Below are 55,908 nucleotides of genomic sequence, written 5' to 3' on the forward strand. Positions count from 1 at the left end.
TCATCGTCAAGATTAAATTCCGAAACCCCATTTGCGAAAGCAGGTGGGGTTTTGTTTTGGGCGGTCGGAAAGTGCGAAGAGGCGCCTCGGGAGGCTCTTCAATGCTAAAGTCCGGCCTTTCTATGCAATGACCCTGCGCATGGCTATCATGCGTGCCTCATTGTGAGGCGATACTTGCATGCTGACGTTGTTAGAACTTCTAAAAGATGGCCGATTCCATTCCGGAGAAGCACTTGGCGCAGCCCTGGGCGTTAGTCGCAGTGCAGTCTGGAAGCAGCTCCAGCATCTTGAGGCCGAATTGAATCTGCCGGTCCACAAGGTTCGTGGGAGGGGATATCAATTAGCTTCGCCGCTGGTTTTCTTGAGTTCCGAGCAGATTGCACTGCATACGTCTTCCCTCGCGTGGCCTATCCATATCTACGACTCCATCGACTCGACAAATGCCGAGGCTCTGCGCCTTGTTGAGGTTGAGCGTGCGACGCCGTACCTGGTGCTTGCGGAGCAGCAAACGGCGGGAAGAGGGCGACGTGGTCGAAAGTGGGTCAGCCCATTCGCTCAGAATGTGTATTACAGCCTCTTATTGCGTATCGAGAATGGTCCGCGACAGCTGGAAGGCCTGAGCCTTGTGGTTGGCTTGGCGGTAATGCAGGCGCTGCGTGAGTCTGGAGTGCGGGGGGCGGCTCTGAAGTGGCCAAACGACGTCCTGGTGGGGCAGAAGAAGATTGCCGGGATTTTACTGGAGCTCGTAGGGGATCCTGCGGATATTTGCCACGTTGTCCTCGGCATCGGTATTAACGTGAATATGCAGAAGGCTGAAGAGGTTGATCAGCAATGGACGTCAGTGCAGTTGGAGACGGGGTCTCCAGTTGATCGTAACTCTCTGGTGGCACGCCTGTGCTTGCAGTTGCAAAGCTACTTGGATCGACACAGGGCGCAAGGTTTTTCATCGCTTCGGGATGAGTGGGAAAAAGGTCATGCCTGGCAGGGAAAGGCAGTGTCACTCATAGCGGGTGCCAACCGTGTCGATGGGGTGGTGCTGGGTATCGACGGTCAGGGGGCATTACGTTTAAGTGTCGGTGGTGTTGAGAAAACATACAGTGGTGGTGAGTTAAGCCTGAGGTTGCGTGATGATTCTTGAGCTCGACTGTGGGAATAGCTTCATCAAGTGGCGCGTACTTGATTCGGATCGGGCGACGGCATCTGCAGAAGGTGTCGCTAGTTCGGATGTTGCATTGATTGAAAGCCTGTCAGTGCTGCCTGGTGTGTTATTGACACATTGCCGGTTGGTGAGTGTTCGTGCTCTGGACGAAACAAAAAATCTGGTTGAGGCGCTGGTGGAGGCCTTTGGCGTTGCGGTTTCCTGCGCTGTTTCTGCGCGAGAAATGGCTGGGGTGCGCAACGGTTACGAAGATTTCGAGCGTCTTGGCCTTGATCGCTGGTTAGCAATGCTGGGCGGCTTCAAATTGGCGTCGGGCGCATGCCTGGTGCTTGATTTCGGTACGGCTGCTACTGCAGATTTTGTTGCTGGCGATGGTGAGCATTTAGGTGGCTTCATCTGTCCTGGTATGCCCCTCATGCGTAATCAGCTGCGCACGCATACGCGCAAGATACGTTACGACGATGCAGCTGCTGAAAGAGCCTTGGAGCGTCTATCGCCAGGGCATACGACCGTAGAGGCTGTAGAGCGTGGCTGTACGTTGATGCTCAGAGGGTTTGTGCTGACCCAGCTTGAGCTGGCCCGAAGTTATTGGGGTGATAACTTCACTGTATTCCTGACGGGTGGCGATGCTGATTTGGTGAGGGATGCCGTGCCTCAGGCTCGACTCGTTCCTGATTTGATTTTCGTAGGTCTGGCAATGGCGTGCCCTTTATCTTGAGGTGTTTATGCGTTGGCTGTTTTTGCTTTTATTGATCCTGAACGCCTTCTACTACATATGGCATCAGCAAGAGGCGCCGTTGCGTGCTAAAGACGTGACCCCTCTGAGCCTCTATCGGAATACGCAGCAGGATATTCGCCTGCTGAGCGAGTCTTCCGACGCTGTGGTGCGCAAGGATCGGGCTAAGGCATCTGATGCGCAAAATACTTGCTTATACATTGGTGGCTTTGCCGACCAGCGACAGGCGCAATTCCTTGAGCAGCGCCTCACTAGCCTGGATATAAAGGTTAAGGTACAGCTGCTGAGTGCTCCTGATGCGCAAGGTTACTGGCTTCGAGTTGCCCCGGAAAGCCGACGCCTGGCTGACGACCTACCCTTTGAAAACCTTGCTAAGGAATTCAATGAGTTAAAACATAAAATAATGCTGTGCGAAGGCATTGCAACTCTCGAATAGTTTGCATAGAATGGCGCCCGCTTCGCAGTGAAGACCTTTAAGGTCTAAGGTGCGAAGCGAAGGTCAATGCAGCTAACCTCATATTTTTAATGAGAAAATGCTTGACAGAAGGCCGGCGTGATGTAGAATGCCGGCTCGCTTAGGAGGGGTTCCCGAGCGGCCAAAGGGATCAGACTGTAAATCTGACGTCTACGACTTCGAAGGTTCGAATCCTTCCCCCTCCACCATTTTAGCGTGAGCTGCAAGCTCCGCGGGTATAGTTTAGTGGTAGAACCTCAGCCTTCCAAGCTGATGATGCGGGTTCGATTCCCGCTACCCGCTCCAAGTTTGCAGGTTGTGCATTGTGTTTCGCTCTTGTAGCTCAGTTGGTAGAGCACACCCTTGGTAAGGGTGAGGTCAGCGGTTCAAATCCGCTCAAGAGCTCCATATAACAAGGCAGATATGAAAATATCTGCCTTTGTTTTAACGGCTGGCTCGGCTTGATGGTGTTTAGATTGCTTGTTGTTGAGTGATTTCAAGTCTTTGGGGGTTGGTTGTTGTAAAGTCTTTTTCGGGTCTGCATAATGGTCGGCCTGATTTTGTTTTAGGTCAGTAGCTCAATTGGCAGAGCGACGGTCTCCAAAACCGTAGGTTGGGGGTTCGATTCCCTCCTGACCTGCCAGATTCGCATGGTGTGTCTGGCTTTCTTTTCACAGGATCTTCATAGATGACTCCTAAGGCTGAAGCTCAAAGCTCTCGTTTCGATCTCGTCAAGTGGCTCGCTGTGGTCGCTTTGGTGGTCGTGGGCGTTGTTGGCAACCAGTACTATTCTGCTTCGCCGATCCTGTACCGCGTTCTCGTTTTGCTCGCCCTTGCTGCTGTAGCTGCCTTTGTAGGCCTGCAGACTGCCAAAGGCAAGTCTTTCGCGGTCCTGGTGAAGGAAGCTCGCACCGAAATTCGCAAAGTCGTTTGGCCAACTCGCCAAGAAACCACGCAGACCACGTTGATTGTTGTGGCTGTTGTTCTGGTTATGGCGTTGCTGTTGTGGGGTCTTGATTCCCTGCTCGGCTGGCTTGTTTCCTTGATTGTTGGCTAAGGGTGTCCCGTGGCTAAGCGTTGGTACGTTGTGCATGCTTACTCGGGTTACGAGAAGCATGTTATGCGCTCTTTGCTGGAGCGCGTAAAGCTGGCAGGCATGGAAGATGGCTTCGGCGAAATTCTGGTTCCCACTGAAGAAGTGGTTGAAATGCGGAATGGTCAGAAGCGCAAGAGTGAGCGCAAGTTCTTTCCTGGCTACGTGCTGGTGCAGATGGACATGAATGAGGGTACTTGGCACTTGGTCAAGGACACTCCTCGTGTTATGGGCTTCATCGGCGGTACTGCTGATAAGCCTGCTCCGATCACTGACAAAGAGGCAGAAGCAATTCTGCGTCGTGTCGCCGACGGTAGCGACAAGCCCAAGCCGAAGACGTTGTTCGAGCCGGGTGAGGTTGTTCGTGTCACGGATGGTCCGTTTGCTGATTTCAACGGGACTGTCGAAGAGGTTAACTACGAAAAGAGCCGGATCCAGGTCGCGGTGCTCATTTTCGGTCGCTCTACTCCGGTAGAGTTGGAATTCAGCCAGGTCGAGAAGGTCTAGCTGAGTAAGCATCCCAACCCCGCAGCCTTAGGCTGTGGGGTTTTGTCGTCACTGGGATAAACGCGCAAGTAACCGGGGAGCCTTTCGAGGCGCTTGAACCCGTAATTGGAGTGCCTCATGGCCAAGAAGATTACCGCTTACATCAAGCTGCAAGTGAAGGCCGCTCAGGCCAACCCAAGCCCACCTGTTGGTCCAGCCCTGGGTCAGCATGGCGTGAACATCATGGAATTCTGCAAGGCTTTCAACGCCCGTACTCAGGGTCTTGAGCCAGGTCTGCCGACTCCAGTGATCATCACTGTATACAGCGACCGTAGCTTCACTTTCGAAACCAAGTCGACCCCGGCTTCGGTTTTGCTGAAGAAGGCTGCTGGTCTGACTAGCGGTTCCGCTCGTCCTAACACCGTTAAGGTTGGCACCGTAACTCGTGCTCAGCTGGAAGAAATCGCGAAAACCAAAAACGCGGATCTGACTGCAGCTGATATGGATGCAGCCGTGCGTACCATCGCCGGTTCTGCTCGTAGCATGGGCCTTAACGTGGAGGGTGTGTAATGGCTAAGCTGACCAAGCGCCAAAAGGCTATCGCCGGCAAAATCGAAGCGGGCAAGTCCTACAATTTTGTAGACGCTGCTGCTCTGCTGACCGAGCTGTCGACTGTCAAGTTCAGCGAGTCCGTTGACGTTGCTGTAAACCTGGGTGTAGACCCACGTAAATCTGACCAGGTCGTTCGTAGCGCTACTGTGCTGCCACACGGTACTGGTAAGACTGTTCGTGTAGCTGTCTTTACTCAAGGCCCTGCAGCTGAAGCTGCTCTGGCCGCCGGCGCTGACCGCGTTGGTATGGACGACCTGGCTGCCGAAATGAAAGGCGGCGACCTGAACTACGACGTAGTTATTGCTTCCCCGGACGCAATGCGTGTTGTGGGTCAATTGGGTCAGATCCTGGGTCCACGTGGCCTGATGCCTAACCCTAAGGTCGGCACCGTAACGCCAGACGTAGCTACCGCGGTTAAAAACGCCAAGGCTGGTCAGGTTCGTTATCGTACCGACAAAAACGGCATCATTCACACCTCCGTTGGCAAGGTCGGCTTCGACGCCGTCAAGCTGAAGGAAAACGTTGAAGCCCTGATCGCCGATCTGAAGCGTATCAAGCCAGCTTCCTCGAAAGGTATCTACGTCAAGCGCGTTACCCTGAGCACCACCATGGGCCCAGGTCTGGTCATCGACCAAGGCTCGCTGGACGTATAAGACACAAATTGGCGTAAGCGATTGCGCCAATTGAAAGATTGGGGTCCCTGCCTGGCGGGGGCTATCCAAGACCGTAGGCGACGCAAGTCTTAAACCAACAAGCCTACGCAGATGGTGCTCCCGGTTCCTTACCGAATCAGACACCAAAACGACATCCGGCTCCGGCCAGATGAAACGGTAACAAGCAGGAGTTAAACCCGTGGCAATTAATCTCGAAGACAAGAAGGCCATCGTCGCTGAAGTCAACGAGGCTGCCAAAGCTGCTCTGTCCGCTGTCGTGGCTGATGCCCGTGGTGTGACAGTAGGCGCTATGACCGGACTCCGTAAAGAGGCTCGTGAAGCTGGCGTGTACGTACGTGTTGTACGTAACACCCTGCTCAAGCGCGCTGTTGCTGACACTGAATACAGTGTCCTCAATGACGTGTTCACCGGCCCGACTCTGATTGCGTTCTCCAAGGATCATCCAGGCGCTGCTGCCCGTTTGTTCAAAGAGTTCGCTAAGAGTCAGGATAAGTTCGAGATCAAGGCAGCTGCGTTCGAGGGCAAGTTCCTCGCAGCTAACCAAATCGACGTACTGGCAACACTGCCGACCCGTAACGAAGCCATTTCGCAGCTGATGAGCGTGATTCAAGGCGCTACCAGCAAGCTGGCTCGTACTCTGGCTGCAGTTCGCGAGCAAAAAGAAGCTGCCGCAGCCTAAGGCTGAGCAACTTCTCTCGCGTATTTTTGTTTATTTCGATGGCCGCGTAGGCCGTCCCCCAATTCAGGAAATACAGCAATGTCTATCTCCCAAGACGATATCCTCAACGCCGTAGCTGAAATGTCGGTTCTGCAGGTTGTTGAGCTGATCAAAGCTTTCGAAGAAAAATTCGGCGTTTCCGCTGCCGCTGCTTCCGCTGGCCCAGCTGCTGCTGCTGCCGTTGTTGAAGAGCAAACCGAATTCAACGTCATGCTGCTGGAAGCTGGCGAGAAGAAAGTTAACGTCATCAAGGCAGTACGTGAACTGACCGGCCTGGGCCTGAAAGAAGCCAAGGCTGTAGTTGACGGCGCTCCTGCTATGGTTCTGGAAGCAGTGACCAAAGACGCAGGCGACAAAGCTAAAGCAACTCTGGAAGAAGCAGGCGCTAAAGTCGAGCTGAAGTAAGCATCGACCTTGCGTCTCCAGCCCAAGCGTTAAGCTGAAGGCTGATGGCTGGTGGCTCTTGCCACCGGCCTTTTTCCGTTCTTGGCTGTCGACTCGGTCGCCGCCATTAACGTGCTGTAGCCACCCGATGCGGTGGTGCAAACCATGGGGTTTGCAAGATTTTCTGGCTGCTCCCGTCGGGAGGGCCAAACAAGCAGGTGACCAAGCTGGGGAACGCTGATGGCTTACTCATATACTGAGAAAAAACGTATCCGCAAGGACTTTAGCAAGTTGCCGGACGTCATGGATGTCCCGTACCTTCTGGCTATCCAGCTGGATTCGTATCGTGAATTCTTGCAGGCGGGAGCGACCAAAGATCAGTTCCGCGACGTGGGCCTGCATGCGGCCTTCAAATCCGTTTTCCCGATCATCAGCTACTCCGGCAATGCTGCGCTGGAGTACGTCGGTTATCGCCTGGGCGAACCGGCATTTGATGTCAAAGAATGCGTGTTGCGCGGTGTTACGTACGCCGTACCTTTGCGGGTAAAAGTCCGTCTGATCATTTTCGACAAAGAGTCGTCGAACAAAGCGATCAAGGACATCAAAGAGCAAGAAGTCTACATGGGCGAAATCCCATTGATGACTGAGAACGGTACCTTCGTTATCAATGGTACCGAGCGTGTTATCGTTTCCCAGCTGCACCGTTCCCCGGGCGTGTTCTTCGATCACGACCGCGGCAAGACGCACAGCTCCGGCAAGCTCCTGTACTCCGCGCGGATCATTCCGTACCGCGGTTCGTGGTTGGACTTCGAGTTCGATCCGAAAGACTGCGTGTTCGTGCGTATCGACCGTCGTCGCAAGCTGCCGGCCTCGGTACTGCTGCGCGCGCTCGGTTACACCACTGAGCAAGTCCTGGATGCGTTCTACACCACCAACGTATTCAGCCTGAAGGATGAAACCCTCAAGCTGGAGCTGATCGCTTCGCGTCTGCGTGGTGAAATTGCTGTCCTGGACATTCAGGATGAAAAGGGCAAAGTCATCGTTGAGGCTGGCCGTCGTATCACTGCGCGCCACATCAACCAGATCGAAAAAGCGGGTATCAAAGAGCTGGAAGTTCCCCTGGACTATGTCCTGGGCCGTACTACCGCGAAGGTCATCGTTCACCCGGCTACAGGCGAAATCCTGGCTGAGTGCAACACCGAGCTGAACACCGAGATCCTGGCCAAAATTGCCAAGGCGCAGGTTGTTCGCATCGAGACCCTGTACACCAACGATATCGACTGTGGTCCGTTCGTCTCCGACACCCTGAAGATCGACTCCACCAGCAACCAATTGGAAGCGCTGGTAGAAATCTATCGCATGATGCGTCCTGGCGAGCCACCAACCAAAGACGCCGCAGAAACCCTGTTCAACAACCTGTTCTTCAGCCCTGAGCGCTACGACCTGTCTGCGGTCGGCCGGATGAAGTTCAACCGTCGTATCGGTCGCACCGAGATCGAAGGTTCGGGTGTGCTGTGCAAGGAAGACATCGTTGCGGTCTTGAAGACTCTGGTCGACATCCGTAACGGCAAAGGCATCGTCGATGACATCGACCACCTGGGTAACCGTCGTGTTCGCTGCGTAGGCGAAATGGCCGAGAACCAGTTCCGCGTTGGCCTGGTGCGTGTTGAGCGTGCGGTCAAAGAGCGTCTGTCGATGGCTGAAAGCGAAGGCCTGATGCCGCAAGACCTGATCAACGCCAAGCCAGTGGCTGCGGCGGTGAAAGAGTTCTTCGGTTCCAGCCAGCTCTCGCAGTTCATGGACCAGAACAACCCGCTTTCCGAGATCACCCACAAGCGCCGTGTTTCCGCACTGGGCCCGGGCGGTCTGACCCGTGAGCGTGCTGGCTTTGAAGTGCGTGACGTACACCCGACTCACTACGGTCGTGTATGCCCAATCGAAACGCCGGAAGGCCCGAACATCGGTCTGATCAACTCCCTGGCCGCCTATGCGCGCACCAACCAGTACGGCTTCCTTGAGAGCCCGTACCGTGTGGTGAAAGACGCCCTGGTCACCGACGAGATCGTGTTCCTGTCCGCCATCGAAGAAGCTGATCACGTGATCGCTCAGGCTTCGGCCACGATGAACGACAAGAAGGTCCTGATCGACGAGCTGGTAGCTGTTCGTCACCTGAACGAGTTCACCGTCAAGGCGCCGGAAGACGTCACCTTGATGGACGTATCGCCGAAGCAGGTAGTTTCGGTCGCAGCGTCGCTGATCCCGTTCCTGGAACACGATGACGCCAACCGTGCGTTGATGGGTTCCAACATGCAGCGTCAAGCTGTACCGACCCTGCGTGCCGACAAGCCGCTGGTAGGTACCGGCATGGAGCGTAACGTAGCCCGTGACTCCGGCGTTTGTGTCGTGGCTCGTCGTGGCGGCGTGATCGATTCCGTTGATGCCAGCCGTATCGTGGTTCGTGTTGCTGATGACGAAGTTGAAACGGGTGAAGCCGGTGTCGACATCTACAACCTGACCAAATACACCCGCTCGAACCAGAACACTTGCATCAACCAGCGTCCGCTGGTGCGCAAGGGTGATCGCGTTCAGCGTAGCGACATCATGGCTGACGGTCCGTCCACCGATATGGGTGAATTGGCTCTGGGTCAGAACATGCGCATCGCGTTCATGGCATGGAACGGCTTCAACTTCGAAGACTCCATCTGCCTGTCCGAGCGTGTGGTTCAAGAAGATCGCTTCACCACGATCCACATTCAGGAACTGACCTGTGTGGCGCGTGACACCAAGCTTGGGCCAGAGGAAATCACTGCAGACATCCCGAACGTGGGTGAAGCTGCACTGAACAAGCTGGACGAAGCCGGTATCGTTTACGTAGGTGCTGAAGTGGGTGCGGGCGACATCCTGGTTGGTAAGGTCACTCCGAAAGGCGAGACCCAACTGACTCCGGAAGAGAAGCTGCTGCGTGCCATCTTCGGTGAAAAAGCCAGCGACGTTAAAGACACCTCCCTGCGTGTACCTACCGGTACCAAGGGTACTGTCATCGACGTGCAGGTCTTCACCCGTGACGGCGTCGAGCGTGATGCTCGTGCACTGTCCATCGAGAAGACCCAGCTCGACGAGATCCGCAAGGACCTCAACGAAGAGTTCCGTATCGTTGAAGGCGCGACCTTCGAACGTCTGCGTTCCGCCCTGGTAGGCCACAAGGCTGAAGGCGGCGCAGGTCTGAAGAAAGGTCAGGACATCACCGACGAAATCCTCGACGGTCTTGAGCACGGCCAGTGGTTCAAACTGCGCATGGCTGAAGATGCTCTTAACGAGCAGCTCGAGAAGGCCCAGGCCTATATCGTTGATCGTCGCCGTCTGCTGGACGACAAGTTCGAAGACAAGAAGCGCAAACTGCAGCAGGGCGATGACCTGGCTCCAGGCGTGCTGAAAATCGTCAAGGTTTACCTGGCAATCCGTCGCCGCATCCAGCCGGGCGACAAGATGGCCGGTCGTCACGGTAACAAAGGTGTGGTCTCCGTGATCATGCCGGTTGAAGACATGCCGCACGATGCCAATGGCACCCCGGTCGACGTCGTCCTCAACCCACTGGGCGTACCTTCGCGTATGAACGTTGGTCAGATCCTTGAAACCCACCTGGGCCTAGCGGCTAAAGGTCTGGGCGAGAAGATCAATCGTATGATCGAAGAGCAGCGCAAGGTTGCTGACCTGCGTAAGTTCCTGCACGAGATCTACAACGAGATCGGCGGTCGCAAGGAAGAGCTGGATACCTTCTCCGACCAGGAAATCCTGGATCTGGCGAAGAACCTGCGCGGTGGCGTTCCAATGGCTACCCCGGTGTTCGACGGTGCCAAGGAAAGCGAAATCAAGGCCATGCTGAAACTGGCAGACCTGCCAGAAAGCGGCCAGATGCAGCTGTTCGACGGCCGTACCGGCAACAAGTTCGAGCGCCCGGTTACTGTTGGCTACATGTACATGCTGAAGCTGAACCACTTGGTAGACGACAAGATGCACGCTCGTTCTACCGGTTCGTACAGCCTGGTTACCCAGCAGCCGCTGGGTGGTAAGGCTCAGTTCGGTGGTCAGCGTTTCGGGGAGATGGAGGTCTGGGCACTGGAAGCATACGGTGCCGCTTACACTCTGCAAGAAATGCTCACAGTGAAGTCGGACGATGTGAACGGTCGTACCAAGATGTACAAAAACATCGTGGATGGCGATCACCGTATGGAGCCGGGCATGCCCGAGTCCTTCAACGTGTTGATCAAAGAAATTCGTTCCCTCGGCATCGATATCGATCTGGAAACCGAATAACACGTGACGCGAATCGAGAGCGGGGCTGTTTAGCCCGCTCTCTGCTCCGCCAGGAGGAAAGGCCTTGAAAGACCTACTGAATTTGCTGAAAAACCAGGGTCAAGTCGAAGAGTTCGACGCCATCCGTATTGGATTGGCATCGCCTGAGATGATCCGTTCGTGGTCGTTCGGTGAAGTTAAAAAGCCGGAAACCATCAACTACCGTACGTTCAAACCTGAGCGTGACGGCCTGTTCTGCGCCAAGATCTTTGGCCCGGTAAAGGATTACGAGTGCCTGTGCGGTAAGTACAAGCGCTTGAAGCACCGTGGTGTGATCTGCGAGAAGTGTGGCGTTGAAGTTGCACTGGCCAAGGTTCGTCGTGAGCGCATGGCGCACATCGAGCTGGCTTCGCCGGTTGCCCACATCTGGTTCCTGAAATCGCTGCCGTCCCGTATCGGCTTGCTGATGGACATGACCCTGCGTGATATCGAACGCGTTCTCTACTTCGAGAGCTATGTCGTTATCGATCCAGGCATGACTACCCTTGAAAAAGGTCAGCTGCTGAACGACGAGCAGTACTTCGAGGCGTTGGAAGAGTTCGGTGATGATTTCGATGCCCGCATGGGTGCCGAAGCTGTCCGCGAACTGCTGCACGCTATCGACCTGGAGCACGAGATTGGTCGTCTGCGCGAAGAGATTCCGCAAACCAACTCCGAAACCAAGATCAAGAAGCTGTCCAAGCGTCTGAAGTTGATGGAAGCCTTCCAGGGTTCCGGCAATCTGCCAGAGTGGATGGTGCTGACCGTTCTGCCGGTTCTGCCGCCGGATCTGCGTCCGCTGGTGCCGTTGGATGGTGGTCGTTTCGCGACTTCCGACCTCAACGACCTGTACCGCCGTGTGATCAACCGTAACAACCGCTTGAAGCGCCTGCTCGATCTGTCCGCTCCGGACATCATCGTGCGCAACGAAAAGCGTATGTTGCAGGAAGCTGTCGATGCCCTGCTCGACAACGGTCGTCGTGGCCGCGCTATCACCGGTTCCAACAAGCGTCCTCTGAAATCCTTGGCTGACATGATCAAGGGTAAGCAAGGTCGTTTCCGTCAGAACTTGCTCGGTAAGCGTGTTGACTACTCTGGTCGTTCGGTAATTACCGTAGGCCCGACCCTGCGTCTGCACCAGTGCGGTCTGCCTAAGAAGATGGCACTTGAGCTGTTCAAGCCATTCATCTTCGGCAAGCTGGAAATGCGCGGTCTCGCGACCACCATCAAAGCGGCCAAGAAAATGGTCGAGCGCGAGCTGCCAGAGGTTTGGGACGTTCTCGCTGAAGTGATTCGCGAACACCCGGTTCTCCTCAACCGTGCACCGACCCTTCACCGTCTGGGTATCCAGGCGTTTGAACCGGTACTGATCGAAGGTAAGGCTATCCAGCTGCACCCTCTGGTCTGTGCTGCGTACAACGCCGACTTCGACGGCGACCAAATGGCCGTGCACGTGCCGCTGACACTGGAAGCCCAGTTGGAAGCGCGTGCGTTGATGATGTCGACCAACAACATTCTGTCGCCAGCCAACGGTGAGCCAATCATCGTTCCGTCGCAGGACGTTGTGTTGGGTCTGTACTACATGACCCGTGAGGCGATCAACGCCAAAGGCGAAGGTCGTGTGTTCGCTGACCTGCAGGAAGTTGACCGGGTGTTCCGTGCCGGCGAAGCCGCACTGCACGCCAAGGTCAAAGTGCGCATCAACGAAACTGTCAACGACCGTGATGGCGGCAGCGTGAGCGGCACCCGTATTGTCGACACCACCGTTGGCCGTGCGCTGTTGTACCAGGTTGTGCCAAAAGGCCTGTCGTACGACGTCGTCAACCTGCCGATGAAGAAAAAGGCGATCTCCAAGCTGATCAACCAATGCTATCGCGTGGTTGGTCTGAAAGAGACCGTGATCTTCGCTGACCAGTTGATGTACACCGGTTTTGCCTATTCGACCATTTCCGGCGTTTCCATCGGTGTTAACGACTTCGTTATTCCTGATGAAAAAGCCCGCATCATCAGTGCTGCTACTGATGAAGTGAAAGAGATCGAAAGCCAGTACGCCTCGGGCCTGGTAACACAGGGCGAGAAGTACAACAAAGTGATCGACCTTTGGTCCAAGGCCAACGACGAAGTGTCCAAGGCGATGATGGCCAACCTCTCGAAAGAGAAGGTCATCGACCGTCACGGCGACGAAGTTGACCAAGAGTCCTTCAACTCGATGTACATGATGGCCGACTCGGGCGCACGGGGTTCTGCTGCGCAGATCCGTCAGCTCGCCGGTATGCGTGGCCTGATGGCCAAGCCGGACGGCTCCATCATCGAAACGCCGATTACTGCGAACTTCCGTGAAGGTTTGAGCGTACTCCAGTACTTCATCTCTACTCACGGTGCTCGGAAAGGTCTGGCGGATACCGCGTTGAAAACCGCTAACTCCGGTTACCTGACGCGTCGTCTGGTAGACGTTGCGCAAGATCTGGTTGTCACCGAGATCGACTGCGGCACCGAGCACGGCCTGCTGATGACTCCGCACATTGAAGGCGGTGACGTTGTAGAGCCGCTGGGTGAGCGCGTACTGGGTCGTGTTATTGCCCGTGACGTATTCAAGCCAGGTACCGAGGAAGTTATCGTTCCTGCCGGCACTCTGGTGGACGAGAAGTGGGTCGAGTTCATCGAACTCAACAGCATCGACGAAGTGATCGTTCGCTCGCCGATCAGCTGCGAAACCCGCTACGGCATTTGCGCCAAGTGCTACGGCCGTGACTTGGCTCGTGGTCACCAGGTGAACATCGGTGAAGCGGTCGGCGTTATTGCTGCCCAGTCCATCGGTGAGCCGGGTACCCAGCTGACCATGCGTACGTTCCACATTGGTGGTGCGGCAAGCCGGACCTCCGCAGCCGACAGCGTTCAGGTGAAGAATGGCGGTACTGTCCGCCTGCACAACCTGAAGCACGTTGAGCGAGTGGATGGTCACCTGGTTGCTGTGTCGCGTTCCGGTGAGCTGGCAATCGCTGATGACTACGGTCGTGAGCGTGAGCGCTACAAGCTGCCGTACGGTGCTGTGATTTCGGTTAAAGAGGGTGACAAGGTCGACGCTGGCGCAATCGTGGCCAAGTGGGATCCGCACACTCACCCAATCGTTACCGAAATGAAAGGTACCGTGACCTACGTGGGCATGGAAGAAGGCATCACGATCAAGCGTCAGACTGACGAATTGACCGGTATGACCAACATTGAAGTACTCGACGCGAAAGATCGTCCAGCTGCCGGTAAGGACATCCGTCCTGCCGTGAAAATGGTCGATGACAACGGCAAGGATCTGTTGCTGCCAGGCACTGACGTAATCGCTCAGTACTTCCTGCCAGCCAACGCCCTGGTCGGTGTAGCGGATGGTGCGAAGATCGCGATCGGTGATGTTATCGCGCGTATCCCGCAAGAAACTTCGAAGACCCGTGACATCACCGGTGGTTTGCCGCGTGTTGCCGACTTGTTCGAAGCTCGTCGTCCGAAAGAAGCGTCGATTCTGGCTGAAGTCAGCGGCACTATCGCGTTCGGTAAAGAAACCAAGGGCAAGCGCCGTCTGGTTATTACCCCGAACGACGGTACCGATCCGTACGAAGAGCTGATTCCAAAGTGGCGTCACCTGAACGTGTTCGAAGGCGAACAGGTAAACCGCGGCGAAGTGATCTCCGACGGCCCGAGCGATCCACACGACATCCTGCGTCTGCTGGGTGTGAGTGCGCTGGCCAAGTACATCGTTAACGAGATCCAGGACGTTTACCGCCTGCAAGGCGTGAAGATCAACGATAAGCACATCGAGACCATCCTGCGTCAGATGCTGCGTAAAGTTGAGATCGCTGAATCCGGCGATTCCAGTTTCATCAAGGGCGACCAGATGGAACTGACTCACGTGCTGGTGGAAAACGAGCGTCTGGCTGGCGACGAGAAATTCGTTTCCAAGTTCACTCGCGTACTGCTGGGTATCACCAAGGCGTCGTTGTCCACTGAGTCGTTCATCTCGGCGGCCTCCTTCCAGGAGACCACTCGCGTACTGACCGAAGCAGCGGTAACCGGCAAGCGCGATTACCTGCGCGGCCTGAAAGAGAACGTGGTCGTGGGTCGTCTGATCCCGGCTGGTACCGGTTTGGCCTATCACAGCGAGCGTAAGCGTCGCCGTGATGCTGACAAGCCGTTGCGCGTAAGCGCCAGTGAAGTGGAAGCCGCACTGACCGAAGCGCTGAACTCAAGCGGTAACTGAGTTCTGCGGTAAATAAGTCTGGGCCCTGGCAGCCCCCATTCGTCGGATCAAGGCAAATTTGCCCGGCTTCGACGGGAGGGGAGGTCGGGGCCTTGCCTTGACTGGGGGCAAGATCCTCTTTAGACTCTTGTACCCCTAAATTTGGCGGGAATTCGTTCCTGCCATTTTGCTTTTCTTGCAAGACAATAGCGTCGCAAGACAACAGTGGAGCTAGTAGATGGCAACTATCAACCAGCTGGTACGTCAGCCGCGTAAGCGTATCGTCGAGAAATCCGACGTGCCTGCGCTGCAGAACTGCCCGCAACGTCGTGGCGTATGCACCCGTGTGTATACCACCACGCCGAAAAAACCTAACTCGGCACTGCGTAAAGTATGCCGTGTGCGCCTGACCAACGGTTTCGAGGTTTCCTCGTACATCGGCGGTGAAGGCCACAACCTGCAAGAGCACAGCGTGGTACTGATCCGTGGCGGTCGTGTAAAAGACTTGCCAGGTGTTCGTTATCACACCGTACGCGGCTCCTTGGATACTTCCGGCGTTAAAGGTCGTAACCAGGGTCGTTCGAAGTACGGTACCAAGAAGCCTAAGTAGTAGCGGCTTTTTGTAAAACTGAATCATCTTATTTTCTGAGTCGATAAGAGTAAGGTCGGAGGCGTCCCGAAAGGGCACCGATTCCGAGCGAACCTGAAGACCGTTTGAGGGCTTATCCATGCCAAGAAGACGCGTAGCAGCCAAGCGCGAAGTGCTTGACGATCCAAAATACGGAAGCCAAATTCTGGCCAAGTTCATGAACCACGTGATGGAAAGCGGCAAGAAAGCCGTTGCCGAGCGTATCGTTTATGGCGCGCTGGAAAAGGTTAAAGAACGCAAGAACAGCGACCCCCTGGAAATCTTCGAGAAAGCTCTCGACGCCATCGCTCCGCTGGTCGAAGTGAAGTCGCGCCGTGTAGGCGGTGCTACTTACCAGGTTCCGGTCGAAGTTCGTCCGTCCCGTCGTAACGCTCTGGCAATGCGCTGGTTGGTAGACTTCGCCCGTAAGCGCGGCGAGAAGTCTATGGCTCTGCGTTTGGCCGGCGAACTGTTGGACGCTGCTGAAGGTAAAGGTGCTGCTGTTAAGAAGCGTGAAGACGTGCACCGTATGGCTGAAGCTAACAAAGCTTTCTCGCACTACCGCTTCTAATCTTAGCTTCACTAATTTTGCGAGGGCTTTATGGCTCGTACTACTCCGATTAGCCGCTACCGTAACATCGGTATCGTTGCTCACGTGGATGCTGGTAAAACCACCACGACCGAGCGCGTACTGTTTTACACCGGCAAAAGTCACAAAATGGGCGAGGTGCATGATGGCGCCGCGACCACAGACTGGATGGTTCAGGAGCAGGAGCGTGGTATTACCATTACTTCTGCTGCTATTACCGCCTTCTGGAAAGGTTCCGAGAAGCAGTACAAAGATGAGCACCGCTTCAACGTTATCGATACCCCAGGCCACGTAGACTTCACTATTGAAGTTGAACGTTCCCTGCGCGTACTCGACGGCGCTGTCGTTGTGTTCTGCGGTACCTCGGGTGTCGAGCCTCAGTCGGAAACCGTATGGCGTCAAGCCAACAAATACGGCGTTCCACGTCTTGTTTATGTAAACAAGATGGACCGTGCTGGTGCCAACTTCCTGCGCGTGATCGGTCAGATCAAGCAGCGTCTGGGTCATACTCCGGTGCCAATCCAATTGGCAATCGGTTCCGAAGACAACTTCCAGGGTCAGATCGATCTGATCAACATGGAAGCGGTCTACTGGAATGACGCTGACAAAGGTATGGTTCCTGTTCGCAAGCCTATCCCTGCAGAATTGCAGGAACTGGCTGACGAGTGGCGCAACAACATGGTTGAGGCTGCCGCCGAAGCCAGCGAAGAGCTGATGAACAAGTACCTCGAAGGTGAAGAGCTCACCAACGTGGAAATCAAGGCCGCTCTGCGTCAGCGTACTATCGCTGGTGAGATCGTCTTGGCTGTTTGCGGTTCTTCCTTCAAGAACAAGGGTGTTCCCCTGGTTCTCGACGCCGTGATCGACTATCTGCCTGCTCCAACCGACATTCCTGCTATCAAGGGCACCAACCCTGATAACGAGGAAGAAGAGATGGAGCGTCATGCTGACGACAGCGAGCCGTTCTCGGCTCTGGCGTTCAAGATCGCTACCGACCCATTCGTGGGTACTCTGACCTTCGTCCGTGTTTACTCGGGCGTGTTGGCCTCCGGCGACGGCGTGATCAACTCGGTCAAAGGCAAGAAAGAGCGTGTGGGTCGTATGGTGCAAATGCACGCAAACGCCCGTGAAGAGATCAAGGAAGTGCGCGCTGGTGACATCGCGGCCTTGATCGGCATGAAGGACGTCACCACTGGTGAGACTTTGTGCGACGCTGCCAAGCCAATCATCCTGGTTCGCATGGACTTCCCGGAGCCGGTTATTTCGGTTGCCGTAGAGCCTAAGACCAAGGATGACCAGGAAAAAATGGGTATCGCTCTGGGCAAGCTTGCTCAGGAAGATCCATCTTTCCGCGTCAAAACTGATGAAGAGACTGGTCAAACGATCATCTCTGGTATGGGCGAGTTGCACCTGGACATCCTGGTTGACCGGATGCGCCGTGAGTTCAACGTCGAAGCCAACATCGGTAAGCCTCAGGTTTCCTATCGTGAGCGCATCACGAAGAACTGCGAAATCGAAGGCAAGTTCGTTCGTCAGTCCGGCGGTCGTGGTCAGTTCGGTCACTGCTGGATCCGTTTTGCTCCTGCTGACGAAGGTCAGGAAGGTCTGCAATTCGTGAACGAAGTAGTGGGTGGTGTTGTTCCTAAGGAATACATCCCTGCTATCCAGAAGGGTATCGAAGAGCAGATGAAGAACGGTGTTGTTGCCGGCTATCCGCTGATCGGCCTGAAAGCAACCGTTTTTGACGGTTCTTACCACGACGTCGACTCCAACGAGATGGCGTTTAAGGTGGCTGCTTCCATGGCAACCAAGCAACTGGCCCAGAAGGGCGGTGGTGAGTTGCTTGAGCCAATCATGGCGGTAGAAGTTGTTACACCTGAAGACTATATGGGTGATGTCATGGGCGACCTTAACCGTCGTCGCGGCATGATCTTGGGTATGGAAGACACGGTTTCCGGCAAGGTGATTCGCGCCGAGGTTCCGTTGGGTGAGATGTTCGGTTATGCGACCGACGTTCGCTCCATGTCCCAGGGTCGCGCAAGCTACTCTATGGAATTCAAAAAATACAACACAGCTCCGGCGCACATCGCTGAAACTGTATCCAAAAAACAAGGCTGATTCAGTCCTTTAGGCAAGGAGTTAATTGTCGTGGCTAAAGAAAAATTTGATCGTTCCCTACCGCACGTCAACGTTGGCACTATCGGTCACGTTGACCACGGTAAAACCACTCTGACCGCAGCTCTGACTCGCGTCTGCTCCGAGGTTTTCGGTTCTGCAGTCGTTGATTTCGATAAAATCGACAGCGCTCCAGAAGAAAAAGCTCGTGGTATCACCATCAACACCGCGCACGTCGAGTACAACTCGAAGATCCGTCACTACGCTCACGTTGACTGCCCAGGTCACGCTGACTATGTGAAGAACATGATCACTGGTGCTGCCCAGATGGACGGCGCGATCCTGGTTTGCTCGGCCGCTGATGGTCCGATGCCACAAACCCGTGAGCACATCCTGCTGTCCCGTCAGGTAGGCGTTCCGTACATCGTGGTTTTCCTGAACAAGGCTGACCTGGTAGACGACGCTGAGCTGCTGGAACTGGTTGAGATGGAAGTGCGCGATCTGCTGAGCACTTACGACTTCCCGGGCGACGACACTCCGATCATCATCGGTTCTGCTCGTATGGCGCTGGAAGGCAAAGACGATAACGAAATGGGCACCACTGCCGTTCGTAAACTGGTTGAAACCCTGGACAGCTACATCCCAGAACCAGTTCGTCTGACCGACAAGCCGTTCCTGATGCCAATCGAAGACGTATTCTCGATCTCCGGTCGTGGTACTGTTGTGACTGGTCGTATCGAGCGCGGTATCGTTCGCGTTCAAGATGCGCTGGAAATCGTTGGTCTGCGTGACACTACCAACACTGTTTGCACTGGTGTTGAAATGTTCCGCAAGCTGCTCGACGAAGGTCGTGCTGGCGAGAACTGCGGCGTTCTGCTGCGTGGTACCAAGCGTGACGACGTTGAGCGTGGCCAGGTTCTGGTTAAGCCAGGTTCGGTTAAGCCGCACACCAAGTTCACCGCAGAAGTTTACGTTCTGAGCAAGGAAGAAGGCGGTCGTCACACTCCGTTCTTCAAAGGCTACCGTCCACAGTTCTACTTCCGTACTACTGACGTGACTGGTAACTGCCAGCTGCCAGAAGGCGTTGAAATGGTAATGCCAGGCGATAACATCCAAATGGAAGTTACCCTGATCAAGACCATCGCAATGGAAGACGGTCTGCGCTTCGCTATCCGTGAAGGCGGCCGTACCGTTGGTGCTGGTGTTGTAGCTAAAATCATCGAGTAAGCGTCTCTTCTGAGATAGCTTCGATGCTTTGAAAAGCCCCCGCTCAGCGGGGGCTTTTTTATTGGGTTGACACCTATCTAGGGCGTCTATAGAATTGCGCCTCCTTTTAACGGGCGTATTGCGCTCGCTGGGAATAGCAGCCGGAGTCTGAAATCCAATGCAAAATCAGCAAATCCGTATCAGGTTGAAGGCTTTTGACCATCGCCTGATCGACCAATCCACCCAGGAAATCGTGGAAACCGCGAAACGTACTGGTGCTCAAGTGCGTGGTCCAATTCCACTGCCTACCCGTAAAGAGCGGTTCACCGTTCTGGTCTCCCCGCACGTCAACAAAGACGCGCGTGACCAGTACGAGATCCGTACTCATAAGCGCGTACTGGACATCGTCCAGCCAACGGATAAAACCGTTGATGCTCTTATGAAGCTTGATCTGGCGGCCGGTGTGGAAGTACAGATCAGCCTCGGCTAAGACTTGGGTCTTAGTCGTGTAACGCTCTGAAATGGGCGGCCATAGCGGGTGAAAGCCCCGTACACTCATGAGGTTTACAACATGACTATTGGTGTAGTCGGTCGTAAATGCGGTATGACCCGTATTTTCACCGAAGAAGGTGTCTCCATTCCGGTTACGGTCATTGAGATCGAGCCGAATCGCGTCACCCAGTTCAAAACTGAAGAAACCGATGGCTATCGTGCAGTGCAAGTCACTGTCGGCGAGCGTCGCGCTTCGCGTGTGACTGCTGCTCAAGCAGGTCACTTCGCTAAAGCAAACGTTGCAGCTGGTCGTACTGTCATGGAGTTCCGTCTTGAAGAAGGCGACTACCAGGCTGGCGATCTGATCAACGCTGAAATCTTCGCCGCTGGTCAACTGGTTGATGTAACCGGTCAGTCCAAGGGTAAAGGCTTCCAGGGTACGATCAAGCGTTGGAATTTCCGTGGTCAAGACAACACTCACGGTAACTCCGTTTCCCACCGCGTCCCGGGCTCTATTGGCCAGTGCCAGACTCCTGGTCGTGTATTCAAGGGCAAAAAAATGTCCGGTCATATGGGCGCTGAGCGCGTGACCGTGCAGTCCCTCGAAGTAGTGCGCGTCGACGCTGAACGCAATCTGTTGTTGGTCAAGGGTGCTGTTCCTGGCGCTACTGGCGGCAACCTGGTTGTACGTCCAGCGGCCAAGGCTCGCGGTTAAGGGGAAGCTGACATGCAATTAAATGTAAATGACGCTCAAGCGATCGAAGTTTCCGAACTGACATTTGGCGGCGAATTCAACGAGACGCTGGTTCACCAAGCAGTCGTGGCCTACATGGCCGGCGGCCGTCAAGGTAGCAAGCAGCAAAAGACCCGTTCCGACGTTCGTGGTGGCGGTAAGCGCCCTTGGCGTCAGAAAGGTACTGGCCGTGCTCGTGCCGGTACTATCCGTAGCCCAATCTGGCGCGGCGGCGGTACCACTTTCGCAGCTCGTCCGCAGGATCACTCTCAGAAGCTCAACAAGAAGATGTATCGCGCAGCACTGCGCTCCATCCTTGCTGAACTCGTGCGTACTGATCGCCTGGTCGTGGTTCAGGACTTCGCTGTTGAAAGTCCAAAAACCAAAGATCTGCTGGGCAAACTGAACAACATGAGCCTGACCGACGTTTTGATCGTGTCTGAAGCTGTTGATCAGAACCTGTACCTGGCTGCTCGTAACCTGCCACACGTTGATGTACGTGACGTGCAAGGTTCCGATCCAGTTAGTCTGATCGCATACGACAAGGTGTTGATCACCGTGTCGGCCGTGAAGAAATTCGAGGAGCTGCTGGGATGAACCAGGAACGCGTATTTAAAGTTCTGCTTGGCCCGCACGTTTCCGAAAAGGCTACGGTTCTGGCTGACAAGAAAGGCCAGTTCGTTTTCAAGGTTGCAACTGACGCAACCAAGCTGGAAATCAAGAAGGCCGTCGAAAGCCTGTTCAGCGTGAAAGTTGAGCGTGTTACTACCCTGAATGTTCTGGGTAAGAGCAAGCGCACTGCTCGCGGTCTGGGCAAGCGTAATGACTGGAAGAAGGCAGTTATCTCCCTTCAGCCAGGCCAAGATCTCGATTTCAGCAGCAGTGCTGAGTAAGGAAGGGGTGCATCATGGCAATCGTTAAATGCAAACCGACTTCCCCTGGCCGCCGTTTTGTGGTCAAGGTGGTCAACCAGGAGCTGCATAAAGGCGCTCCTCACGCACCGCTGCTCGAGAAGAAATCGAAGACTGGTGGTCGTAACAACAATGGTCGTATTACCACTCGTCACATTGGTGGTGGCCATAAGCAGCATTATCGTCTGGTCGACTTCCGTCGCAACGACAAAGATGGCATCGCTGCCACTGTCGAGCGTATCGAATACGATCCAAACCGTACTGCTCACATCGCTCTGCTGCTGTACGCAGATGGCGAGCGTCGCTACATCATCGCGCCTAAAGGCGTGAGTGCTGGCGACCAGCTGATCGCAGGTGCCCTGGCACCGATCAAGCCGGGCAACGCTCTGCAACTGCGTAACATTCCAGTTGGTAGCACCGTACACGGCATCGAATTGAAGCCAGGTAAAGGCGCGCAAATCGCTCGTTCCGCTGGTGCTTCGGCTCAGCTGATCGCTCGTGAAGGTGTCTACGTGACCCTGCGTCTGCGTTCTGGTGAGATGCGTAAAGTGCTGGCTGAATGCCGTGCGACCCTGGGTGAAGTCTCGAACTCCGAGCACAGCCTGCGTTCGCTGGGTAAAGCTGGTGCCAAACGCTGGCGTGGCGTTCGCCCAACCGTTCGTGGTGTTGCCATGAACCCGGTTGACCACCCACACGGTGGTGGTGAAGGTCGTACCTCTGGTGGTCGTCATCCGGTATCGCCATGGGGCTTCCCGACTAAGGGCGCGAAGACTCGTGGTAATAAGCGTACCGACAAAATGATCGTCCGTCGTCGCAAGTAAATAGAGGGATACGACAGTGCCACGTTCTCTGAAAAAAGGTCCTTTTATTGATCTTCACCTACTGAAGAAGATCGAAGTGGCGGCGGAAAAGAACGATCGCAAACCAGTTAAGACCTGGTCGCGTCGTTCGATGATCCTGCCACAAATGGTCGGTCTGACCATCGCTGTACACAACGGTCGTCTGCACGTCCCAGTTCTCGTTAACGAAGACATGGTCGGCCACAAACTAGGCGAGTTTGCCGGTACCCGCACTTATCGTGGGCACGTGGCAGACAAGAAAGCCAAGCGTTAAGGGGTAAGGAAATGGAAGTAGCCGCTAAGTTGTCGGGCGCTCGAATCTCCGCCCAGAAAGCCCGCTTGGTCGCCGACCAGATCCGCGGGAAGAAGGTGGGCGAAGCGCTCAACCTGTTGGCTTTCAGCAGTAAGAAAGCCGCCGAGATCATGAAGAAAGTGCTGGAGTCGGCCGTAGCCAACGCCGAGCATAACGAAGGCGCAGACGTTGATGACCTGAAGGTCAGCACCGTTTTCGTCAACGAAGGGCGTTCGCTGAAGCGCATCATGCCACGTGCCAAAGGCCGTGCTGATCGCATCGTCAAGCGGTCTTGCCATATCACTGTCAAGGTTGCTGACAAGTAACGGAGTCGAAGAGATGGGTCAGAAAGTACATCCCATTGGCATTCGCCTGGGAATCGTCAAGGAGCACACCTCCGTCTGGTACGCAGACGGTCGGACTTATGCGGACTATTTGTTCGCTGATCTGAAGGTGCGTGAGTATCTCCAAGACAAACTAAAAAGCGCGTCCGTAAGCCGTATCGATATCCATCGTCCGGCGCAAACTGCACGTATCACCATCCACACCGCTCGTCCAGGTATCGTTATCGGGAAGAAAGGTGAAGATGTTGAGAAACTGCGTCAGGACCTGACCAAGCAAATGGGTGTGCCTGTGCACATCAATATCGAAGAGATCCGCAAGCCGGAGCTCGACGGTATGCTGGTTGCGCAGAGCGTAGCTCAGCAGCTGGAGCGTCGCGTAATGTTCCGTCGCGCTATGAAGCGCGCCGTACAGAACGCCATGCGCATTGGTGCCAAAGGCATCAAAATCCAAGTGAGCGGTCGTCTCGGCGGTGCTGAAATCGCACGTACTGAATGGTATCGCGAAGGTCGTGTGCCACTGCACACCCTGCGTGCCGACATCGACTATGCCAACTACGAAGCTCACACCACTTACGGTGTGATCGGTGTAAAGGTTTGGATCTTCAAAGGCGAAGTAATTGGTGGTCGCCAAGAAGAACTGAAACCACAAGCACCAGCGCCTCGTAAAAAAGCTGCTAAGTAAGGGGTACGCCAAATGTTGCAACCAAAGCGTACGAAGTTCCGCAAGCAGATGACAGGCCACAACCGTGGTCTGGCTCAGCGCGGTAGCAAAGTCAGCTTCGGCGAGTTCGCGCTGAAGTCTGTAGCTCGTGGTCGTCTCACCGCTCGTCAGATCGAGTCAGCGCGTCGTGCACTGACCCGTCACGTTAAACGTGGCGGCAAGATCTGGATCCGTGTATTCCCGGACAAGCCGATCTCCAAAAAGCCTCTCGAGGTTCGGATGGGTAAAGGTAAGGGTAACGTGGAATACTGGGTAGCCCAGATTCAGCCAGGCAAAGTCCTGTATGAAATCGAGGGTGTAACTGAAGAGCTGGCGCGTGAGGCTTTTGCCCTGGCTGCTGCAAAGCTGCCGCTCGCCACCGCCTTTGTTAAACGGACGGTGATGTGATGAAAGCGAATGAACTTCGTGAAAAATCCGCACAGCAGCTGAACGAGCAACTGCTCGGCCTGCTGCGCGACCAGTTCAATCTGCGCATGCAGAAAGCAACTGGCCAGTTGGGGCAGTCTCATCTGCTCTCGCAAGTTAAGCGTGACATCGCTCGCGTGAAGACTGTGCTCAACCAGCAGGCAGGTAAGTGATCATGGCTGAAGCCGAAAAGACTGTCCGTACGCTGACTGGCCGTGTTGTCAGCGACAAGATGGACAAAACCATCACCGTTTTGATCGAGCGTCGCGTTAAGCACCCGATCTACGGTAAATATGTTAAGCGTTCGACTAAGCTGCACGCGCACGACGAAACCAACCAGTGCCACATCGGCGACAAAGTCACTATTCGTGAAACTCGTCCGCTGGCCAAGACCAAGTCTTGGGCATTGGTTGATGTTCTCGAACGCGCTGTGGAAGTCTAAGGACTAGGGGTCGGAGAAATTATATGATTCAGACTCAATCCATGCTCGATGTGGCCGATAACAGCGGCGCTCGCCGTGTTATGTGCATCAAGGTGCTGGGTGGCTCCCATCGTCGTTACGCTGGTATCGGTGACATCATCAAAGTTACCGTCAAGGAAGCAATTCCTCGCGGTAAAGTGAAAAAAGGCCAAGTGATGACTGCTGTTGTAGTCCGCACTCGTCACGGCGTACGTCGTGCAGATGGCTCCATTATCCGCTTTGATGGCAACGCTGCTGTTCTTCTGAACAACAAGCAAGAGCCGATCGGCACCCGTATCTTTGGGCCAGTGACCCGTGAACTTCGTACTGAGAAGTTCATGAAGATCGTCTCGCTCGCCCCAGAAGTGCTGTAAGGAGATCCGACATGCAAAAGATTCGTCGTGACGACGAGATCATCGTGATCGCCGGCAAAGACAAAGGTAAGCGCGGTAAGGTGCTTAAGGTTCTCGCTAATAACCGTCTGGTTATCGGTGGTCTGAACCTGGTCAAGCGTCATACCAAGCCTAACCCGATGTCGGGCGTGCAGGGCGGTATCGTCGAGAAAGAAGCTCCGCTGGACGCTTCTAACGTCGCCATCTTCAACGGCGAAACCAACAAGGCTGACCGCGTTGGTTTCAAAGTAGAAGACGGTAAGAAAATTCGTGTCTTCAAGTCGACCCAAAAAGCGGTTGATGCTTGAACACTGCTAGGTAGATTAGACCATGGCACGACTACAAGAGATTTACCGGAAGGAAATCGCCCCTAAGCTTAAGGAAGAACTTAAGCTTGGGAACGTGATGGAAGTTCCGCGCGTTACCAAAATCACCCTGAACATGGGTCTGGGCGAAGCGATCGGTGACAAAAAAGTCATCGAGCACGCTGTTGCTGACCTGGAAAAGATCACCGGCCAGAAAGTCGTTGTGACCTACGCTCGCAAATCCATCGCTGGCTTTAAAGTCCGTGAAGGTTGGCCGATCGGCGTCAAAGTGACTCTGCGCCGTGAGCGTATGTACGAATTCCTGGATCGTCTGCTGTCGATCTCCCTGCCTCGGGTTCGCGACTTCCGCGGCCTGAATGCCAAGTCCTTCGATGGTCGTGGTAACTACAGCATGGGCGTGAAAGAGCAGATCATCTTCCCGGAAATCGACTACGACAAGATCGATGCTCTCCGCGGTCTGGACATCACCCTGACCACCACTGCCAAGAACGATGATGAAGGTCGCGCCCTGTTGCGTGCTTTCAAATTCCCGTTCCGCAACTGATTGGAGTAGGACCATGGCCAAGATGAGCATGAAAAACCGCGAGCTGAAGCGTCAGCTCACGGTTGCCAAGTACGCCAAGAAGCGTGCAGCACTGAAAGCAATCATCGTTGATCTGAACGCAAGTCCAGAAGCGCGTTGGGAAGCTACAGTTGCCCTGCAGAAGCAGCCACGTGACGCAAGCGCTTCGCGCATGCGTAACCGCTGCCGCCTGACCGGTCGTCCACACGGCGTTTACCGCAAGTTCGGCCTCGGCCGTAACAAACTGCGTGAAGCGGCAATGCGTGGCGACGTACCAGGTCTGGTTAAAGCCAGCTGGTAAGTACTTTCAGCGTCCAGGTGGTCCGAATCGAAAGATACTGACCGCCGGTGACCCTGAATCTGGAACAAGCCCCTTTTGGGGCTTGTTTCATTTCCGGAGTGTGTCTAAAATACGCGGCTCGCCTGAGCCCGTGTTTTTTACCCGGAGATTCTCAGCGACATATGTAGCCGCAAGGCTAATTTTTTTGTATTAGGAGCGTCTAGCCCATGAGTATGCAGGACCCGTTAGCGGACATGCTAACTCGTATCCGTAATGCCCAGATGGCTGAAAAGTCCGTCGTAAGCATGCCATCTTCCAAGTTGAAGGTTGCTGTTGCCAAAGTCCTGAAAGACGAAGGCTACATTGCGGGTTATCAGATCAGCAGCGAAATCAAACCACTGCTGTCCATCGAGCTGAAGTACTTCGAAGGCCGTTCGGTCATCGAGGAAGTGAAGCGCGTTAGCCGTCCAGGCCTGCGTCAGTACAAGTCCGCTGAAGATCTGCCGAAAGTTCGTGGCGGTCTGGGCGTGTCTATCGTCTCCACCAACAAAGGTGTGATGACGGATCGTGCTGCGCGCGCTGCCGGTGTCGGCGGCGAAGTTCTTTGCACTGTGTTCTAAGGGGGGATAAGCATGTCTCGCGTCGCTAAGAACCCCGTTAAGCTGCCAGCCGGTGTCGAAGTCAAATTCGCAGGCCAACAGCTTTCGGTGAAGGGTGCCAAGGGCACTCTTGAACTGAATATCCATTCGTCCGTTGAGATCGTTGAAGAAGCTGGTGAGCTGCGTTTCGCTGCTCGCAATGGCGATCAACAAACTCGCGCAATGGCTGGTACCACGCGTGCGTTGGTAAACAACATGGTCCAAGGCGTAAGCCAAGGCTTCGAGCGTAAGCTCCAGCTGGTCGGTGTTGGTTACAAAGCGCAAGCAAAAGGCACGGTTTTGAACCTGGCCCTTGGCTTCTCGCACCCAGTGGATTACGAACTGCCGGAAGGCATCACCGCTGAGACTCCTAGCCAGACCGATATCCTGATCAAGGGCATCGATAAGCAACTGGTAGGTCAAGTGGCTGCTGAGATCCGCGACTTCCGTCCACCAGAGCCGTACAAAGGCAAAGGTGTGCGCTACGCGGACGAAGTCGTCCGTCGTAAAGAAGCCAAGAAGAAGTAGGGCATAGCAAATGACCGACAAAAAAGTTACTCGACTGCGTCGCGCTCGCAAAGCACGCCTGAAAATGCACGAACTCGAAGTCGTGCGTCTCTGCGTGTTCCGCTCGTCGCAGCACATCTACGCCCAGGTCATCTCGGCCGACGGCAACAAAGTCCTGGCCAGCGCCTCGACTTTGGATAAAGAACTGCGTGATGGTGCCACTGGCAACATCGACGCGGCCACAAAGGTTGGCCAGCTGGTCGCTACGCGTGCTAAGGCCGCTGGCGTCTCGCAAGTGGCTTTCGACCGCTCTGGCTTCAAGTACCACGGCCGCGTTAAAGCGCTGGCTGATGCTGCTCGTGAAGCTGGGCTGGAGTTCTAAGTTATGTCAAATAACGACCAAAAGCGCGACGAAGGCTACATTGAGAAGCTGGTTCAAGTTAACCGCGTAGCCAAAACCGTTAAAGGCGGCCGTATCTTCACTTTCACCGCGTTGACCGTGGTGGGTGATGGTAAAGGGCGTGTTGGCTTCGGCCGTGGCAAGTCACGTGAAGTGCCTGCTGCGATCCAGAAGGCAATGGAAGCTGCTCGTCGCAACATGATCCAAGTTGATCTGAACGGCACCACGCTGCAGTACGCAATGAAGTCCGCTCATGGCGCTTCGAAGGTATACATGCAGCCTGCTTCTGAAGGTACCGGTATCATCGCTGGCGGCGCTATGCGTGCTGTCCTCGAGGTTGCTGGTGTTCAGAACGTTCTGGCCAAGTGCTATGGCTCGACTAACCCGGTAAACGTGGTTCACGCCACTTTCAAGGGTTTGAAAGCTATGCAATCTCCTGAATCCATTGCCGCCAAGCGTGGCAAAAGCGTCAAGGAGATCTTCTGATCATGGCTACCGTTAAAGTAACGCTGATCAAAAGCATGACCGGCCGCATCCCTAACCACAAATTGTGCGTTAAGGGTTTGGGTCTGCGTCGCATCGGTCACACTGTAGAAGTCCAGGATACTCCCGAGAATCGCGGGATGATCAACAAGGCTTACTACATGCTGCGTGTCGAGGGTTAATCGATGAAACTCAATGATCTGAGTCCAGCGCCGGGTTCCCGTCGCGAAAAGCATCGTCCGGGCCGTGGTATCGGTAGCGGTTTGGGTAAGACTGGTGGCCGCGGCCACAAAGGTCAAACCTCCCGCTCCGGTGGCACCATTGCTCCAGGCTTTGAAGGCGGTCAACAGCCGCTGCATCGTCGCCTGCCTAAGTTCGGCTTCGTTTCCCTGAAGGCCATGGACCGCGCAGAAGTGCGTCTGTCCGAGCTGGCTAAAGTGGAAGGCGACATCGTTACTGTGCAGACCCTGAAAGATGCCAACGTGATCAACGTCAACGTACAGCGTGTGAAAATCATGCTGTCCGGTGAAGTGACTCGCGCTGTCACTATCGGTAAGGGAATCGGCGCCACCAAAGGTGCGCGTTCGGCTATCGAAGCAGCTGGCGGCAAGTTCGAGGAATAAATGGCTAAGCAAGGTGCTCTCTCAGCGCTCGGCAAAGGCGGTATGTCTGAACTTTGGGCTCGTCTGCGTTTTCTGTTCCTGGCGATTATCGTCTACCGAATAGGCGCACACATCCCGGTTCCAGGTATCAACCCGGACCGACTCGCAGACCTGTTTCGACAGAATGAGGGGACCATTCTTAGCTTGTTCAACATGTTTTCTGGCGGCGCGCTGGAACGGATGAGCATTTTTGCACTGGGGATCATGCCGTACATCTCGGCATCGATCATCATGCAGCTGATGACCGCCGTCAGCCCGCAGCTGGAGCAGTTGAAGAAGGAAGGTGAAGCTGGCCGTCGCAAGATTAGCCAGTACACCCGCTACGGCACTGTCATCCTCGCCCTGGTTCAGGCTATCGGCATGTCCGTTGGCCTGGCGGGGCAGGGTGTTGCGTTCACTGGTGACTTTGGCTTCCATTTCGTCGCGGTATCCACGTTTGTGGCTGGTGCGATGTTCATGATGTGGCTGGGTGAGCAGATTACTGAGCGTGGTGTTGGTAACGGTATCTCGATGTTGATTTTCGCAGGTATCGTCGCCGGTCTTCCGAGAGCAATCGGGCAGTCTTTCGAGTCTGCACGTCAGGGTGATATCAATATCTTCGCCCTGGTTGCCATCGGTTTGCTGGCAGTAGCGATTATCGGTTTTGTGGTGTTCATTGAGCGTGGCCAGCGTCGTATTGCTGTTCACTACGCCAAGCGTCAGCAGGGCCGTAAGGTTTTTGCTGCGCAGACCAGCCACTTGCCGCTGAAAGTGAATATGGCCGGTGTTATTCCGGCAATTTTCGCGAGCAGCATTTTGCTGTTTCCGGCTTCGTTGGGTACCTGGTTTGGTCAGTCTGAAAATATGGGCTGGCTGCAGGACCTCTCTCAGTCGATCGCTCCTGGTCAGCCGTTGAATATTCTGCTGTTTAGTGCAGGGATTATTTTCTTCTGCTTCTTCTATACGGCGTTGATGTTCAATCCGAAAGACGTAGCGGAAAACCTGAAGAAGTCCGGTGCCTTTATTCCGGGTATTCGTCCAGGTGAGCAGTCAGCACGCTACATTGATGGCGTTCTGACTCGTTTGACCCTGTTCGGTGCTCTATATATGACGGCCGTGTGCTTGTTGCCCCAGTTCCTGGTGGTTGCAGCAAACGTTCCGTTCTACCTTGGCGGGACCTCGTTGCTGATCGTGGTCGTGGTTGTGATGGACTTCATGTCCCAAGTACAATCGCACCTCGTTTCGCACCAGTACGAATCCCTGATGAAGAAAGCCAACCTGAAGGGTTACGGCAGCGGCATGTTGCGCTGAGTACCCATAAGGTTCGAGGAGTTGGTGATGAAAGTTCGTGCATCGGTGAAAAAGCTGTGCCGTAACTGCAAGATTATTCGCCGCGAAGGTGTTGTTCGAGTAATTTGCAGCGCGGAACCGCGTCACAAACAGCGCCAAGGCTGAGTGTGATCCGCTTGAAGCCCGGCAGCTAGTGCGCTGCCGGGTTGATTATTTGTTATTACAGCGATATTATCTCGCGCCCTATTTCTTGGCTTCCGGGGCGTAGGTAGCTGTCAATTGGAGTCCCACTGAATGGCCCGTATTGCAGGCGTTAACATTCCAGATAACAAGCACACTGTTATCTCGCTGACCTACATCTATGGTGTTGGTCGCACTACTGCGCAGAAAATTTGCGCAGTTGCTGGGGTAAACCCAGCCGCTAAGATCAAGGATCTGAGCGACGAGCAGATTGAATTGCTGCGTGGCGAAGTGGCGAAGTTCACCACTGAAGGTGACCTGCGTCGCGAAATCAACATGAAAATCAAGCGTTTGATGGACCTCGGTTGCTATCGCGGTCTGCGTCATCGTCGTGGTCTTCCAGTACGCGGTCAGCGTACCAAGACTAACGCGCGTACCCGTAAAGGTCCGCGTAAGCCGATCCGCAAGTAATCGCCCCAGCGAATCGACAGGAAAATTATCATGGCAAAACCTGCTGCTCGTCCTCGTAAAAAAGTTAAAAAGACAGTGGTTGATGGCATCGCCCACATCCATGCATCTTTTAACAACACCATCGTGACCATCACCGACCGTCAAGGTAACGCGCTTTCTTGGGCTACCTCCGGTGGTTCGGGTTTCCGCGGTTCCCGCAAGTCCACCCCGTTTGCTGCTCAAGTAGCTGCTGAACGTGCTGGTCAAGCTGCGCTGGAATATGGCCTGAAAAACCTCGACGTTAACGTCAAAGGTCCAGGTCCAGGTCGTGAGTCTGCTGTCCGTGCTTTGAACGGCTGTGGCTATAAGATCGCCAGCATCACCGACGTGACGCCAATCCCGCACAACGGGTGCCGTCCGCCGAAGAAGCGCCGCGTGTAATCCAGGAGATTGTAAAGAATGGCTCGTTACATTGGTCCAAAATGCAAACTCGCTCGTCGCGAAGGCACCGATCTCTTCCTGAAGAGCGGCGTGCGCGCGATCGAATCGAAGTGCAACATTGAAGCAGCACCTGGTATCCACGGCCAACGCCGCGGTCGCCAGTCCGATTACGGCACCCAACTGCGTGAAAAGCAGAAGGTCCGCCGTATCTACGGCGTTCTCGAGCGTCAGTTCAGCGGCTACTACAAAGAAGCTGCTGGCAAGAAAGGTGCAACCGGTGAAAACCTGCTGCAACTGCTCGAATGCCGTCTGGACAACGTTGTATACCGTATGGGCTTTGGTTCGACTCGTGCCGAATCCCGTCAGCTGGTATCGCACAAGTCGATCAGCGTTAACGGTCAGACCGTAAACGTTCCGTCCTACCAGGTTCGTGCTGGTGACGTGGTCGCAGTTCGCGAGAAAGCAAAAAACCAACTTCGCATTGTCCAAGCTCTCGATCTGTGTGCCCAACGTGGCCGCGTAGAATGGGTAGAAGTAGACACTGAGAAGAAGTCGGGCGTTTTCAAGAACGTTCCTGCTCGCAGTGATCTGTCCGCCGACATCAACGAAAGCCTGATTGTCGAGCTCTACTCCAAGTAAGGGCTAGAAAATAGGTGCATCCATGCAGATTTCGGTAAATGAGTTCCTGACACCCCGCCACATTGATGTGCAGGTTGTCAGTCCAACCCGCGCCAAGATCACTCTCGAGCCTCTCGAGCGTGGTTTTGGCCACACCCTGGGCAACGCGCTGCGCCGCATCCTGTTGTCCTCAATGCCCGGCTGTGCAGTAGTCGAGGCCGAGATTGACGGTGTGCTCCACGAGTACAGCGCCATCGAAGGTGTACAGGAAGACGTAATTGAAATCCTGTTGAACCTTAAAGGTCTGGCTATCAAGCTGCACGGCCGTGACGAAGTTACGCTGACCTTGTCGAAGAAGGGTTCGGGGGTGGTTACCGCTGCCGATATTCAGCTGGATCATGATGTCGAGATCGTTAACCCCGATCACGTAATCGCTAACCTGGCGTCTAACGGCGCCCTGAACATGAAGCTCACCGTAGCTCGTGGTCGTGGTTATGAACCGGCCGACTCGCGTCAGAGCGATGAAGACGAAAGCCGCAGCATTGGTCGCTTGCAGCTTGACTCTTCGTTCAGCCCGGTTCGCCGTATCGCATACGTGGTGGAAAACGCCCGTGTCGAGCAGCGTACTAACCTGGACAAGCTGGTTATTGATCTGGAAACCAACGGTACTCTGGATCCTGAAGAGGCTATCCGCCGCGCTGCAACCATTCTGCAACAGCAGTTGGCTGCGTTCGTCGACCTCAAAGGTGACAGTGAACCAGTGGTAATCGAGCAGGAAGACGAGATCGATCCGATCCTGCTTCGCCCGGTTGACGATCTGGAACTGACTGTACGTTCGGCTAACTGCCTTAAGGCGGAAAACATTTACTACATCGGCGACCTGATTCAGCGTACCGAAGTAGAACTGTTGAAGACTCCGAACCTGGGCAAGAAATCCTTGACTGAAATCAAGGACGTTCTGGCCTCCCGCGGTCTGTCCCTCGGCATGCGCCTCGACAACTGGCCGCCTGCAAGTCTTAAGAAGGACGACAAGGCGACTGCCTGATCGTCGTAATCACCGAACGTGAGTTTGGTAAGGAATGAACCATGCGTCATCGTAAAAGTGGTCGTCACCTGAGCCGTACCAGCTCGCACCGCAAGGCCATGTTTCAAAACATGGCGGTGTCGCTGTTCGAGCACGAGCTGATCAAAACTACACTGCCGAAAGCTAAAGAACTGCGTCGCGTTGCTGAGCCGCTGATCACTTTGGCCAAGACAGACAGCCTGGCTAACCGCCGTCTGGCTTTCGACCGTACTCGTTCGAAAGCTATCGTTGGTAAGCTCTTCAACGACCTGGGCAAGCGTTACGCTACCCGTGAGGGTGGCTACCTGCGCATCCTCAAGTGCGGTTTCCGCGCTGGCGACAACGCGCCTATGGCGTACGTCGAGTTGGTTGATCGTGCTACTGCCGGCGAAGCTGTAAGCGCCGAGTAAGACGACAAGCTGTAACGAAGAACCGGGCCTAGTGCCCGGTTTTTTGTGCGCGTAACAAAAGCGCGATTTGTACAAGCTTCCTCAGATAGCGCTCAGCACTATGTGCGCGGGGGTATTGTTAGTTATTTTCTATTGAAGCTTACAATTTAATGAATTTGTAGGTGTCATGTTGATGGTCAATACTCCCTCCAAGCCGATTAGCCGGCAGTTCCAAGTCCGACCTGAGGAAAATTGAGCATGAGCCAGAATAAAATCCTTACCACCGCCAGCGGCGCTCCCGTTGCGGATAACCAGAATTCCCGTTCAGCCGGCCCGCGCGGCCCGCTGCTTCTTGACGATTTTCACCTGATCGAGAAACTTGCCCATTTCAACCGTGAAAACATCCCTGAGCGTCGCGTACACGCCAAGGGGTCGGGTGCCTACGGGACCTTCACGGTCACCCGGGACATCACCCAGTACACCAGCGCCAAATTGTTCGAATCCGTTGGTAAGCAAACTCCAACGTTCCTGCGTTTCTCCACTGTGGGGGGGGAGCGTGGGTCGGCGGACACAGAGCGCGACCCTCGTGGTTTCGCCTTGAAGTTCTACACCGAAGAAGGTAATTGGGACATCGTGGGTAACAACACACCGGTGTTCTTCATACGCGATCCGCTGAAATTCCCAGATTTCATCCACACTCAGAAGCGGTTGCCGCAAAGCAACCTGAAAAGCGCGCAAATGATGTGGGACTTCTGGTCGCACTCTCCAGAGGCGCTGCACCAGGTCACCATTCTGTTTTCGGACCGTGGTATTCCCGATGGCTACCGTCATATGCACGGCTTTGGCAGCCACACCTACAGCTTGATTAACGCCAGCGGCGAGCGGCACTGGGTGAAGTGGCACTACAAAACCAAGCAAGGCATCAAGAACCTGGCACCGGCTGAAGCGGCCCGTTTGGCCGGTACTGATCCTGATTACGCCCAGCGGGATCTGTTTGGTGCGATCGAGCGCGGTGACTTCCCGAAATGGCGGGTCTGTATCCAGATCATGACCGAGGCCCAGGCGAACGCCCATTACGAGAATCCGTTTGATGTGACCAAAACCTGGTCGCAGAAAGAATTCCCGTTGATTGAAGTGGGTGAGCTGGAACTTAACCGCAACCCGCAGAACTACTTCGCTGAAGTAGAGCAGGCTGCATTTGGCCCAAGCAACATGGTTCCAGGCGTTGGCCTGTCGCCAGACCGTATGCTCCAAGGTCGGGTTTTCGCTTACGCAGATGCTCACCGCTACCGTGTGGGTACCAACCACCAGCAATTGCCGGTGAATGCTCCGCGCAGCCCGGTCAACAGCTACCAGCGTGATGGCTCAATGGCATTTGGCAGCAATGGTGGTGCGACTCCGAACTACGAACCGAACAGCTACGCCGAAGCACCCAAGCAAGCGCCTCAGTACGCCGAGCCAGCGTTGGCTTTGAGCGGTGCAGCTGATCGTTACGATCATCGCGAAGACACCGATTACTACAGCCACGCAGGTGCGCTGTTCCGCCTGATGAATGATGAGCAGAAAGCACTGCTCACCAATAACATCGCCGGCGCAATGAGCGGTGTCTCCAGTGATGTGGTCCAGCGTCAACTGCGGCACTTCTATAAGGCAGATCCTGCTTATGGAGAAGCAATCGCAAAGGCACTGGGTGTATCGCTTAACTGACTCTAAACGATAAGCAGAACCGCCCTCATTTGGGCGGTTTTTGCGTTATTTCAGCTACTTTTCTGCGGAAATCTTCACTTTTCTGCCGTTAGTCCCGTGACCTCCGAGTCAGCATGGTTCAAACTACAGACTTTCAAGCAGGGAGATGTAGGGCGATGCAAGGTCACCCCGACGTAATCGATTACCTCAACACGTTGCTGACGGGCGAACTGGCAGCTCGTGATCAATATTTCATCCACTCGCGCATGTACGAAGACTGGGGTTTTACCGAACTCTACGAGCGTATCAACCACGAAATGGAAGAAGAGGCACAGCACGCCGATGCACTGATGCGTCGTATCCTGATGCTCGAAGGTACGCCACGTATGCGTCCCGACGATCTGGATGTGGGTACCAGCGTACCTGACATGCTTGCAGCCGATCTTCGTCTTGAATACAAGGTGCGTGCCGCTCTCTGCAAGGGCATCGAGCTCTGCGAGCAGCACAGCGACTTCGTCACGCGGGAAATCCTGCGCGTGCAGTTGAACGATACCGAAGAAGATCACACCTACTGGCTGGAAAAGCAGTTGGGCTTGATCAAGCTGATTGGCCTGGAAAACTACCTGCAATCGCAGTTCTGATTTCCTACAAAAAAGCCCCTGTCACTTCAGCAGTGACAGGGGCTTTTTATTGGGCCTGATAAATCAGGCCCGGTCGCGCGCCAGCAATGGCTTCAAGTAGTAACCCGTATGCGATTGTGGCATCTCGGAGACCTGCTCCGGCGTACCCACCGCGATGATCTGGCCGCCCTTGGATCCGCCTTCCGGCCCTAGATCCACCAGCCAGTCGGCCGTCTTGATCACATCCAGGTTGTGCTCGATCACCACCACGGTGTTGCCGTGATCACGCAAGCGGTGCAACACATCCAGCAATTGCTGAATATCCGCAAAGTGCAGGCCAGTTGTCGGCTCATCCAGGATATACAAGGTCTTGCCCGTATCGCGTTTGGACAGCTCGCGAGACAGCTTCACCCGCTGCGCTTCACCACCGGACAACGTCGTCGCCGACTGCCCCAACTTGATATACGACAGGCCCACATCCATCAGCGTTTGCAGCTTGCGCGCCAACGCCGGAACGGCATCGAAGAACACACGGGCTTCCTCGATGGTCATCTCCAGGGTCTCGTGGATGCTCTTGCCCTTGTACTTGATTTCCAGGGTTTCGCGGTTATAACGCTTGCTCTTGCACACATCGCACGGCACGTAGATGTCCGGGAGGAAGTGCATCTCCACCTTGATCAGACCATCGCCCTGGCACGCTTCACAGCGACCACCCTTGACGTTGAACGAGAAGCGGCCTGGCCCGTAGCCCCGTGAACGGGATTCCGGCACGCCAGCAAACAGCTCACGAATAGGCGTGAACAACCCGGTGTAGGTCGCGGGGTTGGAGCGCGGTGTGCGGCCAATCGGGCTTTGGTCGATATCGACCACCTTGTCCAGGTGTTCCAGACCCTTGATGCTGTCGTGCGCGGCGGCTTCCAGGGTGGTAGCGCCGTTCAAGGCGGTGGCACTCAAGGGGAACAGCGTGTTGTTGATCAGCGTCGACTTACCTGAGCCGGAAACGCCGGTCACGCAGGTCAGCAGGCCCAGTGGTATTTCCAGGTCAACATTGCGCAAGTTGTTGCCGCGCGCGCCCTTGAGGTGCAACGCCATCTTCTTGTTGCGCGGTGTACGCTTGGCTGGCACTGCGATCTTCACGCGGCCGGACAGGTACTTGCCGGTCAACGAGTCGGGATGTGCCATTACCTCGGCAGGCGTGCCCTCGGCGACAATATGTCCTCCATGTACGCCGGCGCCTGGGCCAATATCGACCACGTAGTCCGCCAGGCGAATCGCATCTTCATCGTGCTCGACCACGATCACCGTATTGCCGATATCCCGCAGGTGTTTCAGCGTGCCCAGCAGGCGATCGTTGTCCCGCTGGTGCAAACCAATCGAAGGCTCATCGAGGATGTACAACACCCCCACCAGGCCGGCACCAATCTGGCTGGCCAGGCGAATTCGCTGCGCTTCACCGCCGGACAACGTATCTGCGCTGCGATCCAGCGACAGATAGTCCAGGCCAACGTTAACCAGGAACTGCAGGCGCTCGCGGATCTCCTTGAGGATCTTGTCGGCAATTTCCCCACGGCGCCCGGTGAGCTTTAGCACACCAAAGTATTCACAGGCATCGCCGATCGGCAGGTTGGTCACCGCCGGCAGCGTCTTCTCACCCACCCATACATGCCGCGCCTCACGACGCAGGCGAGTGCCCCGGCAATCCGGGCAAGGTTGGGTGCTGAGGAATTTCGCCAGCTCTTCGCGCACACTCGCCGATTCGGTCTCGCGGTAGCGGCGTTCCAGGTTGGGGACAATGCCTTCGAACGGGTGGGAGCGCTTGACGATGTCGCCACGGTCGTTCAGGTACTTGAAGTCGACGTTCTGCGAGCCGCTGCCATTGAGGATGACTTTCTGCTGGTCTGCCGGCAGTTGGTTGAAAGGTACTTCAAGGCTGAACTTGTAATGGGACGCCAACGACCCGAGCATCTGGAAGTAGTAGACGTTACGCCTGTCCCAGCCGCGTATCGCGCCCTCCGCCAATGTCAGGTCGCCGTTGACCAGGCGCTTGATGTCGAAGAATTGCTTCACGCCCAGGCCATCGCAGGTCGGGCAGGCCCCGGCCGGGTTGTTGAAGGAGAACAGCTTGGGCTCCAGCTCGCTGATGGCGTGGCCACAGATCGGGCAGGCAAAGCGCGCGGAGAAGATGATCTCTTCACCCGGCTCATCATCCATCGGTGCCACCAGGGCAATGCCATCCGCCAGCTTCAACGCGGTCTCGAACGATTCGGCCAGACGCTGCTGCAGGTCGGCCCGCACCTTGAAGCGATCGACCACGACATCAATCGAGTGCTTCTTCTGCTTGTCGAGTTTCGGCGCTTCGTCCAGCTCATAGAGCTTGCCGTTGATACGCGCACGTACGAAACCTTGAGCACGCAGCTCTTCGAATACAGAGAGGTGTTCGCCCTTGCGCTCGCGAATCACCGGTGCCAGCAGCATCAGCTTGGCACCTTCCGGTTGGGCCAGTACCAGGTCGACCATCTGGCTGACGGTCTGGGCTTCCAGCGGAATGTCGTGGTCCGGGCAACGGGGGATACCCACCCGCGCGTACAGCAGGCGCAGGTAGTCGTAGATTTCGGTGATGGTGCCCACGGTGGAACGCGGATTGTGGGAGGTCGACTTCTGCTCAATGGAAATCGCCGGCGACAGGCCTTCAATGGTGTCGACGTCCGGCTTTTCCATCATCGACAGGAACTGACGGGCATAGGCCGACAGCGATTCCACATAGCGCCGCTGACCTTCGGCATACAGCGTGTCGAACGCCAGGGACGATTTGCCGGAGCCGGACAAGCCGGTGATGACGATCAGTTTGTCCCGGGGCAGGGTCAGGTCGATGTTCTTCAGGTTGTGGGTTCTAGCCCCACGAATCAGGATCTTGTCCAAGATGGCCTCGCACGGCGGGCGTAAATAATGCAGGAGTATACGGCTAAAGACTGGATGAATATACACTGTCAAAGTGCCGGGTGCAGCCTTACATGAAAGCTGCGCGGCAAAGCGCCGCATATACCCTCTCAATCGATGGGACTGGTAGAATCGCCGCCGGTTCACACGAGGTTTTTCCATGCACGATCCCCACAGCGAACGCATGAGTAGCGGCGAGACCCGAGCAGCAAGCGGTCTGGCCCTGGTGTTCGCGTTCCGTATGCTTGGCATGTTCATGGTGTTGCCGGTACTGGCGACCTATGGAATGGATCTGGCAGGCGCGACCCCCGCACTGATCGGCCTGGCGATTGGCGCCTATGGCCTGACCCAGGCGATTTTTCAGATCCCGTTCGGAATCATTTCCGACCGGATTGGCCGGCGCCCGGTGATTTACCTCGGGCTGATTGTCTTCGCCCTCGGCAGCGTGCTCGCGGCACAATCCGATTCGATCTGGGGCGTGATCGCCGGACGCATACTGCAAGGTGCCGGGGCGATTTCCGCTGCCGTCATGGCGCTGCTGTCCGACCTGACCCGTGAGCAACACCGCACCAAGGCCATGGCCATGATCGGCATGACCATCGGTCTGTCGTTCGCCGTGGCCATGGTCGTGGGCCCATTGCTGACGCGTGCCTTTGGCTTGCACGGCCTGTTCCTTGCCACCGGCGGCATGGCGTTGTTCGGGATCGTGATCGTGGCCTTTATGGTGCCGCGCTCCACCGGCACGTTGCAGCACCGTGAGTCGGGCGTCGCACGCAAGGCGCTATTGCCGACGCTCAAGCACCCGGACCTGTTGCGCCTGGATTTAGGTATCTTCGTCTTACACGCAATGCTGATGTGCAGCTTCGTCGCCTTGCCCCTGGCGCTGGTGGAAAAAGCCGGGCTGCCCAAGGAACAGCACTGGTGGGTCTACCTCACCGCACTGCTGATTTCGTTCTTCGCCATGATCCCGTTCATCATCTATGGCGAGAAGAAACGCAAAATGAAACGAGTTTTGCTCGGTGCCGTCGCGACATTAATGCTCACTGAACTATTCTTCTGGCAGTTCGGCGACAGCCTACGGGCGCTGGTTATTGGCACGGTGGTGTTCTTCACCGCGTTCAACCTGCTGGAGGCTTCATTGCCTTCGCTGATCAGTAAAGTTTCACCGGCCGGCGGCAAAGGCACGGCGATGGGGGTGTATTCCACCAGCCAGTTCCTTGGCTCGGCGCTGGGCGGCATCATGGGCGGCTGGATGTTCCAGCATGGCGGTTTGTCGGTTGTGTTCCTCGGATGCGCCGGGCTGGCTGCACTTTGGTTGGCCTTTGCTGTTACCATGCGCGAACCTCCCTACGTCACAAGCCTGCGTTTGCCGCTATCGCCTGAGGCGATCCGTGAAAGCGGTCTGGTAGAGCGCCTGAAGGCAGTCGTAGGGGTAACAGATGCAGTCGTGGTCGCTGAAGAGGCGGCCATTTACATCAAATTGGACACCGAATTATTGGATCGCGCGACGCTCGAGCAACTGGTCAACCCAGTGCCGACAGCGCGCCCAGCATAGGAGAACGTTATGGCCCGTGGGGTTAACAAAGTCATATTGGTCGGTACATGCGGCCAGGATCCCGAAGTTCGCTACTTGCCTAACGGTAACGCCGTGACCAACCTGAGTCTGGCGACCAGCGAACAATGGACCGACAAGCAGACCGGCCAGAAGGTCGAGAAAACCGAATGGCACCGTGTGTCGATGTTCGGCAAGGTCGCAGAGATCGCCGGTGAATACCTGCGCAAAGGTTCGCAGGTCTACATCGAAGGCAAGCTGCAAACCCGCGAGTGGGAAAAAGACGGCATCAAGCGTTACACCACTGAAATCGTGGTCGACATGCAAGGCACCATGCAACTGCTGGGCGGCCGTCCACAGGGCGACCAACAAGGCCAGGGCGGTATGTCCAACTCGGCACCGCGTCCACAGCAGACGCGTCCGCAGCCAAGCCAGCAGCCACAGCGTGAGTCGCGTCCAGCACCGCAACAGGCCGCTCCGCAACCGGCTCCGGATTTCGACAGCTTTGATGACGATATTCCGTTCTAGGATATCGCTCGGCGCAATCCGTATAGCTTTCCCAAAAAGCCCCGTGAGCCCTGCTCTCGGGGCTTTTTTGTAATTTCGTGATGCATGAAGCTGCACCCGCAACGGATTAAATGACGGGATGGAACGATCGCCGGCCCTGGCATTTGTCTCCGGGGGCCACTCGATTTAGGCTGTAACCCACTTCCACAGAACAAGGAGAGCCGCGATGACCTGGTCTGCCAAGCAATACACGATGTTTGAACAACAACGCACTCGTCCGGTCCGTGACCTGGTCGCGGCCATTCCGAATACCGTGGTGCACACAGCGGTGGACCTGGGTTGCGGCCCCGGCAACTCCACCCAGGTATTGGCCGAGCGTTTCCCGCAGGCGCAGGTGACGGGCCTGGACAGTTCCGACGACATGCTGGTCGACGCCCGCAAGCGCCTGCCCGCGCTGAACTTTGAGCTGGCGGACATCGGTGCCTGGAGTCCGTCGCAGACATTCGACGTGATCCTCGCCAACGCCTCGCTGCAATGGCTGCCAAACCACGCCACGCTCTATCCGCATCTGGTCGACCAGTTGGCGCCTGGCGGCACGCTCGCCGTACAAACCCCAGACAACCTCAATGAACCCGCCCACCGGCTGGCACGCGAAGTGGCGGCAGATGGCCCATGGGCGGCAAAGATCGGCGCGTTCCAACACAATGAGCGCCACTCGGTGAGCTACTACTACGAGTTGCTGAGCCAACACTGCAGTACCGTGGATGTGTGGCGCACCACGTACCAGCACCCGCTGGCGGATCATGCCGCTGTGGTGGAGTGGTTCAAGGGCTCGGGCTTGCGACCCTTTCTCGCGCCACTGACCGATAGCGAAAAAGCCGCTTTCCTACAGGAATACCAGGCGCGGATTACACAGGCTTATCCAGCACTAGGCGATGGCACCGTATTACTGCCCTTCCCGCGCCTGTTTATCATCGCGACCCGCTGACGGCACAGAAGCAAGCAGCGCTTACGCCGCTGCTGCCTGCGCCTTCAAATACTCATCCGCTGACACTACGCCCGCATAGCCAAATGCCAACGACGCCATATACGCGCCATGCACCTGCGCCGCCGGAATCACCTGCCCATTGAACTCCAGATCGCGGGTGGCACATGCGTCATGAATCACCGTGACCTTGTAGCCCAGGTCCGCTGCGGCCCGCACCACCGCATCGATGCACATATGGCTCATGCTGCCGACCACCACCAGTTCGGTGATGCTGCGCTGTTCCAGAAGGGCGCGTAGAGGGGTTTCGCGGAACGCATTCACGAAATGTTTAAGCACCACCGGCTCGCTGCCCTCGTTCAGCACCTTGGGGTGCAAATAGGCACCCTCAGAGTTCGGCGTGAAAAACGGTGCATCCTCGGACGTGAACTCATGGCGCACATGAATCACTGCATCCCCGTTCTGGCGAAACGCCTGGAGCACCTGCGCAGCCTTGTCCGCGGCGGCGTCCACGCCATCGAGCGGCCACTTGCCTTGAGGGAAGTAGTCGTTCTGGATATCGATTAGGATGAGCGCTTGCTTGGCCATGGGTATTGCCTCGTGATGGGTTGATGGGGCCAGTATGTTAGCTGGCGCCGGAGCGGGGGATTGGCTGCACCGACAATAACAGGGGGAAAACTGACAATGGCGGTTGTTGAGCTGGGCGTGTTGATCTACCAGGGGGCGCAGTTGGCAGCGGTGCATGGGCTGACCGATCTGTTCGGTGTCGCCAACCGGATCGCCGCCGAGCATCAATCCGCACAGCTGCCGTTGCTGCGGGTGAGCCACTGGCAGGTAGATGGCCATGGCACACCCACGCGGGTATTCGACAGCTACCCAGGGCCTGAGCAACCGATGATGGCGGTGCTGGTGCCGCCTTCAATCGGCGAGTTCACCGAAGACCAGGCGCCGCCCGCACTGCTCGAGTGGATTCGCCAGCAACACGCTGCAGGCACCGTGCTCGGTGGCGTGTGCATCGGTTCGATCCTGCTGGCGCGCAGCGGTCTGTTGGACGGGCGCAGCGCCACCACCCATTGGTCCTCAGCCAAATCCTTCGCGACCCGTTATCCGGCTGTACGCCTTGAGGCGGATAAACCGATCGTCGATGACGGCGACCTGATCACCACCGCCGGGCTGATGGCCTGGTCCGAGCTGGGCCTGCGCCTGGTCGACCGCCTGATGGGCCCCAGCGTCGCTGCCGATACCGCGCGTTTCCTGGTGATCGAGCACAGCGACAGTGCCAGCCAGTGCGGCAGCAACTTTGCGCCGATCCTCAGCCATGGCGATGCGGCCATCCTCAAGGTCCAGCATTGGTTGCAAGCCAGTGGCGCGGTGGATGTGTCCGTGGCCGCCATGGCGCAAGAGGCGGGGTTGGAAGAACGCACGTTCCTACGGCGTTTTCGCAGTGCCACGGGATTGAAACCCACCGAATACTGCCAGCATTTACGTGTCGGCAAGGCGCGGCAAATGCTGGAGTTCACCACCGCCACCATCGACCACATCGCCTGGACCGTGGGGTATCAGGACCCTGGTGCGTTTCGCGCCACCTTCAAGAAGATCACCGGTTTGGCACCCAGTGATTACCGCAGCCGTTTTGGCGTGTGAATCGTGCAGAACGCCCCACGGTCAAGGTGGTGTCGTGCAGAATAATACAGGCCAACTGCTATCGCTTTTTGCGCAAGCGATTGATTTCAAAGGCATCACTTTTGAACCTGCCTTGGCCTGATCCCTGCAACCTTCCACCCACACACATGGCGGGATGGCCAAGGGGGATGCATGACCCCGACTCAACGCAAGAAATGGGTAGTCGCTCACTCCACGCGAGAGGGCGCTCCCCGGCATGAAGTCGAAACCAACCGAGCCCTTGCGCGCTGGCTGGCACAAATCCTTGGGCTCAAGTACGGCGGTGATTACGATCCACGCAAACACGCCGGCCGTGAGCGCTACCTGCTTCCCACGCAAACGCTGATTGGCCCTGCACAGGCGCGGGCCCTTGATATCAAGGGCCCCGAAGACCTGTGGGGCGGTTATGTGGAGCATGATTTCATCGGCACCAAAGCCATCAGTCACGGCCTGCTGGGCCCGGACGCTGCAGCCCCCGAAGGCTGGTCGCCCTTGTTCTGCGAGCGCGTGCGCGACGTTGTGCTGGACGGCCTGAGCGTATTTGCGTTCAACGATGCACAGGAAGCCGCCAAACGCTTGCTCTACAGCGGGCCGATCCGCCTGAAACCGGTGCATGCCTGCGCCGGGCGCGGCCAGGAAGTTATCCACAGCCTGGATGAGTTCGAGGCCGTGCTGGCGCGCCCCGAAGCGGCCCGGATGTTCAGCGAAGGCGTCGTGCTGGAACAAGACCTGCACGATGTGGTCACCCATAGTGTGGGCCAGAGTTTTATCGGCGATCACGTCATCAGCTACTGCGGCGAGCAATACCTGACCCAGGACGGACAGGGCGAGGAGGTCTACGGTGGCTCCAACCTGCTGGTGGTGCCTGGCGGTTATGACGATTTGCTCAAGCTCGAGCTGCCCGGCGACGTGCGCCAAGCCATCGAGCAAGCCCAGGTCTTCGACGCGGCCGCCGATGAGGCTTACCCGGGTTTCTACGCGTCCCGGCGCAACTACGATATCGCCCAGGGCCTGGACAGCGACGGCCAGCGGCGCAGTGGTGTGCTTGAACAATCCTGGCGCATGGGGGGCGCCAGCAGCGCGGAAGTCGCGGCGCTGCAGAGCTTTATCAACCACCCGGGCCTCAAGGCCATTCAGGTGTCTTCGGTAGAAACCTACGTGGACCAGGCGCTGCCCGCGGATGCTATCGAGGTGTACCGAGGCCCGGCGGAACACAGCGACTTTCTTCTCAAGTACGTGACGGTTAAATCTTATGACGGCTAGAAGCGAAAGCATTGCGATCGACATCGACGACGAACAGATGAGCGGCACGTTCCTCAGCCCCAAATCGAAGGTGCCGGGGGTGTTATTCGTGCACGGCTGGGGCGGTAGCCAGGAGCGGGACCTGGAGCGCGCCAAAGGTATCGCCGGGCTGGGATGCGTGTGCCTGACGTTCGATCTGCGTGGCCACGCGGGCACAGGTATCCCGTTGTCCCGCGTCACCCGTGAAGACAACCTGCGCGATCTGCTGGCGGCCTACGACCGACTGCTCTCGCACCCGGCCATCGACACCTCGGCGGTGGCGGTGGTGGGCACCAGCTATGGCGGCTATCTGGCGGCGATTCTCACCTCATTGCGCCCGGTGCGCTGGCTGGCGCTGCGCGTGCCTGCGTTGTACCGCGACCAGGAATGGCTCAAGCCCAAGCGTGACCTCGATAAGGCCGACCTGATGGATTACCGCAGTACGCTGGTGCACGCCGAAACCAACCGCGCACTGCAGGCCTGCGCGCAATTTACCGGTGATGTGCTGATTGTCGAATCGGAAACCGATGACCATGTGCCCCACGCCACCATCATGAGCTACCGCGCGGCGTGCCAGCACACGCACTCCCTGACGCACCGCATCATCGATGGTGCCGACCACTCCCTGAGCGATCCAGTGTCACAACAGGCCTACACCTCGATCCTGGTGGACTGGATCACCGAGATGGTAGTGGGGGAACGGTTGAGCATCATCCAGTCCCAGTAACGCGATCATGCTGGTGTTTTCTTCACCCGTAGTGCCTTGGCTTTGGCCTCGACACCGAGGTACATCACCAGGGCGATCAGTAGCGGCAGGATAAAGTAAATGGCCCGATAGGCGATCAGCCCGGCCAGCAAACTGCCGCGCGACGCTTCATGTTGCAGCAGTGCGATAAACACCGCTTCCAGCACCCCGAGCCCGGCGGGGATATGGGTGATGACACCGGCGATCGCGCTGATCAGCAGCACGCCCAACACCAGCGGGTAGTCCAGCTTGGCGGGCAACAAGGTGAAAATCACCGCGGCCATCAGCGACCAGTTCAACGCGCCCAATGCCAACTGCAGGCACGCCATGCGCAGCGACGGCAGGTTGATCTCGATGCCGCGAATCGACCATGCACGCTTTGTCGAGAATTGGCACGCCGCCAGATAGCCCAGGCTCGCCAGCACCAACAGCACACCCACGCCCTGCAGGGCGCCGCTGCTGAGCTTCCAGCCCGGCGGCATGGTCACCAGGCCGCTGCTGAACACCACCCCGGCCAATGCCATATAACCGAACCAATTGGTGGCCAGGCTCAGCCCGAGAATCTTGGCGATATTGCCAGTGCTCACCCCCAGCCGCGAATACAGCCGATAGCGCATGGCGATTCCGCCGACCCAGGCACTCAGGTTCAGATTGAACGCATAGCTGATGATTCCGACCGGCAGGATTTGCTTCCAGCGCAGCGGTTGGCGAATGTAGGTGCGGCCGATCAAGTCGAAGCAGGCGTAGACGATAAAGCTGCATAACGTCAGCGTGCCCGCGATCAGCAGGGTGCGCAGCTTGAAATCGCCCAGGGTGTGGAACACTTCGCTCCAGTCGATACGCCTTGCGAGGAGGGTGAACAGCACGATCAGCAACAGGAAGAACGCCACGGTCAGCGGTTTCTTCCAGCGCTTTAAGCGTGAACCGTTGGCTTCAGATGTCATGGGTTCGAGCCTCGAAGGGTTTCAACCGTGGCTTGTGCGCCGGGAACCAGCCGGTCAGCGCGGGGAAGTGGCGCATCACATGGAACACCAGGAAACCGACGGTCAGTCGCCATAGCCACAGGCGCGGCTTGCGGTTTTCCGGCATGGTCTGGCAATGCTCCTTGGCGAGTACGTCCAGGCGTTTGTACAGTTGCTGATTGAACGCCCGGTCACGAATCAGCACGTTGGCCTCCAGGTTCAGCGACAGGCTTAACGGGTCGAGGTTGCTCGAACCCACGGTGCTCCACTCGTCATCCACCAGCGCGACTTTGCCGTGCAGCGGGCGCTGGCAATATTCATGAATCACCACGCCATCCTTGAGCAGGTAGTCGTAGAGCATGCGCGCGGCCAGCTTGGCCAGCAGCACATCGGGCTGGCCCTGCATGATCAATTGCACCTTCACGCCACGGCGCGCCGCATTGCGGATCTCACGCAGCAGGCGGTAACCGGGGAAGAAATAGGCATTGGCAATCACCGCGCGTTCCCGGGCTTTGCTCAAGGCATGGATGTAGGCCTCTTCAATGTCGTCGCGGTGCTGCAGGTTGTCGCGGTAAATCAAGCGCACCAGGCCCTCGCCTGTATCGGTCGGCCAAGGCGATGGCCGTCGCTGGCGCCGTCGCCAACCGCGCCGCGTACGCACCTGGCGGCCGCTTTGGGCGAGGGCGAAATGATGCAGGTCGGCCACCGCCGGGCCTATCACCTGCACCGCGTAATCCTGCTTGGCCTCGGGGCCGAAATCCCCCAGGTGATCGGCAGAAAAATTGATCCCGCCGATAAACGCCACGGTGGCATCCACTACCACGATCTTGCGGTGCAGGCGGCGAAACCAGTTGGTGCGAATACCCAGGGTCTTGGACGCCGGGTCAAACATCTGCACGGCCACCCCGGCCTGGGCCAATTCGCCGAGAAAAGCGCGGCTCAGTTCGCCGCAGCCAAAGCCATCCAGGCTGACCACCACCTTGACTCCACGCTGCGCTGCGTCGATCAAGATGCGTTGCAGCTCATGGCCGACCTTGTCTTCGAAGAGGATAAAGGTCTCCAGCAGGATCTCCCGCTGCGCCCCGCGCAAGGCGTCGAATACTTTGGGAAAGTACGCCTCGCCGTTCTCCAGCAACTCGAGCCGGTTGTCAGGCTGCCAGCCGTAATCGAGGTCGCGAGCCTTGGCTTCATCCGGCGGCTGGTCGGTAGAAATGTGCTCAACGGCAATGTTCATAGTTCAATCTCCACCGACAAGGGCACGTGGTCTGACAGATGGGACCAGGGACGGGTGGTCAGCACCTTGGGGTGATGAATCTTTAGATTGCGCACATAGATGCGGTCCAGTGCCAGCAGCGGCAGGCGTGCCGGAAAGGTGCGTGCGGGTTTACCGTGGGCCTGCATGAATACTTCCTGCAGGCCGCTTTGGCTGAGGTCGGCGCGTTGGCGCCAGTCATTGAAATCGCCGGCAACCACCAACGGCGCATCCGCCGGGATCTCGCTGATACGCTGCTCCAGCAAGCGCAATTGCTGCTGGCGATGCACCTCGCGCAAGCCCAGGTGGATGCAGATCGCATGCACTTCCTGTCCGGTGCCAGGCAAGCGCAGCACGCAATGCAACAGGCCACGGTTTTCATGGCCGCTTTGGGAGATGTCGAGGTTGTCGTAACTCACGATCTGGAATTTCGACAGCAACGCATTGCCGTGGTCGCCATGGGGGTAGACCGCGTTGCGCCCGTAGGCGAACTGCGGCCAGATGCTGTCGGCGAGGAACTCGTACTGCGGCATGTTCGGCCAGTCGCTGTAGCGCTGGGGATGGCGCTCGTGGGTGCCGTGGATTTCCTGCAGGAACACCATATCAGCGCCCACACTGCGTACCGCTTCACGCAGCTCGGGCAGGATGAAGCGTCGGTTCAAGGCGGTGAAGCCCTTGTGGATATTGACCGTCAGCACCGTGAAGCGAGTGATGGCGACGGTGGGCGTAATGGGGACCCATTCCGGATGCGTCATGGCAACACCTCCGGTTCAGGCAACTTGCCGGGCTCGGTGGAAAGCTGCCTGTCCAGCCCGAAACGCTGCAGCAAGTGGCGTGCATCGAAGGGCGCACGCACTTTGATGTCATTGTCGAAAAAGCAAAACACATCCCGCTGTTTGCGGGCGCGCGGTTTGTGCTGCGGGGCGGCCAGGTGCGCATCGGCCGGTTGCTTGCCGTGGGCCCAACGTTCGATGCGATCGCCCCAGCGCTTGAGGGCTTCATCGGTATAACCGCTGGCGTACAGCTGCTTGTCGCCGTGCAAACGCAAGTACATGAAGTTGGCGGTAACATCTTCGAGATACGGCCACTTGCCGGCGGTGTCTGCCACCACCAACGCCACGCCGTGCTTATCCAGCATCTGCACAAACTCCGGCACCGCAAAACTGTTATGACGAATCTCCACCGCGTGGCGCAGGGCGCGCTTGCCGTGGGCCTGCAGGCTGGCCTTGCCGTTCAGGCGCGGCTCATGCTGGTGGGCGAGGGTGGCGGCCTGCCGGGTGTCGGTGGGCAATTCGGCGAGGAAGGCTTCGAACAGCAGCGGATCGAATTTAAAGCTGGGCGGAAACTGCCACAGGATCGGGCCGAGTTTGTCTTTCAGCTCCAGCACTCCGGAGGCGAAGAAGTTCGCCATCGGCTTGTGCACATCCTGCAGGCGCAGGATATGCGTGATGTAGCGCGGTGCCTTGACACTGAACATGAAGTCTTCAGGCGTCTGGGCATACCACTCGGCGTAACGCTTGGGAGTTTGCAGCGCGTAGAACGAACCGTTGATCTCGATGCTGTTGACGGCCCGTGACGCAAACTGCAGCTCGCGTTTCTGGGTCAGCCCCTCGGGGTAGAAATCCCCCCGCCAAGGCGTGTAGCGCCAGCCGGAAATGCCGATATGAATCGCCGTCATGGTTACTCCCGTCGATGTGGGTCGATTGACCTCCGTTTTGGGATGACCGTGCAATTTGCGCGAAAGTTTCCACCGTCCTACAGACGGTGCAGGTTCAAAACTGTGCCGAAGGCCACCACGCCTCACCCCGGCATGCAGGCCGCATTTGATAGTTGCCCAAGCGGCAAAGATGCTGAAACAGGGGAACGATCAGTGCTCAAATTCGTCAGTTCCTTACAGACCCTTCTGAAGGAGCCCGGTGTTTTGCTGAATCTAAAGACTGCATTACTGCTCGGCGCGCTGCTGTTCTGCGGCAGCGGCGCACTGTACGCCGCTGCCACCGCGCCGGAAGCCGAAGCACCGGCCAAACCGGAGTTGCTGGTAGAGGGCGGATTGCTCGGTGCCATCAGTTCCAGCATCGATGATGTGCAGAACAAGCTCGACCTCAATCAGAACCTTGTTGATGCCTGGCGCCTGCGCGCGGACCGCGCGGCAGATGAGGTCGGCCGGTTGGTTGACCAGACGTCGGAGCGTTCGCCGTGGAGCGTGGCCGGCGACTTCCTGCTGCTGTCCGGGGTGTGGGTCGGTGCCTTCGTTGGGTTGACGCTGCTGGGGCGGTTTATCGTGCTGCGCCTGAGTCGTCGTCCTTTCATCGAACGGCGGGGGCGCCTGCAAGGCGTGCTGGGTTATGTGGTGCCCTACACGATCCCGGCGCTGATCTGCCTGCCGCTGACGCTCTATGTCAGTCACTTCCTGCCCACGTCCATAGGTCGCGCACTGGCGCTGTGCTTTGCCTATGCGACCAGCAGCGGCATCTTCTCCACGTCGATGCTGCTGTGCGTGATTGTGATGTTCAACGTCGGCCATAAGCGGCCGGCGGTGCAGATCATTCGCGACTACTGCCCCAAGCCGCTGTTCCTGATCGGCTTCCTCGCCGCCCTCAGCGACGCCCTGACCAGTCCGCAGATCGCCCGCCAGCTCGGGGGCAATATCACCAGCAGTATCGCGGTGTTTACCGGCCTGTTCGCGGCGGTGATCTTTGGCGTGCTGGTGGTGCGCCTGCGCCGCCCGGTGGCCCACCTGATCCGTAATCGACCGCTGGCCCAGCGCCTGAAACACCCGGCGTTGCAGCAGTCGCTGCGGATATTTTCCGGCCTTTGGTACTGGCCGATCCTGTTGATGGTGCTGGTCTCGGCGATCAACCTGATCGGCGCCGGCGACGACAACCAGAAAGCCCTGCGCTGCGCGCTGTTCACCACGATTCTGTTGATCGGCACGGTATTCCTGAGCACGGTGCTGCAACACCTGTTCAAGTCCCGCAGCCAGGTGGCTATCCAGCGCAGCAGTGCCTACAAGGAGCGTTTTCTCAGCCTGTTGCACGCGATCCTGCGCATTGTCATGGCCATCGCCTTTATCGAAATACTCGGGCGGATCTGGGGCGTGTCGCTGTTCGAATTTGCCCAGCGCAACTCGGTGGGACGCGCGATCAGCGATTCCCTCAGCAGCATCGGCCTGATCCTGCTGATGACCTGGTTGTTCTGGGTGGTGCTCGACACGGCGATCCAGGAAGCGCTGAAACCGCCGGTGAACAAACGCTCCAATCGCCAGCCCAGCACAAGGGTGAAGACCATCCTGCCGCTGCTGCGCAATGCGGTGAAAATCATCCTGGTGGTGATCTGCGCAATCACCACCATGGCCAACCTGGGCATCAACGTCGCGCCGTTGCTGGCGGGGGCCGGTGTGGTCGGCCTGGCGATTGGTTTCGGCTCCCAGCAATTGGTGCAGGACGTGATTACCGGCCTGTTCATCATCATCGAAGACACCTTGTCCATCGGCGACTGGGTGGTGCTTGATTCCGGCCACGCCGGCACCGTCGAAGGCCTGACCATCCGTACCCTGCGCCTGCGCGACGGCAAGGGCTTTGTGCATTCGGTGCCGTTCGGGCAGATCAAGGCGGTCACCAACCAGTCGCGGCAATTTGCCTATGCGTTCTTCTCGGTGCAGTTCACCTACGACACCGATGTGGACAAGGCCGTGGAACTGATCCGCGAGGCCGGGCAGTCGATCCGCGACGATGTGTTCCTCAAGTACAACCTGCAAGGGCCGCTGGAGGTGTTTGGCGTCGACAAGATGGACCTTAATGGCGTGGTGCTCACGGCGCAGTTCCGTACCGTGTCGGGTGGGCAATATGCGGTGAGCCGTGCGTTCAACCAGCGTTTGAAAAAGCTTGTGGATAACTGTGATGAGGTGCACTTCGCGCAGACTTATCCACAGCAGGTTTTGTTGCCCAAGCGTACACCCCAGGTGGATGAGCCGGATGAAGAGGTGCCGGCGTCGGTGGTGTTGACGGAGCAGCCCAGGCCTCAATGAGGCCCTCAAATTCAATGCCTGATCAACTTCTCCTGCACCGCCTGCTGATCCACCTCCAGCAACACCTGCTGCTTGCCGGCGATCATCACCGCCGCCGGCACACCATCCCGATACACAACACGATTCCCACTCACCGCCGGCACCTTGCTGCCCGGCAACAGTGTGCCCACCAGGTTCAGCGGGTCAGCCCCGCACACGGCGATCAAACTCCCGTCATGGGGGCGGCGCCGCACCTCGCGCAGCAATGGGATCGCCTCCGGCAGCGCAAACTGCTCACCCGCCAGCCCGCTGACAAACCGCCCGCCGCGAATCTCACCCCGGGCTTCCAGCCGATGGAATGTGCGTAGCAGTTCGCGCCAACTCGGCAACCAATCCGCCTCGCGCTCCAGCAAACGCCAGAACACCACGCCATAACGGCGCAGCAAGGTCATCGCCACATGTTCCAGGGTTTCGGCCGAGTGCGGGCCGGCGGCGGTCGATGGGCGGCGAATCAGCGCCCAGCGTCCGGCATCGTCCATGCCGCCGATAAACGCCCCACGCCCGCGCCGACTGCTGCGCGCCTGGCGCTTGCTGGCCGGGGTGGTCAGTGCGCGCAACCCGGCAAAACTGTCGGCATTCACCAGGCCGGCGCCGACCAGTTCCTGCAAGGCGGTTTCCAGTTCGCTGCGCAACAGATGGGCTTCGTGCACCAGCTCATCGAAAAACAGCGCGCCGTGTTCGCGCAAGGCCAGGTGGACTTTCTGCGCCTTGGGCGACAGCGTCGTGCTATCGGTGGGTTCGGTGAGCCCGCTCCACAATGCCACCTGGCTGCGCGGCAACAGCACCACCGGCGTGCTGCGCAGGGCGATGGCGCCGGACTTGTTGCTCAAGCGCGTCCACACCAGCTTGCCGCTGCGGCACAGCTCGTCGAGCCAGGTCGATGAGTAATCCTTGAGCCGCGCACTGAGCAGGTCACTGTCCCAGGCCGACGTGGCGGCGGCGTAGCCTTCGAACTGGCCGACAATCTGCGGCAGCATCGCGCTGCCCTGGCCACGTGTGCTATCGGACAGATGCTGCCAATCGAACAGGAAGCGCATGAAATCCTGCAGCGCCACCGGCTCGATTTCCCGGCGCAGGCGCTTGACCGTGTAGCGATGAATGCGTGCGAGCAGATGCCGTTCGCACCATTGTTCCTCGAGTGCGCCGGGGCTGAAGCGACCGCGCAGCACGTAGCCTTCCTGTTCCAGGCGGGCCAGTGCCTGGGTGATGTCGGCCAGCGGCAAGGCCAGTGGCGCGGCGATCTCGATAATGCTCTGCGGGCCGAAGCCACCCAGGCGCGCACGCAGCAGTTCCACCAGCGCGTCGTCAAAGGTCCAGGGCTCATCGAAGCCGGGGAGCAACGGCAAGCTGTTGGGGTAGATCGCCTGCAAACACCCCAGGCGCTCCACCGCGACCCACAGGCCATTGGACAACTGAAAGGCGCGGCCAGCCTTGGCCAAGGCGTTCAGCCACTCGGCCCATTGCGCCGTGACTTCGTGGCTGGCGATGCACGCCAGGCTCATCAGTGCCTCATGCATTTCATCCACGCCATGGGGCGCCGGCCAGGCCTCTTCGCGCACGCCGGCGATGGCGTCCGCATCCAGTGCGCCCAGGTCGTCGGTGCTCTGTGGGTCGCTCCAACGACGGTTGAGCACGGCCTGGGTGCGGCGTTCTTCCAGCGGTGCATCGTCGAGAAAGGTGTAGGGGCGCGCGCTGAGGATTTCGGCGGCCATGGGCGAGGGCGCCGGCAGGTCGCGGCTGATCAAGCGCACTTCGCCGCGCTCCATGCGCCGCAGCAAGGCAAGCCAGGCGTCGCTGTCCATGGCTTCGTGCAGGCAGTCATCGAGGGTTTGTTCCACCAGCGGGTGCTCGGGTACTTCGCGTTCACCGGCGAGGTTTTCCAGGCAGGCGATCTGGTCGGGGAACACACTGGCGATCAGGTCTTCGCTCTTCATGCGCTGGATCTGCGGCGCCACCTTGCGCCCACCGGTAAAGCGCGGCAGCGCCAGGGCCACGCCGGCGTTCCAGCGCCAGCGCACGCCGAACAGCGGCGCATCCAGCACCGCCTGGATCAGCAGGTGTTCGGCACTGTTGCTGTTGAGGTAACGCCACACCTCATCCAGCTCGAAACTGTGGCTGGTGGACAGCGACAGCACGATCGCATTTTCGCTGGCTGCCGCCTGCAATTCGAAATTGAAGGTGCGGCAAAAACGCTTGCGCAAGGCCAGGCCCCAGGCGCGGTTGATGCGGCTGCCGAACGGCGTGTGGATGATCAACTGGGTGCCGCCGGATTCGTCGAAAAACCGCTCCATGATCAACGTGTCCTGGGACGGCAACGCGCCGAGGGCCAGGCGCGCGCGGGCCAGGTAGTCGAGGATCTGTTCGGCGCTGGCGCGGTTCAGGCCAAGGGTGCCGGTGAGCCACTCTTGCGCCGGTTGCAGGTCGCCGGGGCTGGCGCTGAGCAGGGTGTCGAGTTGCCCCTGCAAACGCGCGACAGCGGCGGATAACTCATTGCTGCGCCCCGGCGCTTCGCCGAGCCAGAACGGAATGGTCGGCGGCTGGCCATGGGCGTCTTCGACCCGCACTTTGCCGGCTTCGACCCGCAGGATGCGGTAGGAGGTATTGCCGAGCTGGAAGATATCCCCGGCGATGCTTTCCACCGCGAAGTCTTCGTTGACGCTGCCGATGTTCAGGCTTTGGGGTTCGAGCAACACGCTGTAGTCGGCGTTGTCGGGGATGGTGCCGCCGCTGGTCACGGCGGTCAGCTTGGCGCCACGGCGACCGCGCAGGGTGCGGGTCAGGGCATCGCGGTGCAGGTACGCGCTGCGGATACCCTGGCGCCCGTTGTAGCCCTCGGCGAGCATCTGCAGCAGCGCCTGATAGTGGCGTTCATCCAGGGCGGCGTAGGGCGCGGCGCGGTGGATCAGGTCAAGCAGGGCCTGCTCCGGCCACTCCTGGGCACTGACCTCGGCGATGATCTGCTGGGCCAGCACGTCCAGGGGCGCCACCGGGATCTGCAAGGTGTCCAGTTCTCCCCGCCGCACACAATCGAGCAGGGCGGCGCATTCGATCAGATCGTCGCGGGTGGTGGCGAACAGGCGCCCCTTGGGCGTGCCGCCGACCTGATGCCCGGAGCGGCCCACCCGTTGCAGAAAGCCGTTGATGGAGCCCGGCGAACCGATCTGGCACACCAAATCGACATCGCCGATATCAATCCCCAGTTCCAGGGACGCTGTGGCGATCAGCACTTGCAGCTCGCCGGCCTTGAGCCGTTGCTCGGCGTCCAGGCGCATCTCCTTGGCCAGGCTGCCGTGGTGGGCGGCGACGGCGCTCTTGCCCAGGCGCTCGCTCAAGTGCCGGGCCAGGCGTTCGGCCAGGCGCCGGGTGTTGACGAAGATCAGCGTGGTGCGGTGCTCACGGGCAAGGGCGGAGAGGCGGTCGTAGACCAGCTCCCAGACATCGTTGGCCATCACCGCCGACAGCGGCACCGGGGGCACTTCGATATCCAGGTCACGGGGGCGGGCATGGCCGATGTCGACGATGTCGCACGTTCGCTCAGTGCCCACCAGAAAGCGCGACACCGCTTCGATGGGTTTTTGCGTGGCCGACAGACCGATGCGGGTCAGCGGCTCGGCGCACAAGCCTTGCAGGCGCTCCAGGCTCAAGGCCAGGTGGCTGCCGCGTTTGCTGGCGGCGATGGCGTGGATTTCATCGACGATCACCGTGCGCGTGCTGGCCAGCGTCTGCCGGCCGGAGTCCGAGCCCAGCAGCACGTAGAGCGATTCCGGCGTGGTCACCAGGATATGCGGCGGGCGCTTGCGCATCTGTGCGCGGTCTTTCTGCGGGGTATCGCCGGTGCGCACGGCGGTGCGGATCACCAGTGGCGGCAGGCCCAGGCGCTGCAAATGCTCGGTGATCCCGGCCAGCGGGGTTTGCAGGTTGATCTGGATGTCATTGGACAGCGCCTTGAGCGGCGACACATACACCACCAGCGTCTCGTCCGGCAGTTGCCCGCCGTTGGCCAGGCCCTGGTGAACCAGGTCATCGAGCACCGCGAGGAACGCCGTCAGCGTCTTGCCGGAGCCGGTGGGCGCTGCGATCAGCGTCGAGCGGCGCTGGCGGATCAGCGGCCACGCCTGGGCCTGGGCGCTGGTCACCGAAGGGAAGGTGTGGCGGAACCAGGTGCTGACGGCGGGGTGGAAGCCGTTCAAGACCGTGTCGGTTGATTCAGGAAGGTTCATGCCTAAGTTATGCAGCCCACTCCAACAAGTTGCAACCCCGCACTTTATCCGTGACGGTTGCGCTACAAACCCGCAAAATGCAACGATTCTGGAATAAACCTACGGCACGCCTCACGGGCTTGCCGACCATAACCATCGTTCCAAACAGACCGGGCCTGCTCAATC

At 57.5% G+C, this 55,908-nt stretch carries 59 protein-coding genes and 4 tRNA genes; 56 read left to right on the forward strand and 7 right to left on the reverse strand.

Annotated elements, in window-relative coordinates; translation table 11 throughout:
• The first annotated feature begins 178 nt into the window (after positions 1-178).
• The 49 genes from birA to bfr all read left to right on the forward strand — a co-directional run bounded on the left by birA (position 179) and on the right by bfr (position 35,595).
• On the forward strand, positions 179-1,138 hold the full coding sequence (gene birA, locus PspCFBP13509_RS09700; RefSeq protein WP_065924110.1) for a bifunctional biotin--[acetyl-CoA-carboxylase] ligase/biotin operon repressor BirA: 960 nt from the start codon (positions 179-181) through the stop codon (positions 1,136-1,138).
• The gene (locus PspCFBP13509_RS09705) at positions 1,128-1,877 is read left to right on the forward strand and encodes a pantothenate kinase (protein WP_065924111.1); all 750 of its coding nucleotides are present in this window, start codon (positions 1,128-1,130) and stop codon (positions 1,875-1,877) included. The genes birA and PspCFBP13509_RS09705 overlap by 11 nt, the downstream gene beginning before the upstream one ends.
• Positions 1,878-1,884: 7 nt before the next feature.
• Entirely contained in the window at positions 1,885-2,331 is a 447-nt protein-coding gene (locus PspCFBP13509_RS09710) for a hypothetical protein (protein WP_027605161.1), read from the forward strand.
• A gap of 142 nt (positions 2,332-2,473) precedes the next feature.
• Positions 2,474-2,558 (forward strand) — tRNA-Tyr (locus PspCFBP13509_RS09715).
• Between the two features lie 23 nt (positions 2,559-2,581).
• Positions 2,582-2,655: transfer RNA gene (locus PspCFBP13509_RS09720), tRNA-Gly, on the forward strand.
• Between the two features lie 26 nt (positions 2,656-2,681).
• Positions 2,682-2,757 (forward strand) — tRNA-Thr (locus PspCFBP13509_RS09725).
• Between the two features lie 159 nt (positions 2,758-2,916).
• Positions 2,917-2,992, forward strand: a tRNA-Trp gene (locus PspCFBP13509_RS09730).
• A 45-nt stretch (positions 2,993-3,037) separates the two neighbouring features.
• Positions 3,038-3,406 (forward strand): preprotein translocase subunit SecE, encoded by a 369-nt coding sequence (gene secE / locus PspCFBP13509_RS09735; protein WP_027605162.1) that lies wholly within the window; start codon positions 3,038-3,040, stop codon positions 3,404-3,406.
• A 9-nt stretch (positions 3,407-3,415) separates the two neighbouring features.
• Positions 3,416-3,949: a transcription termination/antitermination protein NusG gene (gene nusG / locus PspCFBP13509_RS09740; protein WP_003176436.1), complete on the forward strand. Its 534-nt coding sequence runs from the start codon at positions 3,416-3,418 to the stop codon at positions 3,947-3,949.
• Positions 3,950-4,066: 117 nt separating this feature from the next.
• Positions 4,067-4,498: a 50S ribosomal protein L11 gene (rplK, locus tag PspCFBP13509_RS09745; protein ID WP_003176435.1), complete on the forward strand. Its 432-nt coding sequence runs from the start codon at positions 4,067-4,069 to the stop codon at positions 4,496-4,498.
• Positions 4,498-5,193, forward strand: a complete 696-nt coding sequence (gene rplA, locus PspCFBP13509_RS09750) for a 50S ribosomal protein L1 (RefSeq protein ID WP_003176434.1) — start codon at positions 4,498-4,500, stop codon at positions 5,191-5,193. The genes rplK and rplA overlap by 1 nt, the downstream gene beginning before the upstream one ends.
• 199 nt (positions 5,194-5,392) lie before the next feature.
• The gene (gene rplJ, locus PspCFBP13509_RS09755; protein WP_003176433.1) at positions 5,393-5,893 is read left to right on the forward strand and encodes a 50S ribosomal protein L10; all 501 of its coding nucleotides are present in this window, start codon (positions 5,393-5,395) and stop codon (positions 5,891-5,893) included.
• 78 nt (positions 5,894-5,971) lie between these two features.
• Positions 5,972-6,337 (forward strand): 50S ribosomal protein L7/L12, encoded by a 366-nt coding sequence (gene rplL, locus PspCFBP13509_RS09760; protein WP_053138313.1) that lies wholly within the window; start codon positions 5,972-5,974, stop codon positions 6,335-6,337.
• A 219-nt stretch (positions 6,338-6,556) separates the two neighbouring features.
• Positions 6,557-10,630 carry a DNA-directed RNA polymerase subunit beta gene (gene rpoB, locus PspCFBP13509_RS09765; protein WP_027605164.1) on the forward strand — a complete coding sequence of 1,358 codons (4,074 nt, stop codon included), beginning with the start codon at positions 6,557-6,559 and terminating at the stop codon, positions 10,628-10,630.
• Between the two features lie 64 nt (positions 10,631-10,694).
• Entirely contained in the window at positions 10,695-14,894 is a 4,200-nt protein-coding gene (gene rpoC / locus PspCFBP13509_RS09770; RefSeq protein ID WP_065924112.1) for a DNA-directed RNA polymerase subunit beta', read from the forward strand.
• Between the two features lie 217 nt (positions 14,895-15,111).
• On the forward strand, positions 15,112-15,483 hold the full coding sequence (gene rpsL / locus PspCFBP13509_RS09775; protein WP_002555494.1) for a 30S ribosomal protein S12: 372 nt from the start codon (positions 15,112-15,114) through the stop codon (positions 15,481-15,483).
• 118 nt (positions 15,484-15,601) lie between these two features.
• Positions 15,602-16,072, forward strand: coding sequence for a 30S ribosomal protein S7 (rpsG, locus tag PspCFBP13509_RS09780; protein ID WP_002555493.1), 471 nt, complete (start codon positions 15,602-15,604; stop codon positions 16,070-16,072).
• A 30-nt stretch (positions 16,073-16,102) separates the two neighbouring features.
• On the forward strand, positions 16,103-18,208 hold the full coding sequence (gene fusA / locus PspCFBP13509_RS09785; protein WP_003210087.1) for an elongation factor G: 2,106 nt from the start codon (positions 16,103-16,105) through the stop codon (positions 18,206-18,208).
• A 30-nt stretch (positions 18,209-18,238) separates the two neighbouring features.
• On the forward strand, positions 18,239-19,432 hold the full coding sequence (gene tuf, locus PspCFBP13509_RS09790; protein ID WP_027605166.1) for an elongation factor Tu: 1,194 nt from the start codon (positions 18,239-18,241) through the stop codon (positions 19,430-19,432).
• A gap of 157 nt (positions 19,433-19,589) precedes the next feature.
• Positions 19,590-19,901, forward strand: a complete 312-nt coding sequence (gene rpsJ / locus PspCFBP13509_RS09795; protein ID WP_003186070.1) for a 30S ribosomal protein S10 — start codon at positions 19,590-19,592, stop codon at positions 19,899-19,901.
• Between the two features lie 81 nt (positions 19,902-19,982).
• Complete coding sequence (gene rplC / locus PspCFBP13509_RS09800; RefSeq protein ID WP_007253310.1) at positions 19,983-20,618, forward strand: 50S ribosomal protein L3; 636 nt, start codon at positions 19,983-19,985, stop codon at positions 20,616-20,618.
• A 12-nt stretch (positions 20,619-20,630) separates the two neighbouring features.
• On the forward strand, positions 20,631-21,233 hold the full coding sequence (gene rplD, locus PspCFBP13509_RS09805) for a 50S ribosomal protein L4 (protein ID WP_003176424.1): 603 nt from the start codon (positions 20,631-20,633) through the stop codon (positions 21,231-21,233).
• A complete protein-coding gene (gene rplW / locus PspCFBP13509_RS09810; RefSeq protein ID WP_002555488.1) occupies positions 21,230-21,529 on the forward strand; it encodes a 50S ribosomal protein L23 in 300 nt (99 codons plus the stop codon). The genes rplD and rplW overlap by 4 nt, the downstream gene beginning before the upstream one ends.
• Before the next feature lie 14 nt (positions 21,530-21,543).
• Entirely contained in the window at positions 21,544-22,368 is an 825-nt protein-coding gene (gene rplB, locus PspCFBP13509_RS09815; protein ID WP_003210080.1) for a 50S ribosomal protein L2, read from the forward strand.
• A 16-nt stretch (positions 22,369-22,384) separates the two neighbouring features.
• Positions 22,385-22,660 (forward strand): 30S ribosomal protein S19, encoded by a 276-nt coding sequence (gene rpsS, locus PspCFBP13509_RS09820; protein WP_003232420.1) that lies wholly within the window; start codon positions 22,385-22,387, stop codon positions 22,658-22,660.
• A gap of 11 nt (positions 22,661-22,671) precedes the next feature.
• Positions 22,672-23,004, forward strand: a complete 333-nt coding sequence (gene rplV, locus PspCFBP13509_RS09825) for a 50S ribosomal protein L22 (RefSeq protein ID WP_003103908.1) — start codon at positions 22,672-22,674, stop codon at positions 23,002-23,004.
• Positions 23,005-23,017: 13 nt separating this feature from the next.
• The gene (gene rpsC, locus PspCFBP13509_RS09830) at positions 23,018-23,704 is read left to right on the forward strand and encodes a 30S ribosomal protein S3 (protein WP_003176422.1); all 687 of its coding nucleotides are present in this window, start codon (positions 23,018-23,020) and stop codon (positions 23,702-23,704) included.
• A gap of 12 nt (positions 23,705-23,716) precedes the next feature.
• Positions 23,717-24,130, forward strand: a complete 414-nt coding sequence (gene rplP / locus PspCFBP13509_RS09835; RefSeq protein WP_003232424.1) for a 50S ribosomal protein L16 — start codon at positions 23,717-23,719, stop codon at positions 24,128-24,130.
• On the forward strand, positions 24,130-24,321 hold the full coding sequence (gene rpmC, locus PspCFBP13509_RS09840; RefSeq protein WP_002555481.1) for a 50S ribosomal protein L29: 192 nt from the start codon (positions 24,130-24,132) through the stop codon (positions 24,319-24,321). Before rplP ends, rpmC begins: the two co-directional genes overlap by 1 nt.
• Before the next feature lie 2 nt (positions 24,322-24,323).
• Positions 24,324-24,590 (forward strand): 30S ribosomal protein S17, encoded by a 267-nt coding sequence (gene rpsQ / locus PspCFBP13509_RS09845; protein WP_003176419.1) that lies wholly within the window; start codon positions 24,324-24,326, stop codon positions 24,588-24,590.
• 23 nt (positions 24,591-24,613) lie between these two features.
• A complete protein-coding gene (gene rplN, locus PspCFBP13509_RS09850; protein ID WP_002555479.1) occupies positions 24,614-24,982 on the forward strand; it encodes a 50S ribosomal protein L14 in 369 nt (122 codons plus the stop codon).
• Positions 24,983-24,993: 11 nt separating this feature from the next.
• Positions 24,994-25,308: a 50S ribosomal protein L24 gene (gene rplX / locus PspCFBP13509_RS09855; protein WP_003176416.1), complete on the forward strand. Its 315-nt coding sequence runs from the start codon at positions 24,994-24,996 to the stop codon at positions 25,306-25,308.
• A 22-nt stretch (positions 25,309-25,330) separates the two neighbouring features.
• On the forward strand, positions 25,331-25,870 hold the full coding sequence (gene rplE, locus PspCFBP13509_RS09860; protein WP_003194642.1) for a 50S ribosomal protein L5: 540 nt from the start codon (positions 25,331-25,333) through the stop codon (positions 25,868-25,870).
• Between the two features lie 13 nt (positions 25,871-25,883).
• Entirely contained in the window at positions 25,884-26,189 is a 306-nt protein-coding gene (gene rpsN, locus PspCFBP13509_RS09865; protein ID WP_003176414.1) for a 30S ribosomal protein S14, read from the forward strand.
• A gap of 206 nt (positions 26,190-26,395) precedes the next feature.
• Positions 26,396-26,788, forward strand: a complete 393-nt coding sequence (rpsH, locus tag PspCFBP13509_RS09870) for a 30S ribosomal protein S8 (RefSeq protein WP_003176413.1) — start codon at positions 26,396-26,398, stop codon at positions 26,786-26,788.
• A 12-nt stretch (positions 26,789-26,800) separates the two neighbouring features.
• A complete protein-coding gene (gene rplF / locus PspCFBP13509_RS09875) occupies positions 26,801-27,334 on the forward strand; it encodes a 50S ribosomal protein L6 (protein ID WP_003176412.1) in 534 nt (177 codons plus the stop codon).
• A 10-nt stretch (positions 27,335-27,344) separates the two neighbouring features.
• Positions 27,345-27,695 carry a 50S ribosomal protein L18 gene (rplR, locus tag PspCFBP13509_RS09880; RefSeq protein ID WP_003186037.1) on the forward strand — a complete coding sequence of 117 codons (351 nt, stop codon included), beginning with the start codon at positions 27,345-27,347 and terminating at the stop codon, positions 27,693-27,695.
• A 3-nt stretch (positions 27,696-27,698) separates the two neighbouring features.
• Complete coding sequence (rpsE, locus tag PspCFBP13509_RS09885) at positions 27,699-28,199, forward strand: 30S ribosomal protein S5 (RefSeq protein ID WP_003186035.1); 501 nt, start codon at positions 27,699-27,701, stop codon at positions 28,197-28,199.
• A gap of 2 nt (positions 28,200-28,201) precedes the next feature.
• A complete protein-coding gene (gene rpmD, locus PspCFBP13509_RS09890) occupies positions 28,202-28,378 on the forward strand; it encodes a 50S ribosomal protein L30 (RefSeq protein ID WP_003176408.1) in 177 nt (58 codons plus the stop codon).
• A gap of 3 nt (positions 28,379-28,381) precedes the next feature.
• Positions 28,382-28,819, forward strand: coding sequence for a 50S ribosomal protein L15 (gene rplO, locus PspCFBP13509_RS09895; RefSeq protein WP_003176407.1), 438 nt, complete (start codon positions 28,382-28,384; stop codon positions 28,817-28,819).
• Entirely contained in the window at positions 28,820-30,148 is a 1,329-nt protein-coding gene (secY, locus tag PspCFBP13509_RS09900) for a preprotein translocase subunit SecY (protein WP_003176406.1), read from the forward strand.
• 27 nt (positions 30,149-30,175) lie between these two features.
• Complete coding sequence (gene rpmJ, locus PspCFBP13509_RS09905; RefSeq protein ID WP_002555468.1) at positions 30,176-30,292, forward strand: 50S ribosomal protein L36; 117 nt, start codon at positions 30,176-30,178, stop codon at positions 30,290-30,292.
• A gap of 129 nt (positions 30,293-30,421) precedes the next feature.
• Complete coding sequence (gene rpsM, locus PspCFBP13509_RS09910; RefSeq protein ID WP_024077676.1) at positions 30,422-30,778, forward strand: 30S ribosomal protein S13; 357 nt, start codon at positions 30,422-30,424, stop codon at positions 30,776-30,778.
• 30 nt (positions 30,779-30,808) lie between these two features.
• Positions 30,809-31,198: a 30S ribosomal protein S11 gene (gene rpsK, locus PspCFBP13509_RS09915; protein WP_002555466.1), complete on the forward strand. Its 390-nt coding sequence runs from the start codon at positions 30,809-30,811 to the stop codon at positions 31,196-31,198.
• Between the two features lie 18 nt (positions 31,199-31,216).
• Complete coding sequence (gene rpsD, locus PspCFBP13509_RS09920) at positions 31,217-31,837, forward strand: 30S ribosomal protein S4 (RefSeq protein WP_003176404.1); 621 nt, start codon at positions 31,217-31,219, stop codon at positions 31,835-31,837.
• Positions 31,838-31,859: 22 nt separating this feature from the next.
• The gene (locus tag PspCFBP13509_RS09925) at positions 31,860-32,861 is read left to right on the forward strand and encodes a DNA-directed RNA polymerase subunit alpha (RefSeq protein ID WP_003176403.1); all 1,002 of its coding nucleotides are present in this window, start codon (positions 31,860-31,862) and stop codon (positions 32,859-32,861) included.
• 41 nt (positions 32,862-32,902) lie between these two features.
• On the forward strand, positions 32,903-33,289 hold the full coding sequence (gene rplQ, locus PspCFBP13509_RS09930; RefSeq protein WP_003176402.1) for a 50S ribosomal protein L17: 387 nt from the start codon (positions 32,903-32,905) through the stop codon (positions 33,287-33,289).
• A 237-nt stretch (positions 33,290-33,526) separates the two neighbouring features.
• Positions 33,527-34,975 (forward strand): catalase, encoded by a 1,449-nt coding sequence (locus tag PspCFBP13509_RS09935; RefSeq protein WP_137211973.1) that lies wholly within the window; start codon positions 33,527-33,529, stop codon positions 34,973-34,975.
• Between the two features lie 155 nt (positions 34,976-35,130).
• Entirely contained in the window at positions 35,131-35,595 is a 465-nt protein-coding gene (gene bfr / locus PspCFBP13509_RS09940; protein WP_017525959.1) for a bacterioferritin, read from the forward strand.
• Positions 35,596-35,658: 63 nt separating this feature from the next.
• On the opposite strand, the gene uvrA is transcribed toward bfr, so the two are convergent.
• Positions 35,659-38,493 (reverse strand): excinuclease ABC subunit UvrA, encoded by a 2,835-nt coding sequence (uvrA, locus tag PspCFBP13509_RS09945; protein ID WP_065925355.1) that lies wholly within the window; start codon positions 38,491-38,493, stop codon positions 35,659-35,661.
• A 178-nt stretch (positions 38,494-38,671) separates the two neighbouring features.
• Here uvrA and PspCFBP13509_RS09950 point away from each other — a divergent pair, with 178 nt between their 5' ends.
• The 3 genes from PspCFBP13509_RS09950 to tam all read left to right on the forward strand — a co-directional run bounded on the left by PspCFBP13509_RS09950 (position 38,672) and on the right by tam (position 41,558).
• Positions 38,672-40,066, forward strand: a complete 1,395-nt coding sequence (locus PspCFBP13509_RS09950; protein ID WP_015886131.1) for an MFS transporter — start codon at positions 38,672-38,674, stop codon at positions 40,064-40,066.
• Positions 40,067-40,075: 9 nt separating this feature from the next.
• Positions 40,076-40,591 carry a single-stranded DNA-binding protein gene (locus PspCFBP13509_RS09955; protein WP_065925356.1) on the forward strand — a complete coding sequence of 172 codons (516 nt, stop codon included), beginning with the start codon at positions 40,076-40,078 and terminating at the stop codon, positions 40,589-40,591.
• A 205-nt stretch (positions 40,592-40,796) separates the two neighbouring features.
• Positions 40,797-41,558 (forward strand): trans-aconitate 2-methyltransferase, encoded by a 762-nt coding sequence (gene tam, locus PspCFBP13509_RS09960; protein WP_065925357.1) that lies wholly within the window; start codon positions 40,797-40,799, stop codon positions 41,556-41,558.
• A 21-nt stretch (positions 41,559-41,579) separates the two neighbouring features.
• Here tam and PspCFBP13509_RS09965 read toward each other — a convergent pair whose 3' ends face one another.
• Entirely contained in the window at positions 41,580-42,143 is a 564-nt protein-coding gene (locus PspCFBP13509_RS09965; protein ID WP_065925358.1) for a cysteine hydrolase family protein, read from the reverse strand.
• 96 nt (positions 42,144-42,239) lie between these two features.
• Here PspCFBP13509_RS09965 and PspCFBP13509_RS09970 point away from each other — a divergent pair, with 96 nt between their 5' ends.
• The 3 genes from PspCFBP13509_RS09970 (at position 42,240) to PspCFBP13509_RS09980 (ending at position 45,225) form a co-directional block, all read left to right on the forward strand.
• Complete coding sequence (locus PspCFBP13509_RS09970) at positions 42,240-43,199, forward strand: GlxA family transcriptional regulator (protein WP_065925359.1); 960 nt, start codon at positions 42,240-42,242, stop codon at positions 43,197-43,199.
• Positions 43,200-43,370: 171 nt separating this feature from the next.
• The gene (locus PspCFBP13509_RS09975) at positions 43,371-44,480 is read left to right on the forward strand and encodes a DUF3182 family protein (protein WP_137211974.1); all 1,110 of its coding nucleotides are present in this window, start codon (positions 43,371-43,373) and stop codon (positions 44,478-44,480) included.
• Positions 44,470-45,225: an alpha/beta hydrolase family protein gene (locus PspCFBP13509_RS09980; protein ID WP_027605173.1), complete on the forward strand. Its 756-nt coding sequence runs from the start codon at positions 44,470-44,472 to the stop codon at positions 45,223-45,225. The genes PspCFBP13509_RS09975 and PspCFBP13509_RS09980 overlap by 11 nt, the downstream gene beginning before the upstream one ends.
• Before the next feature lie 5 nt (positions 45,226-45,230).
• Here PspCFBP13509_RS09980 and PspCFBP13509_RS09985 read toward each other — a convergent pair whose 3' ends face one another.
• The 4 genes from PspCFBP13509_RS09985 to PspCFBP13509_RS10000 are packed head-to-tail and all read right to left on the reverse strand — an operon-like array spanning position 45,231 to position 49,135.
• Positions 45,231-46,187: a lysylphosphatidylglycerol synthase domain-containing protein gene (locus PspCFBP13509_RS09985; protein WP_065925125.1), complete on the reverse strand. Its 957-nt coding sequence runs from the start codon at positions 46,185-46,187 to the stop codon at positions 45,231-45,233.
• Positions 46,177-47,439, reverse strand: coding sequence for a cardiolipin synthase ClsB (clsB, locus tag PspCFBP13509_RS09990; protein ID WP_137211975.1), 1,263 nt, complete (start codon positions 47,437-47,439; stop codon positions 46,177-46,179). Before clsB ends, PspCFBP13509_RS09985 begins: the two co-directional genes overlap by 11 nt.
• On the reverse strand, positions 47,436-48,212 hold the full coding sequence (locus tag PspCFBP13509_RS09995) for an endonuclease/exonuclease/phosphatase family protein (RefSeq protein WP_065925127.1): 777 nt from the start codon (positions 48,210-48,212) through the stop codon (positions 47,436-47,438). Before PspCFBP13509_RS09995 ends, clsB begins: the two co-directional genes overlap by 4 nt.
• Complete coding sequence (locus tag PspCFBP13509_RS10000) at positions 48,209-49,135, reverse strand: DUF72 domain-containing protein (RefSeq protein ID WP_137211976.1); 927 nt, start codon at positions 49,133-49,135, stop codon at positions 48,209-48,211. Before PspCFBP13509_RS10000 ends, PspCFBP13509_RS09995 begins: the two co-directional genes overlap by 4 nt.
• Positions 49,136-49,378: 243 nt before the next feature.
• On the opposite strand from PspCFBP13509_RS10000, the gene PspCFBP13509_RS10005 reads away from it, so the two are divergent.
• A complete protein-coding gene (locus PspCFBP13509_RS10005) occupies positions 49,379-51,484 on the forward strand; it encodes a mechanosensitive ion channel family protein (protein WP_137211977.1) in 2,106 nt (701 codons plus the stop codon).
• 11 nt (positions 51,485-51,495) lie between these two features.
• Here the strand turns inward: PspCFBP13509_RS10005 and PspCFBP13509_RS10010 are convergent, their stop codons facing one another.
• Positions 51,496-55,743 carry a DEAD/DEAH box helicase gene (locus tag PspCFBP13509_RS10010; RefSeq protein ID WP_137211978.1) on the reverse strand — a complete coding sequence of 1,416 codons (4,248 nt, stop codon included), beginning with the start codon at positions 55,741-55,743 and terminating at the stop codon, positions 51,496-51,498.
• Positions 55,744-55,908: the final 165 nt, after the last annotated feature.

Origin of the sequence: Pseudomonas sp. CFBP13509 (assembly GCF_005233485.1) — a bacterium.
GTDB classification, from domain to species: domain Bacteria; phylum Pseudomonadota; class Gammaproteobacteria; order Pseudomonadales; family Pseudomonadaceae; genus Aquipseudomonas; species Aquipseudomonas marginalis.

Coding starts and splice junctions, on each gene's coding strand:
- birA (WP_065924110.1), top strand. CDS start 179: ATGCTGACGTTGTTAGAACTTCTAAAAGATGGCCGATTCCATTCCGGA.
- PspCFBP13509_RS09705 (WP_065924111.1), top strand. CDS start 1,128: ATGATTCTTGAGCTCGACTGTGGGAATAGCTTCATCAAGTGGCGCGTA.
- PspCFBP13509_RS09710 (WP_027605161.1), top strand. CDS start 1,885: ATGCGTTGGCTGTTTTTGCTTTTATTGATCCTGAACGCCTTCTACTAC.
- secE (WP_027605162.1), top strand. CDS start 3,038: ATGACTCCTAAGGCTGAAGCTCAAAGCTCTCGTTTCGATCTCGTCAAG.
- rplK (WP_003176435.1), top strand. CDS start 4,067: ATGGCCAAGAAGATTACCGCTTACATCAAGCTGCAAGTGAAGGCCGCT.
- rplA (WP_003176434.1), top strand. CDS start 4,498: ATGGCTAAGCTGACCAAGCGCCAAAAGGCTATCGCCGGCAAAATCGAA.
- rplL (WP_053138313.1), top strand. CDS start 5,972: ATGTCTATCTCCCAAGACGATATCCTCAACGCCGTAGCTGAAATGTCG.
- rpoB (WP_027605164.1), top strand. CDS start 6,557: ATGGCTTACTCATATACTGAGAAAAAACGTATCCGCAAGGACTTTAGC.
- rpsL (WP_002555494.1), top strand. CDS start 15,112: ATGGCAACTATCAACCAGCTGGTACGTCAGCCGCGTAAGCGTATCGTC.
- rpsG (WP_002555493.1), top strand. CDS start 15,602: ATGCCAAGAAGACGCGTAGCAGCCAAGCGCGAAGTGCTTGACGATCCA.
- fusA (WP_003210087.1), top strand. CDS start 16,103: ATGGCTCGTACTACTCCGATTAGCCGCTACCGTAACATCGGTATCGTT.
- rpsJ (WP_003186070.1), top strand. CDS start 19,590: ATGCAAAATCAGCAAATCCGTATCAGGTTGAAGGCTTTTGACCATCGC.
- rplC (WP_007253310.1), top strand. CDS start 19,983: ATGACTATTGGTGTAGTCGGTCGTAAATGCGGTATGACCCGTATTTTC.
- rplD (WP_003176424.1), top strand. CDS start 20,631: ATGCAATTAAATGTAAATGACGCTCAAGCGATCGAAGTTTCCGAACTG.
- rplW (WP_002555488.1), top strand. CDS start 21,230: ATGAACCAGGAACGCGTATTTAAAGTTCTGCTTGGCCCGCACGTTTCC.
- rplB (WP_003210080.1), top strand. CDS start 21,544: ATGGCAATCGTTAAATGCAAACCGACTTCCCCTGGCCGCCGTTTTGTG.
- rplV (WP_003103908.1), top strand. CDS start 22,672: ATGGAAGTAGCCGCTAAGTTGTCGGGCGCTCGAATCTCCGCCCAGAAA.
- rpsC (WP_003176422.1), top strand. CDS start 23,018: ATGGGTCAGAAAGTACATCCCATTGGCATTCGCCTGGGAATCGTCAAG.
- rplP (WP_003232424.1), top strand. CDS start 23,717: ATGTTGCAACCAAAGCGTACGAAGTTCCGCAAGCAGATGACAGGCCAC.
- rpmC (WP_002555481.1), top strand. CDS start 24,130: ATGAAAGCGAATGAACTTCGTGAAAAATCCGCACAGCAGCTGAACGAG.
- rpsQ (WP_003176419.1), top strand. CDS start 24,324: ATGGCTGAAGCCGAAAAGACTGTCCGTACGCTGACTGGCCGTGTTGTC.
- rplN (WP_002555479.1), top strand. CDS start 24,614: ATGATTCAGACTCAATCCATGCTCGATGTGGCCGATAACAGCGGCGCT.
- rplX (WP_003176416.1), top strand. CDS start 24,994: ATGCAAAAGATTCGTCGTGACGACGAGATCATCGTGATCGCCGGCAAA.
- rplE (WP_003194642.1), top strand. CDS start 25,331: ATGGCACGACTACAAGAGATTTACCGGAAGGAAATCGCCCCTAAGCTT.
- rpsN (WP_003176414.1), top strand. CDS start 25,884: ATGGCCAAGATGAGCATGAAAAACCGCGAGCTGAAGCGTCAGCTCACG.
- rpsH (WP_003176413.1), top strand. CDS start 26,396: ATGAGTATGCAGGACCCGTTAGCGGACATGCTAACTCGTATCCGTAAT.
- rplF (WP_003176412.1), top strand. CDS start 26,801: ATGTCTCGCGTCGCTAAGAACCCCGTTAAGCTGCCAGCCGGTGTCGAA.
- rplR (WP_003186037.1), top strand. CDS start 27,345: ATGACCGACAAAAAAGTTACTCGACTGCGTCGCGCTCGCAAAGCACGC.
- rpsE (WP_003186035.1), top strand. CDS start 27,699: ATGTCAAATAACGACCAAAAGCGCGACGAAGGCTACATTGAGAAGCTG.
- rpmD (WP_003176408.1), top strand. CDS start 28,202: ATGGCTACCGTTAAAGTAACGCTGATCAAAAGCATGACCGGCCGCATC.
- rplO (WP_003176407.1), top strand. CDS start 28,382: ATGAAACTCAATGATCTGAGTCCAGCGCCGGGTTCCCGTCGCGAAAAG.
- secY (WP_003176406.1), top strand. CDS start 28,820: ATGGCTAAGCAAGGTGCTCTCTCAGCGCTCGGCAAAGGCGGTATGTCT.
- rpmJ (WP_002555468.1), top strand. CDS start 30,176: ATGAAAGTTCGTGCATCGGTGAAAAAGCTGTGCCGTAACTGCAAGATT.
- rpsM (WP_024077676.1), top strand. CDS start 30,422: ATGGCCCGTATTGCAGGCGTTAACATTCCAGATAACAAGCACACTGTT.
- rpsK (WP_002555466.1), top strand. CDS start 30,809: ATGGCAAAACCTGCTGCTCGTCCTCGTAAAAAAGTTAAAAAGACAGTG.
- rpsD (WP_003176404.1), top strand. CDS start 31,217: ATGGCTCGTTACATTGGTCCAAAATGCAAACTCGCTCGTCGCGAAGGC.
- PspCFBP13509_RS09925 (WP_003176403.1), top strand. CDS start 31,860: ATGCAGATTTCGGTAAATGAGTTCCTGACACCCCGCCACATTGATGTG.
- rplQ (WP_003176402.1), top strand. CDS start 32,903: ATGCGTCATCGTAAAAGTGGTCGTCACCTGAGCCGTACCAGCTCGCAC.
- PspCFBP13509_RS09935 (WP_137211973.1), top strand. CDS start 33,527: ATGAGCCAGAATAAAATCCTTACCACCGCCAGCGGCGCTCCCGTTGCG.
- bfr (WP_017525959.1), top strand. CDS start 35,131: ATGCAAGGTCACCCCGACGTAATCGATTACCTCAACACGTTGCTGACG.
- PspCFBP13509_RS09950 (WP_015886131.1), top strand. CDS start 38,672: ATGCACGATCCCCACAGCGAACGCATGAGTAGCGGCGAGACCCGAGCA.
- PspCFBP13509_RS09955 (WP_065925356.1), top strand. CDS start 40,076: ATGGCCCGTGGGGTTAACAAAGTCATATTGGTCGGTACATGCGGCCAG.
- tam (WP_065925357.1), top strand. CDS start 40,797: ATGACCTGGTCTGCCAAGCAATACACGATGTTTGAACAACAACGCACT.
- PspCFBP13509_RS09965 (WP_065925358.1), bottom strand. CDS start 42,143: ATGGCCAAGCAAGCGCTCATCCTAATCGATATCCAGAACGACTACTTC.
- PspCFBP13509_RS09970 (WP_065925359.1), top strand. CDS start 42,240: ATGGCGGTTGTTGAGCTGGGCGTGTTGATCTACCAGGGGGCGCAGTTG.
- PspCFBP13509_RS09975 (WP_137211974.1), top strand. CDS start 43,371: ATGACCCCGACTCAACGCAAGAAATGGGTAGTCGCTCACTCCACGCGA.
- PspCFBP13509_RS09980 (WP_027605173.1), top strand. CDS start 44,470: ATGACGGCTAGAAGCGAAAGCATTGCGATCGACATCGACGACGAACAG.
- PspCFBP13509_RS09985 (WP_065925125.1), bottom strand. CDS start 46,187: ATGACATCTGAAGCCAACGGTTCACGCTTAAAGCGCTGGAAGAAACCG.
- clsB (WP_137211975.1), bottom strand. CDS start 47,439: ATGAACATTGCCGTTGAGCACATTTCTACCGACCAGCCGCCGGATGAA.
- PspCFBP13509_RS09995 (WP_065925127.1), bottom strand. CDS start 48,212: ATGACGCATCCGGAATGGGTCCCCATTACGCCCACCGTCGCCATCACT.
- PspCFBP13509_RS10000 (WP_137211976.1), bottom strand. CDS start 49,135: ATGACGGCGATTCATATCGGCATTTCCGGCTGGCGCTACACGCCTTGG.
- PspCFBP13509_RS10010 (WP_137211978.1), bottom strand. CDS start 55,743: ATGAACCTTCCTGAATCAACCGACACGGTCTTGAACGGCTTCCACCCC.